We start from the raw sequence: 57,671 nt of genomic DNA on the forward strand, positions 1-57,671 counted from the left end.
ACGAGCGTGGCAGCTGACGCCACCGTTTTTGCGACACCCTCGGCGGGAGAGGGGCTTTTGCGACACCTTCCACAGGTGGGGGGAATGAGTTTTTCCTATAGGAAAATCCACTCAAACCCGATCCCTTCCCCGTGCCCACAGGGGAAGCTGACTTGCCTTGCGGATGAGACACCTGTCCGCCGACCAAGCGGTTCCGCGCTCCCATCGCGCCTCCGCCTACAGCGCCCAACCCGCGTAGGGCAGGAAAGCGCAGCGCATCCCGCCTTCGGGATCCCAGCTCACCTGAACTGACCTGGTTACTGATCGACGCTGGAGCGTGGGAGCCAGATAAAGCGCTGGGAACGCCGGCATCCTGCCGGCCAGGATTTGTCGGCAAAAGGCTGTTCCGACCCGCCTTCTCCGCGGCGCGGAGCTTCCACGTCCCCACGCGGCGCGTGGGGACGAGAAGAGGCGCTTAATCGACGCTGGAGCGTGGGAGCCGGATGCAAGCGCGCCCGGCAAAGGGTCAAAGGGCAGAGAACAAAGGGTCAGAGCGTCCTGGCGAGACGAATACCGACGAAGTCGCCGGCTTCATCCGCGGTGCCCCCGTTGCGGCTGGCGGAGCGCAACCACCTCGGGAAGAAGTTCCAGCCGCCCCCGCGCAGCACACGCCGGGCGCAGTCCCCACCCCCGGCCTCTCGCCAGGCGCTGCCGTCGGTCGGTGCGCCCGTGTAGCCCTCGTGCCAACAATCCTCCACCCACTCCCAGACATTGCCCAAGATATCCGACAGGCCGAAGGGATTGCGCTGATAGCGGCCGGCAGGTGCGGTAAACTCCGCGCCATCGTCGCAATCCGCTATGGTCCAATCCGGAAAGCGGGCCTTGGCGGCCTGATCCGCACCATTGGAGTAGACGCAGGATGCATCCGGGTCGTCGCCCCAGAAGCGGCCGGCGTTCGTGCCGGCGCGGGCGGCATATTCCCACTCGGCCTCGGTGGGCAGGCGGTACGCGGCGCCTGTGCGCAGGCTCAACCAGCGCGCATAGACACGGGCATCGTTGAAAGAGACACAGACCACGGGGTGATCGTCAGACTGGGCAAAGCCGGGGTTGCGCCAGCTTGCGTCTTCCCGTTGCTGAAATCCTGAACCGTCCGCGTTCACTGTGTAACAGTCGCCATCACGCTCGGCATCGGTCCGGTAGCCGGTCTCCGCGACGAAGCGGCCGAACTCCCCGACGGTGGTCTCACAACGGGCCAGCGCAAAGGGCCTGACCACAGCGACCGGATGTCGCGGTCCTTCATCACTCGAGCGGCCTTCCTCCTCCGCGGGCGATCCCATCCTGAACCGGCCGGATTCGATCAGCACCATCTGCGGCCCTTCACCGGGGCGACTGACACAGGGCTCAGCCGGCAGGGTGCCGGGCGCAAAACCGCTTGCCTCCTCAGCGCCTTGGATCAGCAGTGCCAAGAGGAGTATCAGGACGACACTGAGCAATGGGTGCGCCCGGGACCTTCGGTGATACCTACCAGCCCCGGACGCCGGCATTCCCGGCCCGACTCGCTTCTGGCTCCCACGCTCCAGCGTCATACTTCTCTCTGGCTCCCACACTCCGGAGACTGCTTCTACTTCTGGCTCCCACGCTCCAGCGTGGGAGCCAGATAGTAAAGTTCGCGCTCTTCCCACGCTCCAGCGTGGGAACGCCGTCTTGTCCGCTCCCGCGGACTCAGCTCCTCGGTGCTGATCGGCATTGGCTGTTAGCCTACCGAGACGCTTAATCGACGCTGGAGCGTCGGGGCTTGCTTCCACGCTGAAGCGTGGGAACCAGATAGCAGTCCATTGCGGGAATGCCGTTTTGGGCGCTCCGGTAGCCCGGTGCTAGCTGGGCTTTCGAGCATACCCGATGCTTCTCGACGCTGGAGCGTCAAGATCCCTCCTCCGTCGGGACAAGGCCTGCTCCCACGCTGGAGCGTGGGAGCCAGATGAAAGGGACAAAGTAAAAAGGATACAGGGTCAGAATGTCCTGGCGAGACGAATACCGACGTTGAGGTTGGCTTCATCCGCGGTGTCCCAGTTGCGGATGGCGGAGCGCAACCTCCACGGGATGTTGACCCAGCCGCCCCCGCGCAGCACACGCCGGGCGCAATCCCCACCCCCGGCTTGCAGCCAAGCGCTGCCGTCAGCCGGTGCGCCCGCGTAGCTGTCATGCCAACAGTCCTCCACCCACTCGTAGACATTGCCCGCCATCTCGTGCAGACCGAAACCGTTGGCCGGCAGGCTGCCGGCGGGGACCGTCCGGCGGCGATAGACGTCGGTCTTGGCGCCGCAGCCCTTGTAGTCGCCGTTGCCGTTGTAGTTGGCCTGGTCGGTGTGGATGCAGTCGCCGGTCCAGAAGGGGGTCGAGGTACCAGCGCGGGCGGCATATTCCCATTCGGCCTCGCTGGGCAGGCGGTAGCTGTGGCCGGTCTGCTCACTGAGCCATTTTGCATAGGCCCGGGCATCATTCCAGCTCACGTTGATTACAGGTCGATCGCCCCGGCCCCAGCCTTCATCGTCCGGCTTCTTGCGTCCGGTGGCCTCGGCAAAGCGATCATAGTCCGCAAAGCGGGCCTCGGTGCGGCCGATGGCGAAGGGCCGGACGGTCACCCGGCGCTGCGGACCTTCATCGCCGTCGCGCTCCGGCTCGCCCTTCGGCGAGCCCATAAGAAAGCTACCACCGGGGAGCGAAACCATCTCGGGACCGGTACCGCCGATCTGTAGGGGATCGCGGAATGTCCGATCAAGCAATTCCGGTGCTTGTTGCGTCTCCCTGGTATCCGGTGTCTGCGTTTGCGGCGCTTCCGGCGGCAGCTCGGGCGGAGTCGTCAACTCGGCGATCTGTTCCGGGGTCAGGGGCTCCGCCAGCGGGTCCGTGAACCCGCTACCGGTGGTGCCGGGGGTCCACAGCAATACCCGCAGGGCTTTGGGCTCCGGTGGTTGGGCAAGCCCGGCAAGGGCCACGGACCCAAGCTGGTCGGTCACTTCGGGGACCTGACCCCAGGTAAGGTAGGTCAGGCGCCGGGCGATAGAGTCGGCTATCGATTCGTCGGCGGGATCACCCCATTGGATCCGGTTGACCGGTGGCAGGGATTGGGCGTCTTTCCCAGGTAGCTCCAATGCCGCCTCGATGATTGCCGTATCGAAGCCATTGGCCGCCAGGGTCTCGAAAAGTGCTTGCGCCAACTCGGCGGTCTCTTTTCGGTGCCGAATGGTGACCCGGTACTCGGCATGGACAGCATTCTGCCTGGCGAGCAGACGTGATTCCGCCGCTTCCCGGAGCCACTGGTGCCAAGCGCTCCCGGCGAGCCAGGCGCCGCCGGCGGCCAGTATCACGGCGAGTGCCGTGCGCGCAAGCAGGGCCCGACGCAGGGTCCCGCCCAGATAGGGGCGCAGCAGGCGCCTGGGCAGGACGAAATCGAGTAGCCGCAGGCGCCAACCGAACAGGACATCAGCGAAGATAGCATCGTTGAGGGCGCCATGTTCGGCGGACAGGGTGCGCGATGCGGACAGCCAACGGTCGAGCCGCCAGCCCCTCTGGCGCAGCCACTCCCGGAGCCTCGTCCAGGGCCCAACGGCACGCGGCAAATTGACCGGCAACGTAAGGCGCCCGGTGCCGGTCCCCGGCTCGGGGCGCAACAACCGGCGGTAGAGCCGGCGGAGCCTGTGTTCATCGCCGCGGTCGAGACGTTCCAGCAGATCGGCACGCAGCCAATCCGGCAGCCAACCGGCACGGCTCCAGGGCAGGCGTGCGACCTTGAGCAGCCGGCGCTCGCGGGCTACGGGGTCGGGATCGGGGAACAGGCTCAGATCCAGGAGCCGGGTCAGGCCCCAGTGGAGCTGGGGGTAAACAGCCATCGCCGTGAGCAGCCGGCTGCCGTCCGGCCCCAGGTAGTCGATCAGCACGGACAGCAGCCCGGCCTGCTCCGCGGCTGCCGGCGCTACCGGCTGGGTCCAGCGCCGGGCATCCTGGAGCAGCCGCGGCAGGGGCAGGGTGAGACCCGGCAGTGCCGGATCCGCGCCGGCGGGCCGGTTGCTCAGCCGTTCGCCCAGACGATCGCTCAGACATAGGGCGAGGGTCCGGATGCCGGCGCTGTCAAGCTCGGCGACCAGGAAGCCCGCCGCCACCAGGGCCGCTTGCCAGCGCTCGGGCGGGCGTCGGGTGACCAGCAGTCCCCGCTCGGGCCAGCTGGCGAAGGCATCGAGCCAGGGCAAGGCGGCGTCGGAGAAGGGGTCGATCAGGGCCGCGGGCTCGCCGATCAGGAGCAGCCGGGCACCCGTATGCCGGCCGGCGACCGCGGCCAAGGGGCGCCACCGGCCATCATGGCCGATCAATCGCCGGGGGCTGTCGCGGTAATCGTAACGGTACAGGTCGAGCCCGGCCGCGTGCAGACGGTCCACCAGCTCGCCCGCCAGGCCGGCCATCTGGTCGCCGACGTGGTGTTGCTCGACCAGGACCACCAACTCCGGCACCCGGCGGCAGGCGCGGCGCACCGGTTGTAAGAGCCCGGCATGACGCGCGGTACGGTCGACGGTGGCCTCGAGATCCAGGTGCCGGGTCGGCACCGCCACCGGGGTGTGCAGGCGCTTGAGGGTCTGCTGCAAACCCGGGGCAGCGAGCGGATCGTCCTGGTGGGCAGCCAGGCCGATGTGGGTGAGCGGATCGTTCGGATCGCCCCGGCGGCGCTCCAGCACCGTCTTCCAGGTCAGCCAGCGGATGAGCAGCCATACCAGGGCCAGGCAGCCCGGCAGGATCAGGAGCAGATCACCCAGGGCCTCCAGCCGGGCGCGGTGGACGGGGTCCAGGGTCGGCTGCTCAGGGGGCGTGCGCGGTGGGACGGGCTCTAGCGTCAGTCCCTTTGTCTCCGGTGGTGGCATTGTCGGCGGGACCGGCTTGTCCACAGGCGGGGACGGCGATGAGATCGACTCACTGTCGGGCAGGGGCAGGACCTGCCCGTCCGGGGGCGGTGGTAGGACCTGCTCGTCCGGGGACGGTGGTAGGACCTGCCCGGCCGGGGACGGCGGCGAGGGCGGCGGTTGAGATGGGAGGTGATACCAATAGAGGGTCCCGGCCAGCACCAGGAACAGGAGTGCGAGGCCCGACAGCCACCAGCCCAGACGCGGCAGGGGTGGCGACTGCGGCGGTGCATCGGTGTCGGCGGTTGTCGCCGCGGTCCCTGGTTCCGGCCCGCGCAGATCCGGCTCCAGGTCTCGGACCCAGTGCGTGAACAGCTCGCCGAACTGTTGCAGCTCCTGCGCCGAGCGGCACAGCAGGGGCGCAATCAGATACTCGAGGTCGGCGGCCCGTTGCGGCAGGCGGCCCTGGGCATTGAGTGCCAGCAGCAGGTCGTAGATATTCTGCCAGCGATCGGGGCCCACCGGCAGACCGGCCCCGCGCAGCAGCACCGCCAGCCTCGGCAGATCGCGGTGATAACGCGCCAACCGGCCGGTGGGGGGCGGAGTCGGTGGGACTTGGGGCATGGTCACTAGGATTTCTTGACGGATCCGCATCTTTACAGATGAGTCAAATTCCGCGGGCGCGGGAAACAAGAACCACGAAAGACGCGAAAGGGTACGAATTCACACGCGGGTTTGCTCGTTCCCATGCTCCAGCGTGGGAACGCCACCTCGGCCGCTCCGGCGGCCAGGCTTGGTGACGCTGGAGCGTCAAGATCCCTCCTCCGTCGGGACAAGGCTTGCTCCCACGCCGGAGCGTGGGAGCCAATGCCATTAAGTTAGCTGTTGGCCGCTTGTCGTGGTGGGTCGGAATCCGCAAGAGAAAACGACGAAGCGCGCGAATCGGCGCGAACAAGATCCCTCCCTTCGGTTCGGGATGACAATTTCGTGAGGATTCGCGTGATGCGTCGTTTTTTCCGCTTACTTTGCCGACCGGTAACGCTCAACTTAACGGCATTGGCGTGGGAGCCAGATGAACAAATGAGTCAAGTTTTGTGTGCACGATCGACAAACCACGAATTGACACGAATAAACACAAATCACAATTCGTGTCGATTCGTGTGCATTCGTGGTTTTCCGGTTTCCGTACGAAAATTCACGCCTCGTCGGTCTGAGGCGAAGCCTCACTGGAAACTAACACGTTAGGTGCCCGTCAGCGCCCGCCGCGCCAGTCGGTCAGCAGCGTGTCGGTTCGGGCCTGGTCAGCGGGGGATTTCAGCAGCAGGGACTCGATGCCGGCCCGCAGCCTGGCCTCGCCCACCCCTTCCCTCTGGGTCAGAGCGGCCAGGGCATGCCACTCCAAGATCGGCGTGCGCTGAGGCATGAGATAGTCGAGCCAGTCCAGAAGCTCCGCCAGGGTCGGGCGGCGCTCCAGGCCCGCCTGCTCCCGCAGGAAGCGGAAGAAGCCCACCGCATCCTGGATGCGGCGGGAGGTCTGGTCCTGGCCCTGATAGCGGGCACCGAGGCGGGCGGAGACAATGGATTCCACGGTGACCTGATCTTCGGACAGCTTCCCCTCCAACTCCGCCTCGAACGGTGGGAACTGCTGGTGCAGATAGACACAGCGGCGCAGGAAGGGGTCCGGCAATGCCTTCTCGGAGTTGCTGGTAAAGACCACAATGGGCCGATAGCGGTTCTCCTCCGGCTCCAGGCCCACGTGCACGGTGGGCCGCCCGGCGCCGCTGAGTTCCGGGATGTCGAACTGCATGTGCTCGATCTCCACCAGGATGTCGTTGGGGACATCCCGCGGGGCCTTGTCGATCTCGTCGATGAGGACCACGGAGCGGCGCTGCCTGCCAGGGTGAGCGACGGCATAGTCCGGCACCCCCAGCTCCCGCACCACGCGCTCCGGCTTGGCCAGCAGGATGGCGCGACCCAGGGGCTCGAAGGTGATGAAGCGGCCGGGGTCGGTACCTGGATCGCCCTCCTTGAGGGTGTTGGCGGCGTGGAAGCGCCCTACCGTATCGAAACGGTAGAAGAGGTCGCGGGACTCGGTATCGGATTTGACGGCGAAGCGCAGCACCTCACCCAGGCCCAGCTCCCAGGCGATGCTGGCGGCCAAGCCGGATTTGCCCGAGCCCGGTTCGCCGGTCACCAGCAGCGGCATGCCGAGGGTCAGGGCGACCTCGACGGCCGCCGCCGTGCGGTCGGTAGCACGGTAGCCCTGGGGGGCACGCAGGGCGGCCGGGTCCACCGTGGGCAGTCTGTCCGCGGCCTTGGGCTCGGCGTGGCCGCGGCCGGTGTAGAAGCGCAGTTCGCTCATGATTCGATCTCCTTTCCAGATATCGGGGTCGGCTCGGCGATCATTGCACCCTTATGTGCTTGTCTAAAAAAGGGCCGTAGGCGGTAGCGCTCGTTCCTACGCTCCAGCGTGGGAACGCCGGCTTGTCTGCTCCCGCGGACTCAGCTCCTCGGTGCTGATCGGCATTGGCTGTTAGGTCGTGTTGACATTTAGAAGGTCCGCACAGCGGACCCTACGCTAACCAGCTGATCGACTGTAGGGTCCGCTGTGCGGACCGCCGGAATGTTGCAGTCTTTCAACATGTGAAAACAGTCGGTTAGCGTTAAATGTCAACAGGACCTAGTTTGCCGAGACGCTTAGTCGACGCTGGAGCATCGGGATCTGCTCCCACGCTGGAGCGTGGGGAGCCAGTCGACGGCGTGGTGATCCTTGCACTGTTAGACCCCGGTCATGGATTGCGGCGTGCCAACTGCAATGCGCCCTCATCGATCAGACAGCGGCGCACTCGCTCGTAGCGGATGCCGGCGTGACCAGGCTCGAACAGAGCGAGCAGCCTGGCTTTAAGCGGATCGAGGTCGTAGCAGGCACGCCGCGAGTGCGGGAAACCGGCGTACCAGTCCTCGATGTCGGTCGTGTCCAGGAGACGCATGGCAGCCAGGCGACGGCAGCACTCTAACCCTGCCAGCTTGAAGCGGACGTACCAAGGCCACCAGAATGGCACCTTGCCTGCTTTGTTGCGCAGGCAGGCGATGATGACCAGGACGCGGGTACCGGGCGCGAAGTCGCCGAGGCCGTCGAGGCTCGCCTGGATGCCACGGATAATCTTCGGGAGGTGGCGGCCGTGACGCTCCAATCCCACTGAAAAATAGAGCACCCGCAGGTCGGCGCTGTTAATCCAGCCGCGGACTATGGCTTGCCTGGCCGTCTCGTGCGGAACCTCGGGAACACCCGGCACCACTTCGAGCAGGGCTTCCCAGAAGGCCTGCTCGTCGAAACGCTTCAGGCGTAGCGTTATCGCCTCGGGCGGATGACCGTACCCACCCGGCCAAGGGTCCAGGTGAACATGGTCGGCGAGGTAGGAGGGCCAATCCTTTGAGCAGGCCTCGACCAGTGCGATCGCTCGGTCGTTGGTGCCGTCTTTGAGGAGATCGCGGATAGGCACAAGCTGATCGGTATGATCCAGGATCTTGACTAGGGGGTCGTCAGTCGCGGCGTACTCGCCGTCCGACTCGGCCTGGACATCGGCGGCGTTATCCGCCTCGGGCCTAATAGTCTCCGAAGCGACGAGCCAATCCTCCGCCGGAGAGTAGACACGCGGAAGGTTGGCAATGTCGATTGCAAAACCCTTGTCCGTCCCCGCGCCGTGGGTGATGACTGCAACCACCCTGTGTCCCTTCGGATCGAAGACCGGAGCGCCGCTGTAGCCCTTCTCGATCTTCTCGAGCGCGCGTGAACCCTCGTCCAGATAATAGTCCCATGCGAGGAGGTCGTCTTGGGGGGGATAGGGACGGCCGGTCTTGGCGCCGAGGGTCCCTGACAGCGGGCGGCCAATCGGCCCATAACCGTAGGTCTCAAAGGCCATGCCGGACGTGCCGCAGGATGCGAGCGTCAGCGGGTTTCCACATGACGGACCTGGGACGCGCAGCACGGCCAGATCCAGCTCGTCGCCGCCGGGTTCGGAGACGACCCTGCAGGATCGATGATAGTTGATGTGCAGATTGGTGCGCTCGATCTCGCGTACTACATGCCAGCAGGTGACTACAAATACTGCATCACCTGTGCAGGCACAGGCGAAGCCGGTACCCTGGCCCCGATGTTCGGCATTCGGGCCGGTGATGCGGAAGACGACATCGGTCCACCAATCCATAGATAAGGGTCCGTTCAGTCTTGCCGTTTGGGGTGCACGGTCAGCTTGAAACTGACATTCGACTTGCCGGTACCCTGGGCGATGAAGAGCTTGCCCGTGGCCTCGAAGCCGAGCCCGAGCTCGATTTCCACCTGATCGATGGTGAGGGCTTGGTTCATCTCGGCCCATACCGAGGCGACCGGCTCGACCGATTTGAGCAACAGGCCACGCGCCGCGTCCAAGGCCCCGTCGACACGACTGGCGGCACTCGCCACGATCTGCCTGGGCTGGTCCTCGGGGTTTGCCTGTACTTCTACGAACAGGCCATCTCTCAGTTCGATGAGCTCGGTTGCCATCCGGGGGTCCTCCACGTGGGTTTGAAATCCCTCACATTTTCACCGAAATAGAGGTATTTGTCGCCGGTCGCCGGCTCCCACGCCGGAGAAACCGGGAGCCTGGGAGCGAGCCGGGCAGTCAGTTATCGGTAGACGGCGCTCGGTTGCGTACCCATAATATGGCGCCTAGTGCCTGCGGAATCGGGATGTCGTTTTCGCTTCCGCATCCTGATCTGTCACGACAAGCGGTCAGCAGCTAACTCAATGGCATTGGGCTTTTACTAGGTTATCCTTAATGTATATCGTTCATATCTCGTCCGAACTCGCACCCGTCGCCAAAGTGGGCGGGTTGGCTGATGTGGTCTTCGGTTTGAGCCGCGAGCTCGAGATTCGCGGCAACGATGTGGAGATCATACTCCCGAAATACGACTGTCTCTGGTATGGTGAAATCTGGGGGCTGGACGCCACCTACCATGATCTCTGGGTGCCCTGGGGTGGGGGCGGCGTCCATTGCACGGTCTATTTCGGCATGGTCCACGGGCGCCGGTGCTACTTCATCGAGCCCCACTCGCACGAAAATTACTTCAATCGCGGTTCTTTCTACGGATCGCCCGACGATGCCTTGCGGTTTGCCTTCTTCTGCAAGGCGGCCATTGAGTTTCTGCTCAAGTCGGGCAAGCGTCCGACCATTATTCACTGCCACGATTGGCAAACCGGCCTGGTGCCGGTCCTGCTGTGGGAGATCTATCACCGTATGGGTATGCACGATCAGCGCGTCGTGTACACCATCCACAATTTTCAGCACCAGGGGGTCCACGGGGAGCCGGTGTTATCCGGGACCGGCCTGCATCGACCGGACTATTATTTTGATCGTGACCGCCTGGGCGACGATCACAATCCGAAAGCCATCAACATGATGAAGGGCGGTATCGTCTATTCGAGCTTTGTGACCACCGTCTCTCCGAAGCATGCCTGGGAGGCCCGCTATACCGACCAGGGTAAAGGGCTGGGTCACACGCTCTCCGTCCACGGGGGCAAATTCGGTGGCGTACTCAATGGCGTCGATTATGAGGTGTGGAACCCCGAGATCGATCGTTTCCTGCCCCACCACTATGATGTCTGGCATCTGGACGGGAAATACGCGAATAAGGAGGCGCTGCGCGAGCGCCTGATGTTGCGCAAGGACTACAAACCCCTGATCGCCTATGTCGGTCGGCTGGATCACCAAAAGGGTCTGCATCTGGTCCGTCACGCGATGTTCTATGCCCTCCACCGGGGCTCCCAATTCGTGCTCCTGGGCTCGAGTCCGGACCCGGGCGTCAACAATGAGTTCTGGGGTCTCAAGCACCATCTCAATGACAACCCGGATATCCATATCGAGCTCGGATTCAACGAGCAGCTCGCCCATCTCATCTACGCCGGCGCGGATATGTTGGTCGTGCCCAGCGTTTTCGAGCCCTGTGGTCTCGCCCAGCTGATTGCCCTACGTTACGGCACCGTCCCCATCGTCAGATCGGTCGGTGGTCTCGCCGATACCGTATTCGATCGGGATTATGCGCCGATGCCTTTCGAATATCGCAACGGTTATGTCTTCGACAACACGGATTTCTCTGCCGTCGAATCGGCTATGGACCGTGCTATCGGGCTCTGGTATGAATTTCCGAAAGAGTTTCGGCGCCTGCTTTCCAACGGCATGGTCTATGACTACTCTTGGAATCATCCGGCCCACCATTACCTCGCGATCTACAATCATGTTAAGGCATGGTAACGCACCGAGTGCCGCTTCCGCTCGCTAGGGACATTGAGCAATGATGGGAAAATAGTCATATCCATCAGAAGACGAGTCCGTATTCTCGCGGGACTTGACACCTAATGAATAATACCGAGGGAAAACTATATGTTTATAACTTGTGTAACTGCCGTTATGAAGGCGAAACCAAGAAACTGGAGGGGAAGAAAGAACTCAAGCTGCCGTATTACATGAAGGCGACCACCCTGAAACCACCCAAAGCTACAGGTAATGAAACCGTTTTCTTCAGTTTCGCTAAGAACCGTTGGTTTTTAGCAGACACCAGCTGTGATCCTGCGGATTACGAGCGTCTGGGATCGGATGGCGTGGGTATGGTAAATCCCGGTGCGAGAGCTATGAATAAGGAAGGGATTATTATAATTGATGATTTCTATCTCAATCCCGAGGCCGTTAGGGAAGAGGCATTGCAAGACGACTATAGATTAAAAACATCTTTTACTACATTCAGGAGCCCGAAAAGAACGAACGCCAAGGTAATAGAACGGATCAGCGAGTTGACCGGCATGAATTTATCGGCGGCTCCTGAGAGCCTTACGGGCACCTACAAGATCGACCCTTTTGGGGATGCTGCCGAGGAACGGACCCGAATTCATGCCGATAGGCGAGGGAATTGGGCGGGCCTGGTCTATTTGAACACGCCGGAACAGTGTAAAGGTGGAACCAACCTTTATCGGCATAAGCGGACCGGCTATAAAGATAATCTGCAAGTGCCGGGGATAATACTAAAGATAGAGTTATTCTACGATGGGCACTTTGAAGACAGATGGCAAATTACGGACCACATACCGATGAAATTCAACCGGCTCGCTATATATAACGCCCATCGGTTTCATCGGGAGACGTGTTTCTTCGGACGGTCCATTGAGGACGCGAGATTAGTACAAACCTTCTTCTTGCGTGATGAGAATTATAGAAAGGTCTGAATGAAGGCGTTTGGAAACCAGGCTTTTCGAGCAGCGTTTAGGAAAATCCCATGGAAGGCGTTCTTCAAGGCAGCCTTGAATGATTGGCTCCGAGTCCTACGCGGGCTGTGTAGCGCCAGGCTTGCGGGCCTGCGGCGTCGATAAGCTGTTTCTGGAGATCCACGACGCCAGCTTCCCGGCTCGATACGAGGAAGATACGGGGCGCGGCACACCTTATGCCGAGGGTGCCGCGGATTTTTTGACTCAGTTGGCAAAGCTCGGTTTCAACGGTGTCCAGCTGGGCCCCCAGGGTCTCACGGCCGCGGACAATCCCTCTCCCTACGACGGCACGCTCTTCTCGCGCAACCCGTTGAGCTTGGCCCTCTCTCCCCTGCTACGGGGAGGCTTGCTGGAACAAGACGACCTGGAGTCCCTGCTCGCGGCCCGCCCCCCGGTCCGAGGCCGCGTCCATTATGCCTTTGCCTACGCAGCTCAAGGAGGTGCCATCGCTATTGCCTATGGGCGATTTCGCAAGGATCGCTCGGCTTATTCGGAGCTGGAACAGCAGCTGAATGGCTTCCGGCGCGCCCATGCCCGATGGCTGGAGCCCGATGCGCTCTACTCGGTGCTGTTCGAGGTGCATGGGCGACACAGCTGGCACCATTGGAAGACCCCCACCGGCGAACCCCACCCCGACCGCGACCTGTTCAATCCGACCGCCGGAGCGAAAGCGGCCCGCACTGATAGAAAGGCCAGGCTGCTGGAAGACCACCGAGCGGCGGTCGAGCGTTACACATTCGGCCAGCTGCTCCTGCATCAGCAGCACCAGCGACTGCGGGATCACTGCAAATCGCTCGGGATGCAGCTGTACGCCGACCTGCAAATCGGGTTGTCGGATCAGGACGCATGGGCCCACCAGGGGTTGCTGCTGCCTAATTACCGGATGGGGGCCCCCCCGAGCCGGACCAATCCCATGGGCCAACCTTGGGGCTTCGCCGTGTTGGATCCCGGTCAATACCGGGCTGAGGACGGCTCCCCCGGACCCGTGCTCGCGTTCGTGCGCTACCGGCTGGAAAAGCTCTATTCCGAGTACGACGGGGTACGGGTCGATCATCCCCATGGGTGGGTCTGCCCCTGGGTGTACCGCAGTGACAGGAAAGACCCCTTTCTGGCCGTCCAGCAGGGGGCGCGGCTGTTCTCCTCACCGAATCTGCCGGATCACCCGGATTTGCGGGTCTTCTCCTACGTGGAGGAACACCAGCTCAATGCCGAAGGTGCACTGCATGCGGACCATTGGGTGGAATATCTCACCGCGGAGCAGGTGGACGCCTATGCCCAGGTCTTTTCCCGGCTGGTCAGCCCCGACGGTACCACAAGCCACCGCTACGACCTGGTGTGCGAGGTACTCAGCACCCTACCCTTGCCCCTCAAGCAGGTGCTGGACCGATTCGGCCTCGGTCGGTTTCGGGTCCTGCAGAAGGTGGACCCGCACAATCCCACCGATGTCTATCGCAGCGAGCGTGCCGAACCCATCGATTGGATCATGCTCGGAAATCACGACACGCCGCCGATCTGGCGGCTGGCCGCCCAGTGGATCAGGGACGGCAGCGCCCGGGACCGGGCCGAAGACCTGGGAAACCGATTGGTCCCGGCGCACACGGACCGGGAACGCTGGGTGACCGATCATGCCGGACACCCCGGTGCGCTGGTGCATGCGCTGTTTGCCGATCTGTTGATCAGTCGGGCCCGCAACATCATGGTCTTCTTCGCCGACTTGCTCGGTCTGGAGGAGCAGTACAATATCCCCGGCACGGTGAAGGACGCGAACTGGTCGCTGCGCGTTCCTCCCGACTACGAGCGGGCCTATCTGTTGCGGCTGGGCGATGACCGCGCCCTCAATCTGCCCTATGCCTTGAGTATCGCGCTCCGCGCCCCGGGCTTCGAGCCGGTGACGCCGCAGGTACTCGCCATGCTCGATCGGGAGGCCCAATACCTGCGCGATCAGGGGCGCAGTCTGGTGCGTCTGCCGATGCTTGATTCAAGGGCGCCTTGAGAAATTGGTAGTGCTTAACATGTAGTGGTCGCGTAGTCCTTTTAAGCGGGGAAGAAAAAGGTTCAGCAGGAAGTTCATCACTACCTCTATAATCACTACATCCCTCACAAAGGCTTGCACCACCAAACGCCCCTCCAAACGCTCCAAAAATGGTATGCACGGCAGCCCCAATTCTCTAAAAAAATTCCACGTAATCATCTAGGACCTGACAGTTACACCATTTTCCATGACTATTCTCAATTCTTAACGTCGGCGCCTAGCGGCCTAGCGGGTCGATACGACTCGCCAGGTCCGCTTGAGCGCTTTGTTATGCCCCTATGATTTCGTTGAGGCCGTCAATAATATGCACAAGGTCCTCGTCGGATGCCTTGGCTATTCTGGTACCAATTCTCTCAACGGATAAGGTGCGGATCTGGCTGATCTTGGCCCAAGAGCGTTTGGGGAGCCCCCTGGTCGGCAGCTCAAGGGTGAGGGGGAAGCCTGCCTTCTGAGGTTGACTGGTTATTGCTATGGCGATGACCGTGCCGGATCGCTGATTGAAGACGTCTTGGCTGAGTATGAGAACGGGCCTGTTGCCGCCTTGTTCGTGTCCACGTGTTGGATCAAGATTTGCCCAACGGATGTCGCCTCTCAGTATTCGGGCCATTCAGAAAGGTCTCCGGCGATACCCTCGTCGGCCATGGCCTGCTCGAACTTAGGATCGAGTTTGCCGCATTCACGCGCGAGTCTGCCACCGTCAAAGCGTTGCAGCTTCTCTTCGACAGCTTCCTGAATGGCACGGCTTCTGCTAGGGTAGACACGTTGGCGGACGAGGCGATCGAGGCGACCAAGGGTCTTCTCGTCTAGGCTAATCGCGATTTTTGCCTTGTGCATGGTCACCTCCTGGTACGACTATTGGTCATACCACCTCTAATGTCAAGTAAACCGAATGGTGTGATCTTCCCAGGGGCATAACGGCTTGGCTCAGGCGCCCAATGCCGCGTGGCACTGGGCTTGAAAATTGCTGAGGAGCCGGAACCGCGGCATTGGGTCGCTTGCAGCCAAATGTTAGGCGAATGATCTGTGAGAAACGACCCATCAATTGAGCCTGGCTCCTTTTCCCATTTGGGTTCTATAGCTTTTGAATTTCTTCTATTGAAAGGCGAGTATATTTGTTATGACTGCTGGCATAATCTTAGCGTTCGTTTGTGGCCTCTTTTTAGTCAAGAAGTTCAGCGAAAAGGGGCTTCGAATTTTTCAAGGCTCCCTGAGAAGCCCTGACCACACAACATAGCGATCGCTGATGCGAAGTTTTGGCTGGAGCTTTCCGCACATGAAGATATACAACCTGTTCCCCCTCCTCGCCGGACCCTTCGGGGACTGGAAGCCGCACCTGGAGCGCGCCGCCGCTATGGGCTTCGATTGGGTATTCGTCAACCCGATCCAGCGGCCGGGTCATTCCGGCAGCCTCTATTCCATCGCCGACTACTTCAAGATCAACCCAAACCTTTTGGATCCCGAATCCGGCAAGTCCCCGGAGACCCAGGTCAGGCAGATGGTCGCCCAGGCCCATGATCTGGGCCTGAACATGATGATCGACCTGGTCATCAATCATTGTGCGGTGGACTCCTCGCTCGTCAAGGCGCATCCGGAGTGGTGTGTGCGCGAGGGTGACCGCCTGGTCAACCCTTACTGCCTGGAGGAGGACGGGACCAAGACCGTGTGGGGGGACCTGGCCCAGCTCGATCACCGACATTCTTCGGACGTGGAAGGGCTAAGGCGCTATCTGGACGATGTCATCCTCTATCTGGTGGAGCTCGGCTTCACCGGCTTTCGCTGCGATGCCGCCTACCAGATCCCCAGGGACTTCTGGCGCCAGATCATCGAAGACGCCCGGAGCCGGCACCCGGATCTGGTGTTCGCGGCCGAAACCCTCGGCTGCTCACCACATGAGACCAGGGAGACCGCCTCCGCCGGCTTCGACTATGTCTTCAACAGTGCCAAGTGGTGGGACTTCTCGAGCCCCTGGCTCCTGGAGCAATACGAGCTGACCCGCCAGATTGCCCCCTCCATCGGCTTCCCGGAGAGTCACGATACCGAGCGCCTGTTCAGCGAATCGGGCAACAATGTCGAGGCCCTCAAGCAGCGCTACCTGTTCGTCGCGCTGTTCTCGACCGGCGTCATGATGCCGATCGGTTACGAGTACGGATTCCGCAATCGCCTGCACGTGGTCGCTACCCGACCGGAGCACTGGGAGGAGCCGGCGGTGGACCTGACCGACTTTATCACCCGCGTCAACCGGATCAAAAGCGACTACCCTGTCTTCCAGGAGGAAGGCCCGATCCAGAAGCTCGATCACCCGAATCCCACCCTACTCCTGTTTTGGAAGGCATCCACCAGCGGCAACGGCGAGGCACTGGTGGCGCTCAACAAAGACCCTTGGAACCGCCAGCACTTCCATTGCTACGACCTCTACCGCCACGTGCAGGCGGCGACTCCACTGCAGGACGTCTCCCCGGAGTGGCCGGTGGAACACCTGCCCACACCTTTTGATTTCGAGCTTGGCCCGGGGATGGGGCGGGTGATGGTCTCCGGCATGGCCTGAACCCCCGCTGACCACGGGCCAGTTCGAACCGCAAAGGCGAAAGAGTAGAGGCTGGGCAAAGGCCGTAGGGTGCGGTGAGCGGTTGAAGGCGGGATGCGCTGTGCTTTCCCGTCCTACGGGGCTGAAATCAATGCGTTAGTTTTTAGACGGCCTCTTAGCGAAGCGAACCGCATCAGCCAGATAGTCAGGTCGATTGAGATGCATCATGCCCGAAATCGGGATCGGGATCGAAGTTGGGATTCCGATTGCGATCCCGATTTCGATTTCGACCCAGCGCAAAGGTACAGCTGCCATGCCCTCCAACTTTGATCTTCAACGCATCCGAATCGGGGTCGTGGGTCTCGGCTATGTGGGACTGCCGCTGGCCGTCGAGCTGGGCAAGCGCTATCCGACGGTGGGTTTCGACCTGGATGCGACCCGCATCGCGGAGCTGCGGGCGGGCAAGGATCGCTCCCTCGAAGTGGACCCGCAAGCGCTACGGGCCGTCGCGGAACTGACCTACACCGACCATGCCGCGGACCTAGCCGACTGCAACCTATTCATCGTAACGGTCCCCACGCCCGTAAACCTCTACAAACAACCGGATCTGCGCCCCCTGGAAGCGGCCAGTCGCACGCTCGGCGCACGGTTGAAGGCAGGTGACATCGTCGTCTACGAATCGACGGTCTATCCAGGCGCTACGGAGGAGGTCTGCGTCCCGATCCTGGAGCAGCTGTCCGGCCTCGCGCTCAACCGGGATTTCTTCGTCGGCTACAGCCCGGAGCGCATCAACCCTGGCGACAAGACGCACCGGTTGACCACGATCAAGAAGGTAACCTCGGGCTCTACCCCCGAGGTTGCCGACTTCATCGACGCCCTGTACCGCAGCATCATCCCCGCCGGCACCCACAAGGCCAGTAGTATCCGGGTCGCCGAGGCGGCCAAGGTCATCGAGAACACCCAGCGCGATGTCAACATCGCGCTCGTCAACGAGCTTGCCCTCATCTTCAATCGCTTAGGGATCGATACCCAGGAAGTGCTCGCAGCGGCGGGCAGCAAGTGGAACTTCCTGCCCTTCCGACCGGGCCTGGTGGGCGGACACTGCATTGGCGTCGATCCCTACTATCTCACCTACAAGGCGCAGGCCATCGGCTACCATCCGGAGATCATCCTCGCCGGCCGCCGTCTCAACGACCGTATGGGCGCCCTTATCGCCGGCCGGGTCGTCAAGCTCATGACCCGGCACAACCTGGTGACGAAGGACAGCCGGGTGCTGGTGCTCGGCCTAGCGTTCAAGGAAAATTGTCCGGATCTGCGTAACACCCGCGTGGTCGATATCCTTAAGGAGTTGGCCGAGTACGGCATCTCCACGGACGTCCACGACCCCTGGGTGAATCCCCGTGAGGCCGAAGATGATTATGGCATAACGCCGATCCAGGACCCGCAACCGGGGAGCTATGATGCCATCATCCTGGCCGTGGCCCACCGCCAGTTCGAGGAAATGGGGATCGAACGGCTGCGGACCTGGGGTCGGCCCGGTGCCCTGTTCTTCGATGTCAAGCATGTGTTCCCGGCTGACGTCGTGGATGGTAGGTTGTAGGGTGTGGCCGCCGCCGATCGCGCGCATAAAGGTAGGTCGATGATCTGTTTGGTTCTCTTTCTTCACCGTTACGATCCGGAAGTAAAAGAGGAAAACATATGTTGAATTGGGACGACCCACTGGCCTTCGTGTCGAGCCGGCGCGAGGGCTCCAAAATACCGCCACCGGTTGCGCTGCCGAGATCAGCACCCTTTGACTTATCCCCCAAGGGTGACGGATACGCCGAGCGCCAGGCCCATGACACTGCCGGCCATGTGGGTCCGCTGAGCCAGGACGCGGTCGCTGGCGACACCTTGGTGGTCGCCGCGAGTGCCGAACCGGTGGTGGATCCGAATCCGCTGCCGGTGCAGCCGGATCTGGCAACCTGGGGGCCCGACGTCCCCGTCACCGGCGCTGATGGCCTGCCGGATCGGCACGCCGATCCAGCCACCGCAGGCGGTGCCACCGGCCTGGAGAGCCTGGAGATGGGCGCCGGCCGGGTGCGGGTGGACGACAAGCGGATCATCAACTGCCGTGCCGATCTCAACCAGCTCGTCCCCTTCAAGTACGACTGGGCCTGGCAGAAGTATCTGGATGCCTGCGCCAACCACTGGATGCCGCAGGAGATCAATATGAACGCGGACATCGCCCTGTGGAAGGACCCCAAGGGCCTGACCGAGGACGAGCGCACCATTATCAAGCGCAACCTCGGTTTCTTCTCGACCGCCGACTCCCTGGTGGCGAATAATCTGGTGCTTGCCGTCTACCGGCATATCTCCAACCCGGAGTGCCGCCAATATCTGCTGCGTCAGGCCTTTGAGGAGGCCCTGCATACCCACGCCTACCAGTACGCGGTAGAGAGCTTGGGACTGGACGAGGGCGAGATCTTCAACATGTACCGGGAAGTGCCGGCCGTAGCGCGCAAGGCGGAGTGGGCGCTGCCCTACACCCAGTGCCTCGCCGATCCCCATTTCAACACGGGTACCCCGGAGAACGACCGCAAGCTGCTGCGCGAGCTGGTCGCCTTCTACGTCATCTTCGAGGGCATCTTCTTCTATGTGGGCTTCGTCCAGGTCCTGAGCATGGGCCGCCGCAACAAGATGACCGGCACCGCCGAGCAGTTCCAATACATCCTGCGCGACGAGTCCATGCACATGAATTTCGGGATCGATGTGATCAACCAGATCAAGCTCGAGAACCCGCAGCTGTGGACCGAGGGGTTCAAGCAGGAGCTGGTGCGAATGATCCATGATGCCGTGGGGCTGGAGAGCCAATATGCCCACGACACCATGCCCCGCGGTGTGCTGGGCCTGAACGCCCCCTTGTTCGATGAGTATCTGAAGTTCATCACCAACCGCCGCTGCGCCCAGATCGGCCTGCCGGAACAGTATCCGGGGGCCACCAACCCCTTCCCCTGGATGTCTGAAGTGCTGGATCTGAAGAAGGAGAAGAACTTCTTCGAGACCCGAGTCACCGAATACCGTACCGGCGGTAGCCTGTCTTGGGACTGAGAAGATGAAAATAACCGCTGGTAGGTTGGAACGCGCGATCGAAAAGTTGCTTTTCTCCAGTCGCTGGATCCTGGCCCCGGTCTATGTCGGCATGTCCCTGGCCCTGGTCGCCCTGGGCGTGAAGTTTTTCCAGGAAGTCTTTCATGTTCTGAGCCATATCTGGACCATGCAGGAATCGGAAATGGTGCTCACGATCCTCGCCCTGATCGACATGGTGCTGGTAGCGAGCCTGGTGGTGATGGTGATGTTCTCCGGCTACGAGAACTTCGTCTCACGCATCGATATCGACGATGATGCCGAAAAGCTCGGTTGGTTGGGCAAGCTGGATGCCGGTACCCTGAAGCTCAAGGTCGCGGCCTCCATCGTAGCTATCTCCTCCATCCACCTGCTGCGGGCCTTCATGAATGCATCCGAGATCCCGAACGACAAGCTCATGTGGTATGTGATCATCCATCTGACCTTCGTGGTCTCGGCGGTGATGATGGGGTTGCTGGACAAGCTATCCTTTGCCGGGCATCGGGAACGGGAACACTGACGGTGCACGACCACCACGCAGGCGACGCCGATTCATCGGTGCATCGGCCGCGGCGACGGGAAGGACCTATGCAATCCGGCACTCACAAGCTGCTTGAGGATATCAGGGCGGAGCTCCGATATACGCGCTCGATGATCGGACGCGACACCTTCGACGAGCGCGTAATGATGGCCATGGAAGAGGTCCCGCGCCACCATTTCGTCCCGGACCATGAGCAAGGCTATGCCTACGCCAATGGCCCGCTGCCCATCGGCCACGGCCAGACCATCTCCCAGCCCTTTATCGTCGCCCTGATGACGGACCTCCTCGCTTGCGGACCGGATGACTGCGTGCTGGAGGTCGGCACCGGCTCCGGGTACCAGGCGGCCATCCTTTCCCGCGTGGTCGGCCAAGTCCGTTCGGTGGAGATCATTCCCGAGCTGGCCCGGCAGTCCGCCGCTCGACTCGCCCGCCTGGGCTATACGAACATAGAGACCCGGCATAGCGACGGCTACACCGGTTGGCCCGAGTCCGTCCCCTACGACGGCATTCTGGTCACCGCCGCCGCGCCCGCGGTGCCCCCACCCCTGATCGAGCAACTCAAGGAAGGTCACCGGCTGGTAATCCCCGTCGGTCCCCAGTACGGCCATCAGGAGCTCGTTGTGATCGAGAAGCGCCAGGACGGATCGCTCAGCAAGACAGCCGTGCTCGGGGTCGTCTTCGTTCCCCTGACCAGGATGCCCTCGGACTCCCAAGGCGAGCGCACATAGCTTCCAGCAGCGGCTGAAGACGGGATGCGCTGCGCTTTCCCGCCCTACGGGGCTAAACTTTTGTGGATTAGAACCCAAAGACGAAAACCCCTGGGTGGCAGGCGGATCAGACCTGAGTGCCTTCTCCCAGGTCCGGATAGGCTACTCGGCAACCGCCGTGACCACAGTAGCCGCTCGGATTCTTGGCCAGGTACTGCTGATGATAATCCTCTGCATAGTAGAATTTCGGCGCCGGTAGGATCTCGGTTGCAATCGCCCCATAGCCGGCTTTTGTAAGCGCTGCCTGATAGCGCTGGGCACTTACCTGCGCGGCCCTTTCCTGGTCGCCGGCGAAATAGATGCCGGAACGGTACTGGGTTCCCACGTCGTTTCCCTGACGCATGCCCTGGGTTGGGTCATGGGCCTCCCAAAACCGACGCAACAGTGCCTCGAAGTCGATGTCCTGCGGCCGGAACACCACCAGGACGACCTCGTTGTGTCCCGTGAGCCCCGAGCAGACCTCCTGGTACCTGGGGTTGGGCGTGTAGCCGGCGGCGTAGCCCACGGCCGTGGAGTAGACACCAGGCAGCTCCCAGAAACACCGTTCGGCACCCCAGAAGCAGCCGAGTCCGAAGAGGGCGGTGCGGGTGTCGGCCGGGAACGGCGGTTGGATGGGCGTGCCCTTGACGTAATGCAGGTTGGTTACGGGCATGGCCTGATTGCGTCCGGGCAGGGCCTGTTCCGGGCTGGGCAGCCGGGTTTTGTCCCGGAACATACGCATGGTCGAAGACCTCCTATGATTGCGTAGTCCGTTCTATGATGGGGTCTCGGCCAAAGAAAAAGCCGACCACGATCATGGTGGTCGGCTTCCTGACATGCCCACGGCGAGAGATTCTCCCGCCGCCGGTTTCTAGGTCAAAGCTTGGTTTTGTGGAACTCCACGCGGCGCTGCGCAACGGAGTAGGGATCGTATCCCGGACGCATATCGTATTCGCCTCTGGACTCGGCAGGTGCGAGGTACTCTTCAGGATAACCCCGCCGAATGAAATAATCGCGAACCGCCTCGGCACGCCTCTGACCTAACTTCATGTTGTAATCATCGGAGCCGTCGGCGCTGGTGTGCCCCACAATGGTGACGCGCTCGCGGTCCGGAGTTGCTTTCAACTGGTCGATATACTTATCGATCTCATCGACCTGCCTTATATCGGCGACGCCATTCGGAACGACGTACTGGTTGAGATTGAAATTCAGCTCCGCCACAACCTTCTTGGCTGGTTCCAGCTTTTTCACCGCGCAGGGAGCAAGATCACCGGGGCCAGTCTTGCTCTTCCAGCACTCGTCGTATCTGGTGGTCCAGGCGGTGTCCTCTTTCTTTGCCGACCAGAGGTTCTCGTCTGTGGGGGGATGACCCATGGCGGGTGCCGCCAGGGCAAAGGTCAGCGCCACAGGGGCCGCGTAGCCCATGACGCGAAGGGTTTTGTTTGCTTTGCGCATCTTTGGTTACCTTATCTCTCGGGTTGTAGACAGTTGGTCAAAATTCGGTGCTTCGGCACAGGTCCGGACAACATGTAGGCGAAAAACAACAAGCCCGCGAATATCGTCATGTCAGCTTGGATACGGAAGTTCCCCAAGCCTTGTCTCCTGGAACCACAAGTTGGAGCTATCGTATGACGATCCGACCATCATTATTAATTCTAGCGCAAAATTCAGACAAAAGTGCAACTTTTTTTGTTTTTATACAATTCTGCAACGCTAAGGCATCCACGAAACTTCAAGATGTTGAAAACCATGGGGCAAGAAAGAGGGGTGATCACGGTGACACCCATCATACTGTTTTGTTTCAGCAACAATCGGGCATCTGCACAGTCTAGTTTTCGAGCGCCGGCATGTCCGTGCGCTTTTGAAAACAGCCACAGGTACGCGATCCACCAGTACCATATTTCACCCTATTCTAGGTTCTCGGACCCGTAGGGTGGGCTGTGCCCACCAACCAAGCACGGCAGACGACTCCAACTCGAGCAATTTTCACATCATCAGAGTGAACGGGCTCAGGGGTTGCGGCCAGGTCTCGGATTGCCGCGAGGCCCGCTGCGGACTCGGGATTACTCATTTTATATTTCTCACACGGAGCCACAAAGACACGAAGACACAGGGGGAATTATTTTTAAATGTCCGTTGTGACTTACTTTGCGGCTTGGTGCCTCTGTGTGAGGCATTATTTGATTGTTGATTGATAGGCACAGCCCACCTTACGGGCTACATGCAAAATATGCAGAAATGGCGTACCAGCCGAGGAGCTGCTACGCGAATCGGTCATCCCCATCATCGGACCGGCAGTCGGAACAGAGCCTGCGGTAAAGGGCGGCGTCTTCTCGTGAAAAGCAGCAGGCGATAATCTCTTCGAAGTCCTCACGCTCGGCCTGCATAACCTCCAAGGCGATGCGGGCTGCGGCCTCCTTCGGGTAGCCATACACACCGGTGCTGATGCCCGGGAAGGCGATGGTACGCGCCTCCTTTTCCTGCGCCAGAATCAATGAACGCCGATAACAGCTACGCAGCAACTCCGGCTCACCCTGTCCCCCACCCCGCCACACGGGGCCGACCGTATGGATGACCCACTTAGTGGGTAATCCGAACCCGGGAGTAATTCGTGCCTCTCCGGTTGGACAACCACCGAGGCCCCGGCAAGCCTCCAGTAGCTCAGGCCCCGCGGCTCGGTGGATGGCGCCGTCGACGCCGCCACCGCCGAGGAGTGACTGGTTGGCGGCGTTTACGATGGCATCCACCGCAAGCCGCGTGATGTCGGCGGTGACGATGACAATAGCTCCCATCATTGACTCCTTCTCTTGCACAATGTCTTATTTTACGCAGCGAAAAATATGGTGAAACGGGATACTCAGGCGTGTTGACATTTAGTAAGGAGTGAACCCCAACCTCCGGGCCTGTCTCCTAATGGTACAGGATTCACAGGATTTCCAGGATTAACAGGATATTATAATTTTTATTTAAGAAAAATAATCCTGTTAATCCTGGGCATCCTGTTAATCTTGTCCTATTAGTGGTTGGCTCGACGATTATGTCAACAGCCCCTGAAACCTACATGAACAGTCTGCTCGCTGTCCTCGTCCTTTTGCTCCTAGGCTGGTTCTGGCTCGACAGCCTGCGTGCGCGCGAAGTGGCGACCGAAATCTGCCATGCTGCCTGTAAGCAACGTGATTTGCAGTTCCTGGACCAGACTGTCTCCCTACGCCGGCTGCGGATACGGCGGACAGGCACCGGGTTGCGGATAGTGCGCGTGTATGGATTCGATTTCAGCACAGAAGGCATCGGCAGGCACAGTGGCTACCTCATACTCGTCGGCTTGAATCCGGAGACGATCGGCTCGGATCCAATGCCATTAAGTTAGCTGCTGACCGCTTGTCGTGGTCGGTCAGGATGCGGAAGAGAAAACGACGAAGTGCACGAATCAGCGCGAACAAGATCCCTCCCTTCGGTTCGGGATGACAATTTCGCGCGGATTCGCGTGATTCGTCGTTTTTCCTCTTTTTCGCTGACCGGTAACGCTTAACTTAATGGCATTGGGCTTGGATCCGCCCAAACGCCCGGCGGACGGTTGATCGCAAGCAACCAGCGAAGATCGTCCCCGGTGCTCCTACCTACTTGACGACCTTGAGTGTCGGTCGTTTTTTCGGCGGTTTGGGCGGCGGTTCGGGAGCAGTCGATTCGTCCTCCGTTTCCTCCGCGTCGTCTATCCGCGGTCCCTCGTCCGGGAACAAGATTCCATGCCCGTTCTCGCGCGCATAGATACCGAGCACCGCCCCCACCGGCACCCGGACCTCCATGGCGACACCACCGAAACGCGCACCGAATTCAATGTCCCCGTTTCCAAGTACGAGGGCGCGGACAGCAGTAGGGCTTATATTGAGTACGATCTTTCCGTCCTCAACAAACTGTGCCGGAACCACCGCCTGGGGATGGGTCGCATCCACGAGCAGATGGGGGGTCATTCGGTTATCCGTAATCCACTCGTACAGCGCCCGAATCATGTAGGGACGGTTCGAAGTCATGGCGGCAGGTCGGCAATCAACTATTTTCCGTCGCCATCTCCCGCTCTGCCTCCGTTAGGCTTTTGCCGAAAGAGGGCCAGGTGAAGATGCGCTTTGCGTAGCTGGACAATGCTTGGGCCCGCGCCGGCAAGTCGATGCCCAACAGCGGGAGGCGCCATAACAGGGGGGCCACGCAGCAATCCACCAGGGAGAACTCATTGTTCATAAAGAAGGGGTTGGCTGCAAACACCGGAGAGGTAGCGGTTAGGCTTTCGCGCAGCTCCTTGCGTGCCGTGGCCGCCTCGTCCTCGGTGCCCTCGAGTATCCGATCCATCAGGGTGTACCAGTCGCGCTCCACGCGGTACATATAGAGGCGGGACGTAGCGCGTGAAACCGGGTCGACGGGTAGTAGCGGCGGATGCGGAAAGCGCTCGTCCAGATACTCCATGATGATGCGTGACTCATAGAGTCGCAGGTCCCGGTCCACCAATGTGGGTACGGTTCCGTAGGGATTGAAATCCATGACCTCGTCAGACAGATCTTGGGTACACACATCGACGATGTCGACGGAGATACTCTTTTCCGCCAGTACGATACGTACCCGGTGGCAGTACGGGTTCGTGGGATCGGAAAACAGGGTCATAACGGATCGTCTATTGGTGGCCACTACCGACTGTCCTTTACTTCAGTACTCAGATTACCGCACCCAGGCACGGAAGACCCGAGGCGATATGCCAGTATAAACGAAAAAGCCCCGTAAGATACGGGGCCTAACTTGCGTCAACTGTGGGTTGTGGAGAGGCCTGATAAAAAGACCGCGCCCTACCCCGATCAATGGACGTCTTTCCAATACTCCTTTTTGAGTAGGTAGGCGAGGCCGAAGAGTATGACCAGGAAGCCCAGCACATAAAAGCCCAGCCGCCGGCGTTCGAGCTTTATGGGCTCGCCCGCGTAGGTCAGGAAATTCGTCAGATCGCGGACCATCTGATCGTATTCTTTGACCCTCTGATTGTGCTCCTCCTCCGACATATTATCTGGCCGCATCAGCTCGAGACCTTTCAACGAACCAGGGTGCTCGCCCTCGGTCTCCGTATAGACGGCCTTCTGCAGTCCCTGGTGACCGGCCAGGACATGCGGCATGCCCACATCAGGAAAGACCGCGTTATTCACACCGTAAGGCCGGCTCTCGTCCGCATAGAAACCCTTGAGGTAGGTGAAAACCCAGTCCGGGTCGCGCCAACGGGTGACCAGCGTCAGATCCGGCACCTGGGTACCGAACCACTTCTCACCGTCCCGCGGGCGCATGGCGCTGACCATCAAATCACCGGGCTTGGTTTCCTTGTCGAAAATAAAGTCTCGACGTATCTGAACCTCGTCGAGCCCGAGGTCCTCAGCCATACGGTTGTAGCGCATGTATTTGAGGGAGTGGCAGCCCATGCAGTAGCCGACAAAATACTTGGCACCTCGCTGCAGGGACTCCTGGTCCGCAAGATCGATGTCGGCTTTCTCCAGGTGCAGACCAGCGCCGCCGGAGGCCGAGACAAACGCGGGCGCCAGCAAGAGAACGGATGCGATAAGCAATCTTTTCATTGTGTCCCCCTCTCCGGAACCGGCTTGGTCTTGATCCTGCTCATCCAGCTTGTTTTTGTCACCCGCTCCGGGACCGGCTTGGTCTTGTCCAGCTTGCTGTAGATCGGCATCAGCAGGAAGAACAGGAAATAGAGCACGGTGAAGATTTGCGCGAGCAGGGTCTTGGCAGGCGTAACCGACTCCAGGCCCAGCCAGGCCAAAACGATGAAGGTAATCGCAAACACGCCGATGGCGATCTTGGAGAGGATACCCTTATAGCGGATGGACTTGACCTCGCTGCGGTCCAGCCAGGGCAGGAAGAACAGGATCAGGATGGCCGCGAACATCACCACTACGCCCGGGAACTGGGAGCCGAACATGGGTGGGACCGCCCGCAATATGGCGTAATAGGGCGTGAAGTACCACACAGGGGCAATGTGCTCCGGCGTCTTCAAGGGATCGGCGGGCTGAAAGTTCGGCGCTTCCAGGAACAATCCGCCGAGGTCCGGCCAAAAGAAGACCACGGCCGCAAAGAGGATCAGGAAGCCCACGGCCCCGGCAATGTCCTTGACCGTGTAATAGGGATGGAATGGGATCCCATCCGCCGGTGCCTTATCATCCCAGCGATTGCCCTTGGGACCCTGCTTGATCTCGATCCCGTCCGGGTTGTTGGAGCCCACCTTGTGCAGGGCGACGATATGGATAAACACCAGACCTGCGATCAGGAAGGGCACTAAAAAGTGGAAGGCGAAGAATCGGTTCAGGGTGACATCGGAGATGACATAATCGCCTCGGACCCATACGGACAGGTCCTCACCGATGCCGGGGACCGCCGCGAACAGGTTGACGATGACCTGGGCGCCCCAATAGGACATCTGCCCCCAAGGCAGGAGATAGCCGAAGAAGGCGGTCGCCATCATGGCCAGATAAATGGTCACGCCGATAATCCACAAGAGCTCACGCGGCTTGCGGTAGGAGCCGTAGAGCAGGGCGCGGAACATGTGCAGATAGATGAGAATGAAGAAGGCCGAGGCGCCGGTGGAGTGCATGTAACGCAGGAGCCAGCCCCAATTCACATCGCGCATGATGTACGCGACCGATGCGAAGGCATCGTCCGCCGAGGGCTTGTAGCTCATGGTCAGCCACAGGCCGGTGACGATCTGCAGCACCAACACCAGAATCGCCAGGGAGCCCATGTAGTACCAGAAATTGAAGTTCTTGGGCGCATAGTACTCGGACAAATGCTCCTTCCAGACCTTCGTGAGCGGGAAACGTTCGTCGATCCAACCGAGGAATCCGGTACGCTCTGTACTCATCAGGCTGCCTCCCCGCCTTTACCGACCAGGATGACGGTGTCGGAAATATAGGTGTGCTTGGGTATTTCCAGATTGATCGGTGCCGGAGCACCGGCGTAGACGCGCCCGGCCAGGTCGAAGCGGGAGCCGTGGCAGGGGCAAAAGAAACCACCCTTCCATTCCGATCCCAGATCGGCGGGGGCAACCTCGGGCCGGTAGGTCGGGGAGCAACCCAAATGGGTGCAGATACCCACGGCCACCAGATACTTGGGCTTGAGCGACCGCGTCGCATTTTGGCAACTTTCCGGTTGCACGGATGCCGCCGAGTCCGGGTCCGCCAGCAGCTGGTCCAACTCGGGAAGAGCGGCCAACATCTCTGCGGTGCGATTCACTACCCAGACCGGTTTGCCGCGCCACTTGACCCGCAACATGGCGCCCGGTTCCAGCTTGCCGATATCCGCTTCCACCGGCGCCCCGGCCGCCCGGGCCTTGGCGCTCGGGTTCATGGAAGCAATGAAGGGAACGGCCAGGTAACCGACACCGACGGCCCCGACTACACTGGTGGCGGCGACAAGGATACGCCGCCGCTTGTTATCCACACCTGGTGCGCTCATTTCTCTGACGACCCCCGGTAGGCTCTGCTAGGTTGCGCTTCCAGGACGGAAGCCTTACCGCTCAGGAAGGTGAGAATCAGAATATGCGAATCAACTGAAAGCTAACGTCCCATTTTCACTGATATGGCATTAATGGGTCAAGGAGTCCCCCCGGGCAGGCGCGGGTTGCCGGTTCCCAGTCACCAGCTTTCAGTATCCGCAGATTTCCACAGATTGTCTCGTTAGCGCCTGTCCCGGCACATGAGGTCGCCCTATTTCCTCTGCCAAAGGAGGGTGTCGCAAAAGCCCCGCTCCCGGTCTCTGGTTCCCAGGCAGCGCGTGGGAACAAGAAAGACCGCGTCGGGCGTCACCTTTTACGATACCCTCATCAAGGAGAGGGTCATGGGCGAAACACGAAAAAACGGGGCCGAAGCCCCGTTGTTCCACGGAAAACCCAAGCCGGACTCAGAAGTCGTGGATCATACCGAGCGAGAAGCCCTTCCAGTCACCCTCGTCGGAGCCTTTTGTGTCTTTATCAACCTTGGTATAGAGGACATAGGCCTTGGTGCGCTTGCTGAAGTTGTGGTCGAAACCGACCGCCCAGCTCTTGGTCTCATCACCAATATCCGGCTTGTTCTTACCATACATGCCCTTGATCATGTTATTGCCGAAGGCATAGCCAAGCTGGCCCTGCCACAGATCGGCGTCGTTGTCTTTACCGTTGATCTTTTCCACGAAGTCGATGGCCTTCTGCTTCTCGTAGATAGCACTCAGGTAGAAGCCACTCAGATCCCGGATGCCCAAACCGACACGCCATTTCTTAAAATCCGCGGTGTTGACGGCGTTGGCGGCGTTGAGGAGGGTGGTTGCTAATGCCCTGTCCCCGGAGGTACTGTTAGGATCGGCGAGGACGTCCTGGGCGATGGTGGCGACGGCCTTCTCAGTGCTGAGTTGGTCGGTCAGCACCTCATAGGCGGCACTGGCGTACCAGGGACCATTCCCGTAAGTGGCGGCGAGTGAATAAGCCTCGGCCAGGCTATCCGACTTACGGTTTCGGAGTCCATCTCGCGTGCTTGCGGAGCCAGGTATGGTGGCCGCAGTGAACTGGAAGCCGCCGAAGCTGGGGGTGATGTAGGTAATGATGTTATCGGCATGGATATCGTCGAAGCCGACGGTGCCTGCATAGTCGGCCATGGTGTCATCGAACATCTCCAGCGGGACGGTGGAGACATGGAGCGGGGTATCGTGACGGCCGACGAAGAAGGTACCGAAGTCACCTTTCAGACCGACGTAGCTGTCACGCATTTCGAGCCCGGTCTCCCCGCTGCTGGTATTGAACTCGCCGTCAGCGATATGGTAGTTCCTTTCGTTGGCCAACGGTATACCGAACTCGACCTGATAGATGGCCTTCAGGCCACCGCCGAGGTCCTCGGAGCCCTTGACGCCGAGACGACTGGCACGGGTAGCACCTTTGCCGATCCTACCCCGGTTCAGGCCCCAGCCTTTGTAGTCGATCTCCTTGATATCGAACCAGTCGATACTCACGTGGGCTTTGCCGTAGAGGGTGGCGTCGGCCAGGGCCGCCGCCGGGGCAGTGACGGCGGCCGCAACCGCCAGGGAAATGAGCTTTCTGTTCATCGGGTTCTCCCCTGTTGTCGATTTGCCGAAAATCCGCAGTAGTAACCAAACGCAGGATGGCTATGCGTGGAACGCAAAAAACGGGGCTGAAGCCCCGTTGTTCCACGGACAATCCAAGCTGGACTCAGAAGTCGTGGATCATACCGAGCGAGAAGCCCTTCCAGTCACCCTCGTCGGAGCCTTTTGTGTCTTTATCAACCTTGGTATAGAGGATATAGGCCTTGGTGCGCTTGCTGAAGCTGTGGTCGAAACCGACCGCCCAGCTCTTGGTCTCATCACCAATATCCGGCTTGTTCTTACCATACATGCCCTTGATCATGTTGTTGCCGAAGGCATAGCCGAGCTGGCCCTGCCACAGATCGGCGTCGTTGTCTTTACCGTTGATCTTTTCCACGAAGTCGACGGCCTTCTGCTTCTCGTAGATAGCACTCAGGTAGAAGCCACTCAGATCCCGGATGCCCAAACCGACACGCCATTTCTTAAAATCCGCGGTGTCCGCGGTAGCAGCGTTGGCGGTAGCGAGAGCAGCGTTAGCGTCGGCGAGAGCGGTGTTGGCAACGGTGATATCGGCGGTGGTGGTAGCAGCAGCGAGGGCGGCGTTGGCGGCGTCAACGTCGGCTTTGGCGGCGTCAACGTTGGCCTTGGCGGTGCTGAGTTGATCGGTCAATACCTCATAAGCAGCACCGAAGTACCAGGGGCCATTTCCGTAAGTGGCGGCGAGGGAGTAACCCTCGGACAGGCTATCCGACTTGCGGTTTCGGAGTCCATCCCTCGTGCTTGCCGAACCAGGTATGGTGGCCGCGGCGAACTGGAAGCCGCTGAAGCTGGGGGTGACATAGAGGATGGTGTTGTCGGCGCGGATGTCGTCGAAGCCGACAGTACCTTCGTAGTCGGCCATGGTGTCGTTGAACAGCTCCAGCTTGCTGGTGGAGATCTTGAGCGGGGTGTCGTGACGGCCCACCAGGAAGGTACCGAAGTCACCCTTCAGACCGACATAGCTGTTACGCATCTTGAGCCCGGTCTCTCCGCTCTTAGTTTTGAACTCGCCGTCAGCGATATGGTAGTTCCTTTCGTTGGCCAGCGGTATACCGAACTCGACTTGATAGATGGCCTTCAGGCCGGCGCCCAGGTCCTCGGAGCCCTTGACGCCGAAACGATTGGCACGGCTGTTACCTTTACCGATCTTACCCTTGTTCAGGCCCCAGCCTTTGTAGTCGATCGCCTTGATGTCGAACCAGTCGATACTCACGTGGGCCTTGCCGTAGAGGGTGGCGTCGGCCAGGGCCGCCGCCGGAGCAGTGACGGCGGCCGCAACCGCCAGGGAAATGAGCTTTCTGTTCATCGGGTTCTCCCCTGTTGTTGATTTGCCGAAAATCCACACAAACCAAACGCGTGGTGTGCCTTCACAGTCAATAATAGGTCAGTGAGCAACTTTATGCAACAATTATTTTGGAAAAAGATACAAAAATGACAAACTGTTGTTTTTCTGGCACATGCGACCCCCAGGATAGCCCCCAGGCAGACATCCCCCAATTCCTCCCCCTCGGACAGGTACGGACTACACCCGAAGCGCCCGCGGTGCTTAGAAGCTGCCTGGTTAAAACGGATCCGAGCGTCGGGTTGCGTTACGCCGCGTTCGGCACGGTGCCTGTTCGAGTGCAGTCCTGGGTTATTTGGCGTTGACTGCGGGATGCGGCGTGTTGGGTTACGGCGCGTTCAGCCCTGTCACTGGGCTTCGGGATCAACAGCGCGCCTAACCCAACCTACACACTTAACGCGAGGCCGCGCGGGCCGGCAGCGCGGGGGTAATCCGGGTGTAGGTTGCGTTGAGACGCGGGTGCCGGCCTGGCCGTCGATCAATGAGCCGTTGGGCGTCGAAACGCAACCTATACACCCACATGATCCCCCACGCGGTCTACACGCGCGGACCTCGGGCGACTACTGGGATATCCGCAAGGAGTGCTCCTACAGGGGCGGCTCAAAGGGATGCCCGATCTCCATATTCACCCGATCTCCATATTCGAAGGCCAAGTCCCCATCCTTGACATAGACCCGTACCGCCCCCCCGTTGGTCAGTGACCCGAACAGGATCTCGTTGGCCAACGGCTTTTTGATGTGGTTCTGGATAACCCGCGCCATGGGTCGGGCGCCCATATGCAGGTCGTAGCCCTTGTCGGCCAGCCAGTCCCGGGCGGCGGCATCCAGGCTCAAAGCCACCTTTTTCTCGGCGAGCTGCTGCTCCAGCTCGAAAATAAACTTGTCGACGATGCCGGTCACGGTGGCCACCTCCAGGGCGGCGAATTGGACCACGGCGTCGAGCCGATTGCGGAACTCTGGCGTAAAAAAGCGCTTCAGGGCCTCCAACCCATCGCTGGAATGGTCCTGCTCGGTAAAGCCGATGGAGCGCCGGCTGGTCTCCTCGGCACCGGCGTTGGTGGTCATCACCAGGACGAGGTTGCGAAAGTCGGCCTTGCGGCCGTTGTTGTCCGTCAAGGTGCCGTGGTCCATAACCTGTAACAACAGATTGAATACGTCCGGGTGGGCCTTCTCGATCTCGTCGAGCAGCAAGACCGCGTGGGGGTGCTTGTTGATCTCCTCCGTCAATAGGCCACCCTGGTCGAAGCCCACGTAGCCCGGGGGCGCACCGATGAGGCGCGAGACCGTGTGGCGCTCCATGTACTCCGACATATCGAACCGTATCAGGGCCATACCGAGGATGCGCGCGAGCTGGCGCGTCACCTCGGTCTTACCCACCCCCGTCGGCCCGGTGAACAGGAAGGACCCGATGGGTCTTCCTTCGGGTCCGAGACCGGAACGGCTCATGCGGATGGCGGATGTCAGCACCTCGATGGCCTGATCCTGACCGAAGACCACCAGCTTGAGGTCTCGATCCAGGTTTTTGAGGGCGTCCGTGTCAGACAGGGAGACCTGCTTGGGGGGTATGCGCGCAATCTTGGAGACGATAGCCTCCACGTCGACGACTTGGATCCGCTGCTTGCGTTTGGCCTTGGGCCGCAGCTGCATATTGGCACCGGCCTCGTCGATCACGTCGATGGCCTTGTCCGGCAGATGGCGGTCGTTGATGTACTTTGCCGAGAGCTCGACGGCAGCCCGCAACGCCGGCCGGGTGTAGCTGACCTGGTGGTGTTCCTCGAAACGGGTCTTGAGTCCTTTGAGGATCGCGACCGTTTCGTCCACACTCGGCTCGTTGATATCGATCTTCTGAAAGCGCCGCGCCAGGGCCCGGTCCTTCTCGAAGATGCCGCGGAACTCCTCATAGGTCGTGGAGCCGATGCAGCGCAGCTCACCGGAAGTAAGCACCGGCTTGATGAGATTGGAGGCATCCAGCACGCCGCCCGAGGCCATTCCCGCGCCGATGACGGTGTGGATCTCATCGATGAAGAGCACGGCGTGCGGTAGCTGCCGCAGCTGGGCCAGGACCAGCTTCAGCCGTTTCTCGAAATCCCCCCGATACTTGGTTCCGGCTACCAGGGCGCCCAAGTCCAACCGATAGATGGTGGCCTCCGCCAGCACTTGCGGCACGTCGTCGTCCACGATCTTCTTAGCCAACCCCTCGGCGATCGCCGTCTTGCCGACGCCGGCCTCCCCGACCAGCAATGGGTTGTTCTTGTGCCTGCGGCACAGGATTTGGATCGTCCGCTCGACCTCGGACCGACGGCCGATCAGAGGATCGATCCGCCCTTGGCGCGCCAACTCGTTAAGGTTGCAGGAAAAGCTCTCCAGGGGGCTGGCGCTCTCTCGCTCCTCCCTACGGACCGGGTCCGACTCGCCCTGGCCTTCTTCATCCCAACCCTCTCCCAGCACCTTCGAGATCCCGTGCGAGATGAAGTTGATCACATCCAGACGCGTGATGTCCTGCCGATTGAGCAGGTACACGGCCTGAGAGTCCTGCTCGCTGAATAGGGCTACCAGCACATTGGCACCCGTCACCTCCTGCTTGCCCGCCGCCTGGACGTGATAGAGGGCCCGCTGCAAGACCCGCTGGAAGCCCAGGGTAGGCCGGGTCTCGCGCCCGTCCTCACCGGAGATCAGCGGCGTGGTCTCCTCGATGAACGCGGAGATCTCCCGGCGCAATCGGTCGGGCTCGGCGCCGCAGGCCCTCAGCACGATGGCCGCGGAGGGATTGTCCAGCAGGGACAATAACAGGTGCTCGACGGTCATGTACTCATGGTGTTGCTTGCGGGCCTGCTCGAAGGCCTGATGCAACGAAAACCTGAGCTCTTTACTAATCATGATTGCATCGATTTTTCAGGGCCCTTGGAGGAAACCGGAACCGAGCGGGGCAATCTAGCCCGCATAGCTCACCAGGGCGGCAATTTCCTAAAGATGTGCAGATCGGTGAGATAGGTGGGCTAGGCTTCTTCCATCGTGCACATCAGCGGATGTTGATGGCTACGGGAATAATCATTGACCTGCGACACCTTAGTCTCCGCGATATCCCGGGTGTAAACACCACATAGGCCAACCCCTTGCGTGTGTACATGCAGCATGATCCGCGTGGCCTGTTCCCGGTCCATGCGGAAAAAGGTCTCGAGCACCATGACGACGAACTCCATCGGCGTGTAGTCGTCATTGAGAAGCAGCACCTTATACAAGGGCGGCCGTTTCAGCTCAGGCTCGGCTTCCTGTACTGAGAGATCGGATTCATATTCTTCATTGGGATCTTGCCCACTCATGATGCTTCGATTCCAGTGAAAATTTGACCAATGAAATCAGATTACTATACTTTGAAAATAAGGTGCGGCCTAGGCTATCCCAGGTAACCGCGCCAGATAACAATTCAACGCTTAGTTGCCGGGGAAAGTCTCGGCAAAACCCCGGGGGAAGGCAACCGATGATGACCGGTAGTGTGAAATGGTTCAATAATGCAAAAGGATACGGATTCGTCAAGCCCGACGGACAAGACGAAGATGTCTTCGTCCACTTCTCGGCCATCGACATGGACGGTTACAAGACCCTCAAGGAAGGGCAAAAGGTGGAGTTTGAGATCAGTCAGGGACCTAAGGGCTTACATGCGGCCCACGTAAACCGGCTGACCTGACCCTGCCTCTGCGATAAAAAGCGAAACCACGATAAGGAATATAGATCTCCGCGGCTCAACCGGACATCTTGGCGATGACCGCGTCTCCGAATCCGGATGAACTCACCTTGGTCGCCCCTGCCATGAGTCGTTCCAGATCATAGGTTACCGTCTTGGCCATAATGGCCCCCTCGACCCCCTTGATGATGAGATCCGCTGCCTCGGTCCATCCCAGATGGCGCAGCATCATCTCGGCGGACAGGATGATCGAGCTCGGATTCACTTGGTCCTTGCCGGCATACCTCGGTGCGGTTCCATGGGTAGCCTCAAACATGGCCACGGTATCGGACAGGTTGGCACCCGGCGCCAAGCCGATGCCCCCCACCTGAGCGGCCAGCGCATCGGAGATGTAGTCGCCGTTCAGATTCAGGGTAGCGATCACATCGTATTCCTTGGGGCGCAACAGAATCTGCTGTAGGAAGGCATCGGCGATCACGTCCTTGACGACGATCTCGCCGCCGGTCTTGGGATTGGTCAGGCGGCACCAGGGACCGGCACCGATCTCCGCGGCACCGAACTCTGCTTTGGCCAGTTCGTAGCCCCAGGATTTGAAGGCCCCCTCCGTGAATTTCATGATATTGCCCTTGTGCACCAGGGTCACGGAGTCACGGCCATTGTCGATCGCGTACCGGATCGCCTTGCGCACCAGCCGCGATGTCCCCTCCGAGGAGACCGGCTTGACACCGATACCGGAGGTCCGGGGAAAGCGGATCTTGGTTACGCCCATCTCGCGCTGCAGAAAGTCGATGACCTTCCGCGCCGACTCGCTGCCGGCCTGCCACTCCACACCCGCATAGATATCTTCGGAGTTCTCGCGGAAGATGACCATGTCCGTATGCTCCGGCTCCCGGAGCGGACTGGGCGTACCCCGAAAATAGCGCACCGGACGCAGGCACACATAGAGATCCAGCTCCTGGCGCAAGGTAACGTTTAAGGAGCGGATGCCCCCGCCTACCGGCGTCGTCAGCGGCCCCTTGATGGACACCACGAACTCGCGTACGGCGTTCAGGGTATCTTGCGGCAGCCAGACATCCTCGCCATAGATGCGGGTAGCCTTCTCGCCGGCATAGATCTCCATCCATTGGATCCGCTTTCGGCCCTCATAGGCCCTCTCCACCGCGGCATCCACTACCTTCTTCATGACCGGTGTGATGTCGATTCCGATACCGTCACCCTCGAGGTACGGGATGATGGGATTGTCCGGTACCTGCAGTGAATTGTCCGCGCCGACGGTAATCTGCTCGCCTGTGGAGGGGGTCCGTAATTTTTCGTATGTCATTTTGGATTCTTTGCTGTTGCCGCAAGGCCCATGAGTCTAACATCCTACCCCCGGCTTGCGTATGCTGGGGGCATTAGGGGCTGTTGACATTCAACCTGATATCCTACGCTCGACCAACTGTTGGAGAGCCAGGTGGGTCAAAATCGGAATCGGAATCGAGATCGCAATCCCGATTTCGATCCCGATTTCGGGCATGACGTATCCCTATCCACCTGGCTGCCTGACGGATGTGGTTCGCTTGTAGAGCTTTCGCAACCAGGCTATGAGAATCTCTGCTTGGGGAAGGTTCGGATCGAGGAACTTGGCGGTGATGGCGGTTCCGAGCGGTTTACCGGGTTCCTTCTGCCACGCCAACCAAGTGTGGATTTCAGCTTTCGGCTTAGCGAGCGATTTGAAACGTTGTTCCCCCTCGGGGATCGAATCTACGCTGGCTTGGACATGGGCATAGAGCCGACTGTCCGGCGGCACCAGAAACAACAAAAAGTTTTCCAGAATCCCGGTTGTCCGGTTGTCGGGCATGATCCAGATGCCGACGCGCGGCAAGAGCTTGTCTGCCGGTGGATTCAAGACGGTTCCCTGCGGGTCCGGATTTTCTCTGACACCGGGATATCCGAGGTCGATGAGGCGATCTCGCAGCGATTGCCAACGGGCGGCCAAATCGGTATCGGCATCGATGACTACGCCGACGATGTCGTCTTCCTCGCTCGCCTTCAGGCGCAAGGGGAAACTTTCGAGCAGCCCTTCGACACCCCCATGGGATTTGATCTCATCGATCCAGCCAAGCTTTCGACTATCACACAGGTGCTTGAGCACATGCTTGTCGTCCTCGCCTTCGACCAGCAGGATCTTCTTGCCCGCCATCTCAACGCACCTCGATGCCGTCGCGCGTTGCTATCCTCAACTCATCTTCACGGAAGACCGTGGGCATGATGTCCTCGCCCTTGCGGGCGAGTCGTACCAGCACGCCTTCTTCTGCTGTCTCCGCTGCCGCCTTTTGAAAGGCCTCAATCGCATCCCAGCTGTGGGAGGTGGCGAAGACCTGTACGCCGAGTGCCGCCGCAAGCCTGAAGATCATGCGCCAGGTATCGAGCTGCACACTGTAGTGCATGCCGTTCTCGAATTCGTCGATCAGCAGCAGGCCATTTTTAGCGTTGACGAGGGAGAGGGCGATGCCGAAGAGCCGATTCAGCCCGTCACCGAATGACCACAGCGGCACGGGGCGCTGGATCTTACCGGAACGCACGATTGCGGTACGTGAACGCCTCGGTCTATCGCCTCCTACCATCGACACGGCGGATATCGATGGATCGATGATATGCAGTGCCTCCACGACTTGGCCTTCCAAATCGGATAGCGCGATCCTGTCCCAGAGCACGCCGAGTTGCTCCGTGCTCTCGCCGCCGTATGGACTGACATAGATGCAAGGAGTCGATCTGAGGCGCCCGTATTCCGGTCTCGGAGGGCGTGGGCTATAAAAGCCCCTGCGTAGGTTTCCCAATGGAAGGACGCGCTCAGCATCGCCGGTGTCGAATACCAGTGCTGGAATATTATCTTCCTCATCAAAAAGTCCCACCTGGCGCGGTACATATTTCCTGGTTCCGTTTTCGGTGCGTTCCTCAGAGAACCAGCTCAGCGTCAAGGTCAATTTCATCGGCTGCTGACTGCCGCTGGCCGCCATCACGATGGGTTTCCAAGTCTCGGATAATTCCGGAAAGCCATGGAACAAGGTCAAAATCCGTAAAGCAACTTCGGGATAGCCCTGCTTGCTCGGTTCATCCGTATCGAAGACATTCTCCTCGCGCTTAATCAAAATGTCCTGAATCGTCGCCGGAGGGAAATCCGACGCTAGGATACGCACTGCCTCTAATAGCGAGGATTTCCCTGTATTATTGCGGCCGGTGATCAGGTTGACTCGCCCCAAACCCTCGAGCTTCAGCTCACGGAAGCTCCGAAAGCCTCCGATGGTGAGATTGACTATTCTGGGAGCCATGATGCCCCAGATAAGCGTGGCGATACCCTCCGGATTGAGTCCCTCGCGCAGATCGACCCAGGTACAGTTGCCTAGGAATAGGGGCAGCTCGGGCGCGGCCGGGGCCCCCGGCAGCAAGACCGGGATGATCGGATGGCAGTCCTTGACGGCAAGGTGCAGCGCGGACTGCATCTCTTCGTCTTCCCAGGGACCTAGGCCATCGGCGGCGACACAGACCGCCACACTGCCGCTGTCCTTGATGCCCTGCGCTAGCAGATCCTGCCAGGGCGATCCGGGGCGCAGTTGCTCCTCGTCGAGCCAACACTTGAGCCCCCGTTCGGCCAGGGCCCGCTTGAGTGCCCGGATGGCGGATCTGTCCTTGTTGTTGTGGGACAGAAAGACATGGAAGCTGGGCATAAAGGTAGTCCTGGGTGATATTTTCCAACCCCGAATTATGCCTGCTGAGATGGGAGATCGAAACCAGGATTCCCGCAGCGGTAGCTCGTAGGGTAGGCTGTGCCCACCAATGCCGCGCTACCCGGTGGGCTACGCCTACGATCCTTCTTCGCTGCACTTCGTCAGCACGATATATTCCTTGCAATCGCCCGCGCTTAAGATTAGGCGACGGGTATAATTTTATCTTTTGTCGGAGCGGAACATTGGCTTCCCTCGCTGAATCTATCGCCAAGGTCGGTGGTAATACCTTTCTGTCCCGCATTATGGGGTTCGTGCGCGACCTGGTGGTGGCCCGGGTGTTCGGTGCCGACGCCGGAACCGACGCCTTCTTCGTCGCCTTCAAGATCCCTAACTTCATGCGCCGGCTGTTCGCCGAAGGGGCCTTCTCCATGGCCTTCGTACCCGTGCTCAATGCCTACAAGACCAAGCACGGCACCCTGGAGCTCAAAGGTTTTGTGGACGATATGGCCGGCAGCTTCGGGGCGGTGCTGCTGGGCGTGACCTTTTTGGGCGTGCTCGGGGCCCCGGTGCTGATCCTGATTTTCGCCCCCGGTTTCTCAGGCGAGGTCAGCAAACAGGCGATGGCCACGGAGATGTTGCGCCTGACCTTCCCCTATTTGATGTTCATCTCCCTGACGGCGTTTGCCGGCGGTATTCTCAACACCTACGAGCGGTTCGGCGTACCCGCTTTCACGCCGGTCCTGCTCAATATCGCCCTGATCCTGTGCGCCCTCCTGCTGGCCCCGGAAATGGAGCGGCCCATCTTCGCGCTGGCTTGGGGGGTCTTTATCGCAGGCGTCGCACAGCTTGCCTTCCAGCTCCCGTTTTTGTGGCGGATCGGGATGCTGCCGCGACCCCGGGTCAACTTTCAGGACGCCGGGGTGCGGCGCGTCATCAAGCTCATGGTCCCGGCCCTGTTCGGGGTCTCGGTGACCCAGATCGGCTTGCTGTTGAACACCCTGCTGGCCTCCTTCCTGGTTACCGGGAGTATCACCTGGCTCTACTACGGCGATCGGCTCATGGAGTTTCCCTTAGGCATCCTGGGCGTGGCCTTGGGGACCGTCATCCTGCCCAAGCTGTCCCAGAAACACGCCGAGCAGTCACCCGAGGCCTTCTCCCGCACCCTGGATTGGGCCCTGCGCTGGGTGCTGCTGCTGGGGGTGCCCGCCGCGATGGGGCTGCTGGTGTTGGCCGGTCCCATGATGGCGGCCTTGTTCCACTCCGGTGAGTTCACCGGCGAGGACGTGAACATGGCCGCGCAGGCGCTCATGGCCTATGCGTTGGGATTGGTCGCCTTTATGGGCATCAAGGTCCTGGCGCCGGGTTTTTATGCGCGCCAGGATATGAAGACCCCGGTCCGGATCGCCGTGATCGCGATGGTCGTCAACGTCGCCTTCAGCCTGCTGCTGATGTTCCCCCTGGGCCACACGGGCCTGGCGCTTGCGACCACGCTCTCCGCCGTTGCCAATGCCGGCCTTCTGCTACGTGGCCTGCTGCGCGAGGGTATTTATCGACCCGGAGGTGGCTGGCATGCACTCCTGGTACGTGGCCTGGGTGCCGGCATGGTCATGGGTCTCGTGGTCTGGTGGGGTAGTGGGGAAATGGCCCCGTGGCTCGCCATGGGGACCTGGGAGCGGGTCCTGAAACTCCTGATCTGGATCCTGGCCGGTGGCGTGGCCTATGCGCTGTCACTGCTGGCCTTCGGCGTCCGCATCAGGCATTTCTCGGCGCCTTAGCGGCCGCACCAGCCAAGTATACTGCCACACGGCACAATCCGAGCTTTTGAATTTCCCCCTCACCCCCGCCCTCTCCCGGAGGGAGGATGTTGCAAAAGTCATTTCGAACCACGAATGAACACGAATCCACACGAATTTTCGTGTCGATTCTTGGTTCTTACGTGGTTCTTAATGTTGTTTCCGGATTTTGTACGCAGTTGTACCAGCCAGGTAGGATGGGCAAAGCGAGCGCCCAGCAGGATGGTCCGGGGCTTCGGTCATTTTGCGGCGGTTTCCAGACCACGGTCCCTTGCAGGATGCTCGAAGCGAAGCCTGCCCATCAATCCGGCTATCCGAGTTTGAGCCGAATTTTCCTCTAGGAAAAAATCGGTTTCTCCCGTGAGAGGGTGTCGCAAAAATCGTTTCGAACCACAGAGGACACAGAGAATTGGCCTGTACCTTTCTCTGCGTTCTCTGTGTTCTCTGTGGTTTAAACTTCACGGACTAGTATCACACTTCATGTAATTTTTCTGGTTGTCATTTCGAGCGAAGCGAGAAATCTTGTAACTTTAGGGGTTGTCTTATCGCTAAAGATCCCTCGCTACGCTCGGGATGACAGCGGTTGGTTCTCTGGTTCCCACGCGCCGCGTGGGAACCTGATCGCTCCGCGCCGCGGAGGCTTCTGGCGGGATGCGCTGCGCTTTTCCGCCCTACGCGAGCTCCCAATGACCCTTGAAGCTCGAACACCCATGACCGAGAAACAGCAATGCTTTGTCTGGTGGTCTACGCCGGAATCCCGTGAGGCAAGACAGCCCTCGGTCTTGGCGATTGCCGAGACGGTCTTTGCCCTTGCCCTCTACTGGGGTATTGCGATTGTTTTCGATACCCATCTCCATCTGGTTACCAGCCTGTTGGTGGCGCCACTCTTGTTACTCCGCTCAAAGAGATCCATCGCTGCCGGTGTCGATTGGTTCCAGCGGGATTGGTTCGGTTTTGAAGACGATGAAAACTGGTCCCGTGCCAGGAAAGGCGTATTGATCGGCGTTGTGGCCGTGCTCGGCTTCGCCGTCAGTTGGTGGGTCTCCAGCCAGCTGGCGCATGCCTGGCCTGCAGACCAAACCGGCCTGGAGCTGTTTCTATCCGCCGCATCCTTAGGAATGATCGGCACCTCGCTGGGCTTTGTGGCTGGGGCTGGGGCTGGGGCTGGGGCTGTGGCTGCGGTTGGGGCTATGGCTATGGCTCAGGCTGTGGCTGTGGCTGTGGCTGGGGTGGTTGAGGCTAGGGTTGGGGCTGGAGTTGGGTTCGCGGTAAGGACCGTCATGATCCGACTGGCGGCAACCCTGCGCTTTCTCTTGTTCGATGGCATCCGATCCCTACCCGAAAATTGGCTGGAAAACAACTTCATCATCGATACCGCAACTCCCGCGGAGCTGGTGCCGGGTATCGGGAAACACCATGAAAAATTTACTCTGAACGGTGTGATTAATGAATTCAAGAGAAGAGATAAAGTAAGGAAGCTCTTGTTTTTCCTTGTCATACCGATCTGGTTCATACCGGTCTTTCTTTACCGCCTGAACATCAAATCCACCTGTTGGTTTTATTGGCCCTTGGCATTTTTACTGCGTCCCTTGCCGACCGATGACCGTAGCGAGCGGAGACAACGTGATCTATGCTGGCCCTGGACCAACCCGGCACAACTGGTGCTGATTGGTCTGGGTATCCTCTGGTTCGGCGTATCCCTCGTCTGCTTGCTCGGTGCCAAGCCTTTATCGAGCCTTCCTGATTGGCCCGCCGTATCATTCTGGTTGGAGTATCTGTTTATCCTGGACTGGTCAAGGCTCGAACCCTAGCATTGGGCAAGTCTGATGATTGCCATAACCGGCCTCATTATGCTCTTGCTGGCGGGCAACGCGGTTGCCTCCTATAAGGCCAGGTTAGATTACAGTGAAGAAAGGCCCTGGTCTTTGCCGACCATGCATACACTGTGGCGCCTGCGCAGGCTTGCGGTTATCGCCGCCTTGCTGTTGGCCCTAGGTTCAATCCTGGTGCACCATCGGCCCGGCTGGTTAGAGTACCTGCCGGCGCGGCAGGCCCAGACACTGAGGGATTTTTACGGATAACCGCGCCGCGGTTACAACCCGCGGGTGACATGGCTATCGGCACGATCCGAGTTTGAGCCAAATTTTCCTCTAGGAAAAAATCGGTTTCTCCCCGTGGGAGGGTGTCACAAAAGTCGTTTCGAACCACAGAGGACACCGAGAACACAGAGAAAGGCACGGGCCAATTCTCTGCGTTCTCGGTGTCCTCTGTGGTTTAAACTTCACAGACTGGCAGCTGACGCCACCGTTTTTGCGACACCCTCGGTGGGAGAGGGGGCGAAGCCCACGTAGGGCGGGAAAGCGCAGCGCATCCCGCCGATTGGGCTTGATTTTCATGATGAGTTAGCTCAATTGTGAATGCCCCCTGGTTTCCTGGCCTGGTTAGGAAAGACAACCGACGGCTGCTTATAATTGAATCTCCTGCGGCCGAGCCCTCATCCATATCCCGTTCCAGCGACCCCGGCGGGGAATGGCGGAGAAGGGATGCCTCCGGCGCGTATTTTTTTACGGTGCGCTCTCTCCCATGAAGGTCATTCGCGGATTGCACAACCTGGTACCTCGGCCGCGCGGTACGGTCGTCACCATCGGCAACTTCGACGGGGTGCATCTAGGGCACAAGGCGGTGTTCGGGCGCCTGCTGGCACAGGGGCGGGCGCTGCGACTGCCGGCCATGGTGATTACCTTCGAGCCCCAGGCCATGGAATACTTCGCGCCGGACGCGGCGCCGGCGCGTCTTACCCGGTTGCGTGAGAAGCTCACCGCCCTGGCGGACTGTGGTGTCGAGCAGGCGATGTTGCTCAGATTCGGTCCCAAGCTGGCCCGGATGGAGGCGCGGGAGTTCGTGCAGGAATTGCTGGTGGACGGACTAGGTGCCCGGTATCTGCTGGTCGGCGACGATTTCCGCTTTGGTCATGGCCGGGCGGGGGACTTCCGGCTACTCCGGGAGATGGGCCGGGAGCACGGCTTTAGCGTCGAGGACCTGCACACCATAACCCACGGCGACGAGCGGGTGAGCAGCACCCGCATCCGCGAGGCCTTGGCGCGGGGGGACTTCGAGTTTGCCCGGCGCCTGCTGGGCCGGACCTACCGCATCTGCGGGCGTGTAGTACAGGGCGACAAGCGCGGGCGGGATATTGGTTTTCCGACCGCGAACCTGAACCTGCACCGACGGGTAAGTCCCCTCCGCGGCGTCTATGCGGTGATGGTTGGAGGCATTGCGGACCGACCCTGGCCGGGGGTAGCGAATCTGGGGACCCGACCGACGGTGGACGGGAGCGCCCGGTATCTGCTCGAGGTCCATCTGTTCGACTTTACGGGCAACCTCTACGGCCGGCATCTCGAAGTCGAGTTTCGACGCAAGCTGCGGGATGAAAAGAAGTTCGGGTCCTGCGAGGAGCTCCAGGCACAGATCGGTCGGGATACCGTGACAGCACGGGCGTTGCTCGGCGCGCCGACAACCGCTTTTGCATATAGCCCGTAGGGTGGGCTGTGCCTATCAACACCGTGCCTGCGGAAGATCCGACTGCGATATGGAGTCCACAAATGAACGCAAATGGACGCTAATCGATGATGCGTCTATTTCGTGTTCATGCGCGGACCGAAAATTCAAGAGAGAGACCTGATGGCCGGCATTGCCATCGCAATCGACCCCTGCCGGCTGAGAGACTGTCTAAAAAGGCAGTCTCTTAGTGTCCCTTTGTGGCTTTGCGTGATGTTCGTCTTTCTCACACCAAGCCACAAAGACACGAAGAATAGCGCATCAATCCAACACCGCAACCGGGTAGTGATAAAACCCTAACGGGTAGCGCAATGCCATAAGCCATCTACGGCAAGGGAGTTCCTAGACAGTCTCTGAAGCTGATCGACCGCGTCCCGGACCGCTTACGCCGGGTAGGTAACGACTTGCTCCGCGTCTTGAATATACCGAGAATGAAGAAAATGAGATAATAGGAGCATTGAAGAAGTGCTTGCTGCATAAAAGTAAAATTGTAAAGGTATCTGCAATGGAATCATTAGCCATTTTCGCAGATAGAAATTGCTCCCTATTGAATGAAGTGATCGAAATCATAAAAAACCAAATGAGAAACGGTAGCCCCGCTGTCCAGTCACGTGGGCGGAAACTATTACAACGATTGAGCAGGAAACCAATAGATGCATCTACATCCTACGGGGACCTTTCCAAGGTCACAAAGGCCAGGTCGTAGCGGTTGCGCTCATCGCGCCGCCGCTCCTTGCGGGTAATCTCGCGCCAGCAGGCCCGGTCCCAATCCGGGAAGAAGGCATCCCCTTCTAATGTCGCGGCCACCAGGGTCAGATACATGCGCCGGGCCAGGGGGAGCATATCCCGGTAGATACCGGCCCCGCCAACCACCATCAGCTCCGGGGCAGGCCCCGTGGCGGCGATGGCCTCCGTCGGCGAGCCTGCCAGGATGCAACCCTGGGCCCGGTAGGAAGGGTCGCGGGTGACCACGATGTGGGTGCGTTGCGGAAGCGGTCCGGGTAGGGATTCCCAGGTCCGTCGCCCCATGACGATGGGTTTGTTCAGGGTCAGACCCTTGAAGTGGGCGAGATCGGCGGGGAGGTGCCAGGGCAGGCGGTTACGGCAGCCGATGACCCGATTCTCGGACATTGCGGCGACGATGGAGACCAGCGGTCGGTGAGCAACCATGACGGCCATGTTAACGCCTGATCGAAAACTCCGCGCCCTCTGCGTCTGTCCGCCGCCAGGCAAGTGGGCTTTGCCTACATCAGAAACCTAGGTCTGAGTTCCCGACAAAACCCTTTTTTATCCACAGATTACGCAGATTATTTCGTTTCCATCTGTGAAAATCTGCGTAATCTGCGGATTAAAGTTCTCTCGTTCCCACGCAGCGCGTGGGAACGAGAAATACGCCGCGTTCGACGCCGTGCCCGTCCGGGCGCAATCCTGGGTTATTTGGCGTTGGTTGTGGGATCTGACGTGTTGGGTTACGGCGCGTTCGACCCTGTCGCTGTGCTTCGGGATCGGACAGCGCGCCTAACCCAACCTACACCCAACGCGAGGTCCGCGCGGGCAGGCCGCGCGGGGAGTAATATGGGTGTAGGTTGCGTTAAGACGCCGGCACTGACACCACAGGAGATCAGTGAGCCTTTGTGCGTCGAACGCAACACGTCAAACCCTGTCCCGACGCAGGAGGGATCTTTTCCCTCCAGACAATGCCAAATCATTCAGGATCGTTTCGCTCCGTATGTGAACATATATCATTGGGCACCACGGATCTCTATGATGCCCCGGATTCTGCGATAACAGCGGAAAAATGGGTTTTACGGGCCGGCGTTTGGCCTATGGGATCGACCGGCTATGAGCGAAAATCGGGAACTGCCACCGCTTAGGATCAGGCCCCGGCCTTCCCGTGTTCTGGCGGTATTCCTGCTGGTAACCCACGGTGCGGCCTTGTCCGTCGTCGTCGCGCTTCCCTTGGATTGGTATTGGCGCAGCGGGCTCGCTATCCTGGTGTTCACGAGCCTGGTCAATACGATAGGGACGCAGGTCCTGTTCTTGGTTCCCTGGGCAGGGCGGGAGGCGATTTGGGAGCCGGACGGAACCTGGACCCTGACCCTGGTATCCGGTAAGCAGGTCGAGGCTCGGCTGTTGCCGTCCACCTTTGTGACGCCCGGACTCTTGGTGCTGAATCTGCGCTGCGGACGTTGGCGCTCCTGCGCGATGGTGCTCTTGCCCGACACCTTGGACTCCGATTTGCTGCGGCGTTTGCGGGTGCGTCTCCGGCTGTGGGGAACTCTGGATAAATCAGGCACCGATGCCTCAGCATAATTGGGTTGGCTCTTTATGGATTCCAGACTGTTCTATCCTCCATCCTCGGCACGACCGTCGAGTGTGATGAGCATCTGTCTGCGTGCAGGGACGCACAGGCAGGCAGCGAACCGGAGCGGTCCAGCGGAAACTTTGGAGTGCGGCCTGTCTGCCCTGCCTGCTGCAGGCAGGCGCCAGGCAGGCGGCGACTTTATCCCGGCATTGGTAGAAACCCGCGGTACCTGGTGTAACCGGGGATACCAGCATGTACACTGCAAACCCGCCGCCGCTTTGGATTTGGCGACGCATCTATCCCCAGCAAGGCGTTGCGGCCAGGGGAAAGCGCCGTCGCCGCGGCGCGTGTGGAGCCCGATGCCCAGGTTCTTGGCAAGCACCGTTGGTATCCCCCGTCGTTGAGGTTCGATTCGGTCGCGCCGCTTTGCCGGCGCACTCCAAAGCAGCCCGGAATCCATAAAGAGCCATTGAGTTTTTCCGTGGTAGGAGGACACATGCATATCTTGGTGACCGGCGGGGCGGGTTACATCGGGAGCCATACCTGTGTGGAGCTGTTGGCGGCCGGTTACCAGGTAACGGTCATCGACAACCTCAGCAACAGCAAGCAAGCAGCCTTGCGTCGGGTATCCGAGATCACGGGCCGCGAGCCCGACTTCGTGCGTGCCGACCTGCGTGACCGCATGACCCTCGATGCCCTGTTCCGGGATCGGGGGTTCGATGCCGTCGTCCACTTTGCCGGACGCAAGGCGGTCGGTGAATCCGTGCAGATCCCATTGGAATACTATGAGAACAATGTTGGCGGTACCTTGGCCCTGTGTAAGGCCATGGCCAAGGTCGGGATCAGAAAGCTCGTGTTCAGCTCGTCGGCTACCGTCTACGGCGATCCCGCCTCGGTGCCGATTCGGGAGGATTTCCCTACTTGCCCGACCAACCCCTACGGTCGTTCCAAGCTTTTTATCGAAGAGATCCTGCACGACCTGTATCGGTCGGACGATACCTGGAACATCGCATTGCTGCGCTATTTCAACCCGGTGGGCGCCCACCGCAGCGGGCGCATCGGTGAGGACCCCAACGGCGTTCCCAACAACCTGATGCCGTTCATCGCCCAGGTAGCGGTCGGTAAGCGATCCCGATTGCGGGTGTTCGGGGACGATTACGACACCTCGGACGGCACCGGCGTTCGGGACTATATCCATGTAACGGATCTGGCCAAAGGCCATCTCAAGGCCCTGGAGAGGCTATCTGCGAACCCAGGCATTGTCCCCTACAATCTGGGGACCGGCCGCGGCTACAGTGTGTTGGAGATGGTGCGTGCCTTCGAGCGAGCCAGCGGCCGCTCGGTACCTTTCGATATCGTCGGGCGTCGCCCCGGGGATATCGCCATCTGCTATGCCGATCCCGGGTTGGCGAGCGCGGAGCTGGACTGGACCGCGGACTTGGGAATCGAGGAGATGGTACGGGATACCTGGCGCTGGCAGTCCCAAAACCCCGACGGCTACGAATAATTCACGGGCGATGTGTCTGGTTCTCCAGGGATTACACCTGATGAAGCCAATTGCGGGCATACTCCTGCTTTTGATTCTGGCCGGGTGCGCCACGCCTAGGGACACCGCGTCCAAGGGACCGCCGGCACAGGTTACCGTCTACCGGGAACCGTCACCGCGTGACAGCCTGTTCCCGATGCTGTTCATCATCGACGGGCATCCGGTCTTCCAGCTGCAACCCGAAGAAGCGCGTCGCTTCGAGCTGCCCCCAGGGGATCACAGGTTCGGGTATGAGCTCGGCGTCTACAACTGCTCGGCGCGGGTGCGGCTCGAACCCGGCAAGACCGCTATCTACCGGTTGGCGCAAGGGTGTGTGATTGCGCTGGAGGATGGGTCCTGAGCAATTCTGAATTGTTTGGCGTTGTTTGGGAGACGGACGTGTTGCGTTCGACGCACCAAGGCTCGCTGATCTCCTGTAACGCCGGTGCCAGCGTCTTAACGCAACCTTACACCCACATTACCCCCGCGCAGCCTGTACACGCAGACCTCGCGTTGCGCGTAGGTTGCGTTAGCCGCGCGGGGAAACGCCTCGGAAGGCTTGGGTGTCAAACGCGGCGTAACGCAACACGACGCCTTCGCGGGCAACACCAAATAACGCTGAACAGATCCAGATCGGACAAGACTGATAGGCTCAGGCAAACAAGGTAGCGAGCGGGATGCGGGTTCCATACCAGGTTTCCAGGGCCTGCCCGGATCGCTTCGTTTCCATGCTTCGATAGCCGTCTGCTCGGGGTTGGGTATAGACCTCTACGGCACCCGCGTTAGCGATTACCAGCCAGTAGACGGATACGCCGGCTCCCGCGTAGAGGTCCGCCTTTGCCCGATCCACTTCGACATTGCTCACTGCGATCTCCACGGTCAGCTCGGCCCTTGTCGGATGGCGGTCGCGGTAGGTCTCCATATCCCCAAGCACGATTGCGAGGTCGGGCTCGGGCTCCGAGGTCGCGAGGGTCAGCGGGTCTTCTTTTCGCAATTGATAGCCCGGCGGCAGGTCAACCGCAAGGCGGTCGAGCAGGCGATGGGCAAGGAGGGTGTGCCGGGGAGATTTCGTCATCTTCTCGACGATTACCCCATTCAGCAGCTCCGTCCTGACGGGCACGACCCCTGAGTCCCGCAGCCTGTGATAGCGCTCGACCGAAAAGGGCAGGACCCGACGCCTTACGGCCGGACGTTCGAGCATCTCGATCATTTGTGCCCCTACGACGGCTCCGATTGCTGCCGGCCAGTGCAATGCTTGCCGGGAGGAAATCTTCCCCCGGTAGTGGTAAATTTTTAAATGGTTAGCCGAGAGCGGTTCATTAACCAGGCCCCGTTTTTTTATTTGATCCCCTCTCCCCGGCCCTCTCTCCCGGCGGGAGAGGGAGTGAAATGCGCAGATTGTGCCGTGTGGCAAGGTTATTGCTGGGTTTTGGCCGTCCCTGGCCGCAACCCAGCCTACGGCCTACGGTCCTTTTTTAGACAGCCTCTAACCTTCCTTTGCATTCAGCATGGCTGCCAGACGCTTGGCCGGAACATATCCCGGCACCAGGTCGCCGCTCTCGAGCAGGATGGCCGGCGTCCCGGAGACCCCGAGCTGCTTACCCAGCTCCAGGTGATCCTGGACCGGATTCTCGCAGCTTTTGGTTTCCACGGGCTTGCCCGCTTTGGCGTCGGTCATGGCCTGGCGGCGATCGTCCGCACACCAGACCGAGACCGATTTCTTGAAGGAATCGCTATCGACGCCCGCCCGCGGAAAGAAGAGGTAACGGACCCGGATGCCTTCGGCACCATAGTCCGCAATCTCGCGGTGGAGCTTGCGGCAATAGCCGCAATCGATGTCGGTGAACACGGTTATCGTATGCTCGTATTCATCGGGGGCGAAGATCACCATCCGGTCCTCGCCGACCTGATCGACGGCCTGCTTACGGATCATAGCTCGGCGCGGCTCGGTCAAGTCCTTCTGACTCGCCAAGTCGATCAAACGTCCGTCTACCATGTACTTGCCGTCGCCGCTCACATAGATCACATCCGCACCCACGACGACCTCGAAGAGTCCCTTGATCGGTGTCTCCTTGATACCGCCGATCTCATACCCGGGTGACAGCACCTTTCCGAGCCGCGCCTTGATCTTGGCATCGGCATCGGCGAGTAAGGGCGAGGCCGCCAGGGTCAAGATCACACCGGCGAAGAAAGCGATTCGATGATTCCACATAGTTCAAGTCCCCAGCTGAAAATTCGCTCGACCGGCCGCGGCCGAAAAAACCTGCCATTCGATGAAGTCCCGTACGGTAGCCTAAGCAGGCATTTAGTTCCACCGCTAAAATCGGCATCGTTCAGGCCCGCGGATGATGGCGGGCGTGGAGCTGCTTGAGCCTCTCGCGTGCCACGTGGGTGTAGATCTGGGTGGTGGAGAGGTCGCTGTGGCCCAACAGCATCTGTACTACCCGCAGGTCGGCCCCGTGATTGAGCAGATGGGTCGCAAAGGCGTGGCGGAGGGTGTGCGGCGACAGGGGCTTGCTGATACCCGCCGCCACGGCGTAGCGCTTGATGAGCTGCCAGAAGGCCTGGCGCGTCATGCAGTCGCTGCGGTGGGTGGGAAAGAGAAAATCGCACCGGCGTCCCCCCACCAGGTCCCGGCGCGGTCCCTGGAGGTAATCCTGCAGCCAGGATACCGCCTCCTCACCCAGGGGCACCAGGCGTTCCTTGCCCCCCTTCCCCGTCACCCGCACGACGCCCTGGACCAAACTTACCTGCTGGAGCGTCAACCCCACCAGCTCCGATACCCGCAACCCGGTGGCGTACAGGAGCTCCAACATGGTACGGTCGCGGTGCCCCCGGGGAGCGTCCGTATCCGGCGCCCCCAAAAGGGTCTCTACTTCGGCCTCGGTGAGGGATTTGGGCAGTGGTCGACCAAGCTTCGGGGCCTCCACCCGGGCGCTGGGATCCCCTTGAATCGTGCCTTGACGCAACAGGTGCTGGTAGAACTGGCGCAGACAGGAAAGCAGCCGGGCGGAGGAGCGAGGCTTACGGCCCTGGCGGGAGCGCAGGGTCAGATAGTCCAGCAGATCGCTGCGCTGCGCTTGCGCCAGGCCCCTGCCCCGCTCCTTGGAGAGCCAGCCGGCGAAGGCCCGCAGATCGGACTGGTAGGCAGCGAGGGTGTTCGCGCTTAAGCCCCGCTCCATCCACAAGGCATCGGCAAAACGCTCGATGAGATCCTGCTCGGCATCTTCGATCATGAGAGGGGTTGATACGAAGGAATCCACTCGGGGAGTTGCTAAGAGGCTGTCCGGTTAAAAGCAATCCTGAGTTATTCGGCGCTGTTTGAGGGACCGGACGTGTTGCGTTTCGACGCACCGAGGCGCGCTGATCGTCTGCTTGGGTCATGCCGGCGTCTTAACGCAACCTACACCCACATGATCCCCCGCGCAGCCTGCACGCGCGGATCTCGCTTTGGGTGTAGGTTGGGTTAGGCGCGCTGTTCGATCCCGAAGCATAGTGACAGGGCTGAACGCGCCCTAACCCAACCCGCCGGACTTGTCCCGACGCAGGAGGGGTCTTCTTTCTCGTTCCCACGCGCTGCGTGGGAACCTGGTTGCTCTGCGCCGCGGAGAGAATCGGGCCGGTGTCCACCATGCGTATACACGGGAACTAAACCTGCCGGCTGCCCGGCGTTATCGGGTGCGGCCCACAAGGCGTCTGCTCTGACCCTTGCCGACAGCTGGTCATTGGGTGCGTAAGCCGTCTGAAAGACGGCGCTCCCAGCGTCCCCGGAACCGCCGACACTTTGTCGGCCCCTGGGATCGCCGACATTTTGTCGGCTCCCGGGATCACCGATATTTCGTTTAGAACCTGAATGCCGAGTTGCCGGTCCAAATGGTCATCAGTCATGCCTATTTTTCTCGTTCCCATGCGCTGCCTGGGAACCAGAGACCGGGAGCGGGGCTTTCGCGACACCCTCCTGGGGAAGCGGGTTGGGGTGAGGAGGAACCAATGGCTTTAGCTTCGATACGCTTAAGTCAAGGCATCAGCCGCTTCGAGACCGGCGGTGTTCCGGGAGACAGTGCCCCCTCATGCCGCAGCAGCCACCGCTTGACTGCGAGCTTACGACCGCTGGAATCACCGGCAAAGCCACCGAGACCCTTGCCGGCAACGATGCGATGGCAGGGCACGACAATGGGACAGGGATTGGCGCGGCAGGCCCCCCCAATGGCGCGGGCGCCAGTCCCAAGCTTCCATGCCAGCGCGCCGTAAGTGACCGTACAGCCAGGGGGGATCTCCCGCAACGCCTCCCACACCCGGATCTGAAAGGTCGTTCCCTGCAGGTCTAAGGGAAGCTCGAAAGCGTGGCTTCCGTCCTCGAAATAGGCCATCAGCTGCTCCCGGACCATGGCCGGCAGCGCATCGCTCGCCCGGATTGTCCGGTCCGGCTCCAGATCCAATCCGCACAGGACGCCATCCTTCACCAGGATTCCGATGGCCCCCAACGGCGTCTCGACGAACGCATCTATTATGCCCATGTTTTAACCCTCATTCGTTCATCAGTCGCTGGCTGCCCGTCGCCGGCTACCGAACCCTTGCAACGACAGCGGCAAAGGCTGTATCAGCGTGTCTTCATCGCTTCGATACGTCCGTGGAAAAGGTCTAGCAGTCAATGTCGCCTGGTCATAGTCGCCGGCTACCAGCTTCCGGCAGCCTGTTCCTCCACATCTGCGGGGGACAAACCATTTTGGGCCGATACCGACACGACCCGCGTTGACATGACGGACAGAGTGATTGAAACTTGGCACAGAAAACCATAGATTCCACTGAGATAACGAGATGAATAAACTCGCGCGTACTCTCGTTCTACTGTCCCCCGCCGTGACCTTGCTGGGCTGCGGAGAGCAATCGGTCAGCTACAGTGCCGACGTAAGACCCTTCCTCGACACTTACTGTATGCGCTGCCACGGCGAGGGCGGCAAAGGGAGCAAGACCAGCGGTCTGCGCATGGACGACTACGAAAGCCTCATGAAGGGGACCACCTACGGCCCCGTCATCAAGCCGGGAGACAGCTTCACCAGTGCCCTGATCATGCTCGTGGAGGGACGGGCGGATCCGTCGTTGCGGATGCCCCATGACGACGACGAAACGCCGAGCCAGGCCGAGATCGATCGGGTAAAGGCCTGGATCGACCAGGGCGCAAAAAACAACTGATACCGCACCTCGCTTGTGTCAAGACCTTCACCAGGCGAATTTGCGGGTGGTGATATAGAGCGCCTCCTGCGGGGGTTCTTCACCCCTGCCGGGCGAGCGCGCCGGAAGGCCATCAGCCGCAAGGCCATCATAGGGGCACCCTGAAAAATTCAGAGCCTGTCTGGTTTACGCGTTCGTATCCGCAGTGGAACAGTCGTAAGCCGGACAGGCTCTCAGGCTGTGGTACGCCAAGACTCTGGTGAGAAAGCCCGCGCATAGTACCGGATCCTTCAACCAGGTCTCCTCCACTACCGGCAGCAGCGGTCTGGCCTCCATCAAGACGCGGGCGAAGATGCCGATGCCCCTGCGGTCGGCGGTTTTACCTTCGGGATCATGGACCTTTACCCCCTTCATGCCGCAGCTCGGCGAGTCCTGTTTCAGTATGTAACCGCTGATGTCTCCGCGGAAGGAGACACACTGCCGGGCGAAGGAAAGGAGTTGCTCCGTTACATCCAGCGTGGCATCGTCCACGCCGAGGGCGCGCGGTCGTTCCGGAGCCCCGACCAATCGAATCGGCGGACGTGGGACACCCATCCCGATGCCCATCTCGGGACACACAGGCACCAACTCCAGGAAATCGGCGAGTGACCCGGTAAGGAAGTCATCACGCTTGTGCCCACCGTCGAAGCGTACCCGTTGACCTAAGAGGCAGGCACTCACGCCGACCCTGACCTGCGGCAAAACACAAGGCACTGCCGGTCCGTCTCCAAAGGTGCAGACACGCATCGTAAGGTATTAATCTGGTCGAGACAGCGATCGAGCCGGCCAAACAGAGTATTATCGATCGCGCAAAGCATATAGTTGGTGAAGATCGCAAGCAAGGCCCTGGCAAAAAAGCTCATCGGGGCAGCGGTAGTGGCTCAGTTCGCGAAAAAACGCAATGACGCAAGGACGCCAAGACACCAAGAAAGAACAAAGAATCTTTGCGTCTTGGCGCCATTGCGTTCTGGCGTTAAATGGGCCGGAAAGTGAGCGGCCAAGCATAAATTTTTTAAACTAAGCCACTGCCGGGGCAGCGGCAGGTCCCACGGATTGGCTCCGGGCCACTGCGGATACCGCCGCGAATGTAGAAGAAATTCCGGATCTCAAGCGCTATCTTGAGGACACCCTCGACGAGGCAGATGAAATCGTGTCTGAGAACACCCGGATGAGCGGCGGTACTAGTACGTAGTTTCGCTCGATATTGCTAGTCCACGCACTGGAGCGTGTGAACCAAGCGTGTGAGCCAGCAGATACTATGAACTTGCAACATCGGTCGAAACTAGGTACTAGACAAATCCGGAACTCGGCCTCCAGCGGCGAGGTGGAGGCCTTTCTGCGCCAAGTGGCGAAGACGCCGGTACCTGCCGTGGGCGGACGCGGTCGTTTGATCTTTGCCATGGATGCCACCGCGAGCCGCAAGCCGACCTGGGATCGGGCGGCACGGATCCAGGCGGCCATGTTCAACGAAAGCGCGGAGCTGGGTGGCTTGGAGATCCAACTTTGTTATTACAGTGGCGTTTTAGGGTTTGAGTGCTCGCCCTGGTACCAAGAGGCCACTGCGCTTCATACCTGTATGACCAGTGTCTCTTGCACGGCGGGGCTCAGCCAGATTGGCCGGGTGCTCCGACATGCCGAGGAGGAGTCGCGGCGCGGTAGGGTGAACGCCCTGGTGTTCGTGGGCGACTGTGTCGAGGAGAACCCAGACGAGCTGGCCGGGCTTGCCGGACGGCTTGGTCTTTTGGGTCTCCCTGCCTTCGTCTTCCAGGAAGGGGCCGATCCCGGAGCGGAGCAAAGCTTCCGCCGGATTGCGCACCTGAGCGGAGGTGCCTATTGTCACTTCGACGCACATAGCCCGCAGACCCTGCGCGACCTGCTGAGTGCCGTCGCGGTCTATGCCGCCGGGGGACGCACGGCATTGGAGGACTTCGGGAACCAGCGCGGTGGCGAAGCCCTGCGCCTAGCCCGCCAGATCATCAAAGCCTGATCCTTCCTGAGTGATGCTTGGTCGCCTGATCCTACTGATCGCGTTGGCGGGCGCAGTACTCTGGTTCCTGCATTGGTTTAGACGCACGCCCCCGGAACGGGTTGCCAAGCTACTGCGTCGCTCCTTGCTCTGGGGTGCCGTGGGAGTCTTGGTGCTCCTGGCGGTCAGCGGGCGACTGCATCCCCTGTTCGCGGCCCTCCCCGCCGCCATTCCCGTGGTCATCCGAGTCCTCAATCTGCTGCGGCTGTTGCCGATGATCCGGCAGGCCATGCACGCCCTGGGTTTGTCCGGGAGATCGGGGACAAGGGCAGGCACCGGCGGACAGACATCTTCGATCCGCACCCGCTTCCTGGAGATGACCCTGGACCATGCCAGCGGCGAGATGGATGGGCTGGTGCTGGAAGGACCCTTCCAAGGTCACCGTTTATCCGCGCTGAACCCGGAGCAGCTGGTAGATCTGCTGCTCCTGTGTCGCAGCGCAGACGACCAGTCCGCTGCGGTACTCGAGGCCTATCTTGATCGGGTCCGGGGTGGCGATTGGCGGGAACGCACGGGCGGGGCAGGAGCCGCACCGCCGCCGGCCAAGGCCGCGCTGACCCCGGAAGAGGCGCTTGCGATTCTCGGTCTTGTGCAGGGAGCAAGTAAGCGCGAGATCCGCGCCGCTCACCGCCGCTTGATGCAGCGTTTCCATCCGGACCGAGGCGGCTCGGACTACCTGGCGGCCAAGGTCAATGCGGCGAAGCGGTTGCTCCTGGACGAATAGGCCTTGCCCGGAGGAGACATGGCGGAGCCGCCCCCAACGTCGATTCGGACCAATTGTGTTATTGGTTGGTTCGTCTTTCGATAGCTCGATTTTCCCATACTCAATCCAATCCGGGCTGTCCCGCAGCCGGTTGCTCCCGGAGGGTGTCGCAAAAATCATCTCGAACCACAGAGAACGCAGAGAACACAGAGAAAGGAAGCGGCTAATGCTCTGCGTTCTCTGTGGTTTAAATTTCACGGACTGGCAGCTGACACCACCGCTTTTGCGACACCCTCGTCGGGAGAGGGGTTGGGGTGAGGGGATCAAAGCGGCCAAACCTTCCGTAAAAACCCTGCCGCAGTGCCGAAGTACCGATAACAGGGGAATCTTTTTTTGCCGCGAATGAACGCAAATCATCGCAAAAGATCACATGATTTCTTCTATCCGTAGATAACGCAGATTCCCGCAGATTGAGCTTGGAATAAGCTGCGAAAAACGGCGTAATCTGCGGATAAAACAGATCCATCCGGCGACAATAGGGCCAGGGTTTCCGACTGCGGGACAGGCTGAAGGCGGGATGCGCTGCGCTTTCCCGCCCTACGGGCTACGGGCTGCGTGGGAAGGTGGAAGCTCCGCGCCGCGGAGAGCATCGGGCCGGTGTCCACCATTCGTATACCCGGGAACTAAACCTGCCGGCGGTCCGGCGTTATTTGGTGCGGCCCAGAAGGCGTCTGCGCTGAGCGTTGCCGACAGCTGGTCATGGGGTCCGTAAGCCGTCTGAAAGACGGCGGTCCCAGCCGGCCCGGGACCGCCGACATCCTGTCAGCCCCTGGGACCGCCGACATTCTGTCGGTCCCTGGGACCGCCGACATCCTGTCAGCCCCTGGGACCGCCGACATCCTGTCGGCCCCTGGGACCACCGATATCCTGTCGGCCCCTGGGAGGGAGGGATCTGACGCTCCAGCGTCCTGAAACCTTGGCCGCTGGAGCGGCCACACCTGCGTTCCCACGCTGGAGCGTGGGAACGAGCAGAGCTAACAAAGCCGCTACCCGGTATCCACCATTCGTATACCCGGGAACTAAACCTGCCGGCGATCCGGCATTATCGGGTGCGGCCCACAAGGCATCTGCTCTGACCGTTGCCGCCGACACTTTGTCGCCCCCCAGGACCGCCGACATCCTGTCGGCCCCCGGGACCGACGACACTTTATCGGCCCCTGGGACCGCCGACATCCTGTCGGCTCCTGGGACCGCTGACATTTTGTCGGCTCTTCTGGTTACCGGCTAGAACCTGAATGCCGAGTTGCCGCTCCAAATGGTCATCAGTCATGCTTATTTTTCTCGTTCCCATGCGCGGCCTGGGAACCAGAGACCGGGAGCGGGGCTGTTGCGACACCCTCCTTGGGGGAGAGGGCTGGGGAGAGGGGGGATCAAGGGCTTTATTTCGATCGGATTGGTCACTCCATATCAAGCAAAATCAATGGGCTGGTTTTTAGGCGGCCTCTTAGAGGCTGTCTAAAAACTAGCCTATCGATTTTAAATCGGTAGGCTGGGGTGAAGAACGAACCCCAG

Annotated in this window: 49 protein-coding genes; 21 read left to right on the forward strand and 28 right to left on the reverse strand. The window is 60.3% G+C overall.

Features of this window, described 5'->3' with window-relative positions; genetic code table 11:
• Nucleotides 1–527 precede the first annotated feature (527 nt).
• The 5 genes from E1958_RS02840 to E1958_RS02860 form a co-directional block, all read right to left on the reverse strand.
• Complete coding sequence (locus E1958_RS02840; RefSeq protein WP_133510525.1) at nucleotides 528–1,565, reverse strand: formylglycine-generating enzyme family protein; 1,038 nt, start codon at nucleotides 1,563–1,565, stop codon at nucleotides 528–530.
• Between the two features lie 423 nt (nucleotides 1,566–1,988).
• Nucleotides 1,989–5,492 (reverse strand): formylglycine-generating enzyme family protein, encoded by a 3,504-nt coding sequence (locus E1958_RS21140; RefSeq protein ID WP_243725231.1) that lies wholly within the window; start codon nucleotides 5,490–5,492, stop codon nucleotides 1,989–1,991.
• A 628-nt stretch (nucleotides 5,493–6,120) separates the two neighbouring features.
• Nucleotides 6,121–7,230 carry an AAA family ATPase gene (locus E1958_RS02850; RefSeq protein WP_133510526.1) on the reverse strand — a complete coding sequence of 370 codons (1,110 nt, stop codon included), beginning with the start codon at nucleotides 7,228–7,230 and terminating at the stop codon, nucleotides 6,121–6,123.
• Between the two features lie 427 nt (nucleotides 7,231–7,657).
• Entirely contained in the window at nucleotides 7,658–9,076 is a 1,419-nt protein-coding gene (locus E1958_RS02855) for a S1 family peptidase (RefSeq protein ID WP_133510527.1), read from the reverse strand.
• Between the two features lie 14 nt (nucleotides 9,077–9,090).
• The gene (locus E1958_RS02860) at nucleotides 9,091–9,411 is read right to left on the reverse strand and encodes a CU044_2847 family protein (RefSeq protein WP_133510528.1); all 321 of its coding nucleotides are present in this window, start codon (nucleotides 9,409–9,411) and stop codon (nucleotides 9,091–9,093) included.
• A gap of 274 nt (nucleotides 9,412–9,685) precedes the next feature.
• On the opposite strand from E1958_RS02860, the gene E1958_RS02865 reads away from it, so the two are divergent.
• The 3 genes from E1958_RS02865 to E1958_RS02875 all read left to right on the forward strand — a co-directional run bounded on the left by E1958_RS02865 (nucleotide 9,686) and on the right by E1958_RS02875 (nucleotide 14,155).
• On the forward strand, nucleotides 9,686–11,158 hold the full coding sequence (locus tag E1958_RS02865; RefSeq protein WP_133510529.1) for a glycogen synthase: 1,473 nt from the start codon (nucleotides 9,686–9,688) through the stop codon (nucleotides 11,156–11,158).
• Nucleotides 11,159–11,262: 104 nt separating this feature from the next.
• Complete coding sequence (locus tag E1958_RS02870) at nucleotides 11,263–12,123, forward strand: hypothetical protein (RefSeq protein WP_133510530.1); 861 nt, start codon at nucleotides 11,263–11,265, stop codon at nucleotides 12,121–12,123.
• A gap of 79 nt (nucleotides 12,124–12,202) precedes the next feature.
• Complete coding sequence (locus E1958_RS02875) at nucleotides 12,203–14,155, forward strand: 4-alpha-glucanotransferase (RefSeq protein WP_133510531.1); 1,953 nt, start codon at nucleotides 12,203–12,205, stop codon at nucleotides 14,153–14,155.
• Nucleotides 14,156–14,462: 307 nt separating this feature from the next.
• On the opposite strand, the gene E1958_RS02880 is transcribed toward E1958_RS02875, so the two are convergent.
• On the reverse strand, nucleotides 14,463–14,801 hold the full coding sequence (locus E1958_RS02880; protein ID WP_089727078.1) for a type II toxin-antitoxin system PemK/MazF family toxin: 339 nt from the start codon (nucleotides 14,799–14,801) through the stop codon (nucleotides 14,463–14,465).
• Nucleotides 14,786–15,028: a ribbon-helix-helix domain-containing protein gene (locus E1958_RS02885; protein ID WP_089727076.1), complete on the reverse strand. Its 243-nt coding sequence runs from the start codon at nucleotides 15,026–15,028 to the stop codon at nucleotides 14,786–14,788. The genes E1958_RS02880 and E1958_RS02885 overlap by 16 nt, the downstream gene beginning before the upstream one ends.
• A 439-nt stretch (nucleotides 15,029–15,467) precedes the next feature.
• Between E1958_RS02885 and E1958_RS02890 the strand changes: the two genes are divergently transcribed.
• The 5 genes from E1958_RS02890 (at nucleotide 15,468) to E1958_RS02910 (ending at nucleotide 21,092) form a co-directional block, all read left to right on the forward strand.
• Nucleotides 15,468–16,739, forward strand: a complete 1,272-nt coding sequence (locus E1958_RS02890) for an alpha-amylase family glycosyl hydrolase (protein WP_133510532.1) — start codon at nucleotides 15,468–15,470, stop codon at nucleotides 16,737–16,739.
• A gap of 292 nt (nucleotides 16,740–17,031) precedes the next feature.
• On the forward strand, nucleotides 17,032–18,318 hold the full coding sequence (tviB, locus tag E1958_RS02895) for a Vi polysaccharide biosynthesis UDP-N-acetylglucosamine C-6 dehydrogenase TviB (RefSeq protein WP_133510533.1): 1,287 nt from the start codon (nucleotides 17,032–17,034) through the stop codon (nucleotides 18,316–18,318).
• Between the two features lie 98 nt (nucleotides 18,319–18,416).
• Entirely contained in the window at nucleotides 18,417–19,808 is a 1,392-nt protein-coding gene (locus E1958_RS02900) for a ribonucleotide-diphosphate reductase subunit beta (RefSeq protein WP_207787584.1), read from the forward strand.
• A gap of 4 nt (nucleotides 19,809–19,812) precedes the next feature.
• Complete coding sequence (locus E1958_RS02905) at nucleotides 19,813–20,343, forward strand: TIGR00645 family protein (protein ID WP_243448306.1); 531 nt, start codon at nucleotides 19,813–19,815, stop codon at nucleotides 20,341–20,343.
• Between the two features lie 68 nt (nucleotides 20,344–20,411).
• Nucleotides 20,412–21,092: a protein-L-isoaspartate(D-aspartate) O-methyltransferase gene (locus E1958_RS02910; RefSeq protein WP_133510534.1), complete on the forward strand. Its 681-nt coding sequence runs from the start codon at nucleotides 20,412–20,414 to the stop codon at nucleotides 21,090–21,092.
• 106 nt (nucleotides 21,093–21,198) lie between these two features.
• On the opposite strand, the gene msrA is transcribed toward E1958_RS02910, so the two are convergent.
• The 3 genes from msrA to E1958_RS02925 all read right to left on the reverse strand — a co-directional run bounded on the left by msrA (nucleotide 21,199) and on the right by E1958_RS02925 (nucleotide 23,902).
• On the reverse strand, nucleotides 21,199–21,852 hold the full coding sequence (msrA, locus tag E1958_RS02915) for a peptide-methionine (S)-S-oxide reductase MsrA (protein WP_133510535.1): 654 nt from the start codon (nucleotides 21,850–21,852) through the stop codon (nucleotides 21,199–21,201).
• A 134-nt stretch (nucleotides 21,853–21,986) separates the two neighbouring features.
• Nucleotides 21,987–22,565 carry an OmpA family protein gene (locus E1958_RS02920; RefSeq protein ID WP_133510536.1) on the reverse strand — a complete coding sequence of 193 codons (579 nt, stop codon included), beginning with the start codon at nucleotides 22,563–22,565 and terminating at the stop codon, nucleotides 21,987–21,989.
• Nucleotides 22,566–23,371: 806 nt separating this feature from the next.
• Nucleotides 23,372–23,902, reverse strand: coding sequence for an O-acetyl-ADP-ribose deacetylase (locus tag E1958_RS02925; protein ID WP_133510537.1), 531 nt, complete (start codon nucleotides 23,900–23,902; stop codon nucleotides 23,372–23,374).
• A gap of 245 nt (nucleotides 23,903–24,147) precedes the next feature.
• Here E1958_RS02925 and E1958_RS02930 point away from each other — a divergent pair, with 245 nt between their 5' ends.
• Complete coding sequence (locus E1958_RS02930) at nucleotides 24,148–24,477, forward strand: DUF3301 domain-containing protein (protein ID WP_243725227.1); 330 nt, start codon at nucleotides 24,148–24,150, stop codon at nucleotides 24,475–24,477.
• A 250-nt stretch (nucleotides 24,478–24,727) separates the two neighbouring features.
• Here the strand turns inward: E1958_RS02930 and E1958_RS02935 are convergent, their stop codons facing one another.
• The 9 genes from E1958_RS02935 to clpS all read right to left on the reverse strand — a co-directional run bounded on the left by E1958_RS02935 (nucleotide 24,728) and on the right by clpS (nucleotide 34,909).
• A complete protein-coding gene (locus E1958_RS02935) occupies nucleotides 24,728–25,138 on the reverse strand; it encodes a ClpXP protease specificity-enhancing factor (protein WP_133510538.1) in 411 nt (136 codons plus the stop codon).
• A gap of 16 nt (nucleotides 25,139–25,154) precedes the next feature.
• Entirely contained in the window at nucleotides 25,155–25,760 is a 606-nt protein-coding gene (locus tag E1958_RS02940; protein ID WP_089723775.1) for a glutathione S-transferase N-terminal domain-containing protein, read from the reverse strand.
• A gap of 188 nt (nucleotides 25,761–25,948) precedes the next feature.
• Nucleotides 25,949–26,707, reverse strand: coding sequence for a cytochrome c1 (locus E1958_RS02945; RefSeq protein ID WP_133510539.1), 759 nt, complete (start codon nucleotides 26,705–26,707; stop codon nucleotides 25,949–25,951).
• Nucleotides 26,704–28,002: a cytochrome b gene (locus E1958_RS02950; RefSeq protein ID WP_133510540.1), complete on the reverse strand. Its 1,299-nt coding sequence runs from the start codon at nucleotides 28,000–28,002 to the stop codon at nucleotides 26,704–26,706. Before E1958_RS02950 ends, E1958_RS02945 begins: the two co-directional genes overlap by 4 nt.
• Complete coding sequence (gene petA, locus E1958_RS02955) at nucleotides 28,002–28,595, reverse strand: ubiquinol-cytochrome c reductase iron-sulfur subunit (RefSeq protein ID WP_089723778.1); 594 nt, start codon at nucleotides 28,593–28,595, stop codon at nucleotides 28,002–28,004. The genes E1958_RS02950 and petA overlap by 1 nt, the downstream gene beginning before the upstream one ends.
• A 444-nt stretch (nucleotides 28,596–29,039) precedes the next feature.
• Nucleotides 29,040–30,212: a porin gene (locus E1958_RS02960; protein ID WP_133510541.1), complete on the reverse strand. Its 1,173-nt coding sequence runs from the start codon at nucleotides 30,210–30,212 to the stop codon at nucleotides 29,040–29,042.
• A gap of 124 nt (nucleotides 30,213–30,336) precedes the next feature.
• Nucleotides 30,337–31,554 (reverse strand): porin, encoded by a 1,218-nt coding sequence (locus E1958_RS02965; protein WP_133510542.1) that lies wholly within the window; start codon nucleotides 31,552–31,554, stop codon nucleotides 30,337–30,339.
• A gap of 623 nt (nucleotides 31,555–32,177) precedes the next feature.
• A complete protein-coding gene (gene clpA, locus E1958_RS02970; protein ID WP_133510543.1) occupies nucleotides 32,178–34,466 on the reverse strand; it encodes an ATP-dependent Clp protease ATP-binding subunit ClpA in 2,289 nt (762 codons plus the stop codon).
• A 119-nt stretch (nucleotides 34,467–34,585) separates the two neighbouring features.
• Nucleotides 34,586–34,909, reverse strand: a complete 324-nt coding sequence (gene clpS, locus E1958_RS02975) for an ATP-dependent Clp protease adapter ClpS (protein WP_089727211.1) — start codon at nucleotides 34,907–34,909, stop codon at nucleotides 34,586–34,588.
• A gap of 158 nt (nucleotides 34,910–35,067) precedes the next feature.
• Between clpS and cspD the strand changes: the two genes are divergently transcribed.
• Complete coding sequence (gene cspD / locus E1958_RS02980) at nucleotides 35,068–35,274, forward strand: cold shock domain-containing protein CspD (RefSeq protein WP_089727210.1); 207 nt, start codon at nucleotides 35,068–35,070, stop codon at nucleotides 35,272–35,274.
• Nucleotides 35,275–35,329: 55 nt separating this feature from the next.
• Here cspD and icd read toward each other — a convergent pair whose 3' ends face one another.
• The 3 genes from icd to E1958_RS02995 all read right to left on the reverse strand — a co-directional run bounded on the left by icd (nucleotide 35,330) and on the right by E1958_RS02995 (nucleotide 38,978).
• Entirely contained in the window at nucleotides 35,330–36,592 is a 1,263-nt protein-coding gene (icd, locus tag E1958_RS02985) for an NADP-dependent isocitrate dehydrogenase (protein ID WP_133510544.1), read from the reverse strand.
• A 204-nt stretch (nucleotides 36,593–36,796) separates the two neighbouring features.
• On the reverse strand, nucleotides 36,797–37,453 hold the full coding sequence (locus E1958_RS02990; protein WP_133510545.1) for a DUF3226 domain-containing protein: 657 nt from the start codon (nucleotides 37,451–37,453) through the stop codon (nucleotides 36,797–36,799).
• A 1-nt stretch (nucleotide 37,454) separates the two neighbouring features.
• Nucleotides 37,455–38,978 (reverse strand): TIR domain-containing protein, encoded by a 1,524-nt coding sequence (locus tag E1958_RS02995; protein ID WP_133510546.1) that lies wholly within the window; start codon nucleotides 38,976–38,978, stop codon nucleotides 37,455–37,457.
• A 242-nt stretch (nucleotides 38,979–39,220) separates the two neighbouring features.
• Between E1958_RS02995 and murJ the strand changes: the two genes are divergently transcribed.
• The 4 genes from murJ to ribF all read left to right on the forward strand — a co-directional run bounded on the left by murJ (nucleotide 39,221) and on the right by ribF (nucleotide 44,311).
• A complete protein-coding gene (murJ, locus tag E1958_RS03000) occupies nucleotides 39,221–40,753 on the forward strand; it encodes a murein biosynthesis integral membrane protein MurJ (protein WP_133510547.1) in 1,533 nt (510 codons plus the stop codon).
• Between the two features lie 704 nt (nucleotides 40,754–41,457).
• On the forward strand, nucleotides 41,458–42,582 hold the full coding sequence (locus tag E1958_RS20075) for a hypothetical protein (protein WP_208108564.1): 1,125 nt from the start codon (nucleotides 41,458–41,460) through the stop codon (nucleotides 42,580–42,582).
• A 15-nt stretch (nucleotides 42,583–42,597) separates the two neighbouring features.
• A complete protein-coding gene (locus E1958_RS03015) occupies nucleotides 42,598–42,852 on the forward strand; it encodes a hypothetical protein (RefSeq protein ID WP_133510550.1) in 255 nt (84 codons plus the stop codon).
• Nucleotides 42,853–43,354: 502 nt separating this feature from the next.
• Complete coding sequence (ribF, locus tag E1958_RS03020) at nucleotides 43,355–44,311, forward strand: bifunctional riboflavin kinase/FAD synthetase (protein WP_133510551.1); 957 nt, start codon at nucleotides 43,355–43,357, stop codon at nucleotides 44,309–44,311.
• A 684-nt stretch (nucleotides 44,312–44,995) separates the two neighbouring features.
• Here ribF and E1958_RS03025 read toward each other — a convergent pair.
• Complete coding sequence (locus E1958_RS03025; protein WP_207787586.1) at nucleotides 44,996–45,508, reverse strand: dihydrofolate reductase; 513 nt, start codon at nucleotides 45,506–45,508, stop codon at nucleotides 44,996–44,998.
• Nucleotides 45,509–46,171: 663 nt separating this feature from the next.
• Here E1958_RS03025 and E1958_RS03030 point away from each other — a divergent pair.
• From E1958_RS03030 to E1958_RS03040, 3 genes are all read left to right on the forward strand, one after another.
• Entirely contained in the window at nucleotides 46,172–46,642 is a 471-nt protein-coding gene (locus tag E1958_RS03030) for a protein YgfX (protein WP_133510552.1), read from the forward strand.
• A gap of 488 nt (nucleotides 46,643–47,130) precedes the next feature.
• A complete protein-coding gene (gene galE / locus E1958_RS03035) occupies nucleotides 47,131–48,141 on the forward strand; it encodes a UDP-glucose 4-epimerase GalE (protein ID WP_133510553.1) in 1,011 nt (336 codons plus the stop codon).
• Nucleotides 48,142–48,181: 40 nt separating this feature from the next.
• The gene (locus E1958_RS03040) at nucleotides 48,182–48,520 is read left to right on the forward strand and encodes a hypothetical protein (RefSeq protein ID WP_133510554.1); all 339 of its coding nucleotides are present in this window, start codon (nucleotides 48,182–48,184) and stop codon (nucleotides 48,518–48,520) included.
• A 291-nt stretch (nucleotides 48,521–48,811) separates the two neighbouring features.
• Here E1958_RS03040 and E1958_RS03045 read toward each other — a convergent pair whose 3' ends face one another.
• The 4 genes from E1958_RS03045 to E1958_RS03060 all read right to left on the reverse strand — a co-directional run bounded on the left by E1958_RS03045 (nucleotide 48,812) and on the right by E1958_RS03060 (nucleotide 52,676).
• Nucleotides 48,812–49,369 (reverse strand): Uma2 family endonuclease, encoded by a 558-nt coding sequence (locus tag E1958_RS03045; RefSeq protein ID WP_133510555.1) that lies wholly within the window; start codon nucleotides 49,367–49,369, stop codon nucleotides 48,812–48,814.
• Between the two features lie 276 nt (nucleotides 49,370–49,645).
• Nucleotides 49,646–50,371 (reverse strand): DsbC family protein, encoded by a 726-nt coding sequence (locus E1958_RS03050; RefSeq protein ID WP_133510556.1) that lies wholly within the window; start codon nucleotides 50,369–50,371, stop codon nucleotides 49,646–49,648.
• A gap of 121 nt (nucleotides 50,372–50,492) precedes the next feature.
• On the reverse strand, nucleotides 50,493–51,395 hold the full coding sequence (gene xerD / locus E1958_RS03055; protein WP_133510557.1) for a site-specific tyrosine recombinase XerD: 903 nt from the start codon (nucleotides 51,393–51,395) through the stop codon (nucleotides 50,493–50,495).
• A 780-nt stretch (nucleotides 51,396–52,175) separates the two neighbouring features.
• Complete coding sequence (locus E1958_RS03060) at nucleotides 52,176–52,676, reverse strand: methylated-DNA--[protein]-cysteine S-methyltransferase (protein WP_133510558.1); 501 nt, start codon at nucleotides 52,674–52,676, stop codon at nucleotides 52,176–52,178.
• A gap of 301 nt (nucleotides 52,677–52,977) precedes the next feature.
• Between E1958_RS03060 and E1958_RS03065 the strand changes: the two genes are divergently transcribed.
• Nucleotides 52,978–53,352: a c-type cytochrome domain-containing protein gene (locus tag E1958_RS03065; protein WP_133510559.1), complete on the forward strand. Its 375-nt coding sequence runs from the start codon at nucleotides 52,978–52,980 to the stop codon at nucleotides 53,350–53,352.
• A 165-nt stretch (nucleotides 53,353–53,517) separates the two neighbouring features.
• Here the strand turns inward: E1958_RS03065 and E1958_RS03070 are convergent, their stop codons facing one another.
• A complete protein-coding gene (locus E1958_RS03070; protein WP_208108565.1) occupies nucleotides 53,518–54,084 on the reverse strand; it encodes a 2-thiouracil desulfurase family protein in 567 nt (188 codons plus the stop codon).
• 544 nt (nucleotides 54,085–54,628) lie between these two features.
• On the opposite strand from E1958_RS03070, the gene E1958_RS03075 reads away from it, so the two are divergent.
• From E1958_RS03075 to E1958_RS20750, 3 genes are all read left to right on the forward strand, one after another.
• Nucleotides 54,629–55,357 (forward strand): VWA domain-containing protein, encoded by a 729-nt coding sequence (locus E1958_RS03075; protein ID WP_133510561.1) that lies wholly within the window; start codon nucleotides 54,629–54,631, stop codon nucleotides 55,355–55,357.
• A 13-nt stretch (nucleotides 55,358–55,370) separates the two neighbouring features.
• Nucleotides 55,371–56,120, forward strand: coding sequence for a J domain-containing protein (locus E1958_RS03080; RefSeq protein WP_133510641.1), 750 nt, complete (start codon nucleotides 55,371–55,373; stop codon nucleotides 56,118–56,120).
• Between the two features lie 738 nt (nucleotides 56,121–56,858).
• Nucleotides 56,859–57,071 (forward strand): hypothetical protein, encoded by a 213-nt coding sequence (locus E1958_RS20750; RefSeq protein ID WP_133510562.1) that lies wholly within the window; start codon nucleotides 56,859–56,861, stop codon nucleotides 57,069–57,071.
• Nucleotides 57,072–57,671: the final 600 nt, after the last annotated feature.

Origin of the sequence: Candidatus Thiosymbion oneisti, from assembly GCF_004359955.1 — a bacterium.
GTDB lineage: Bacteria > Pseudomonadota > Gammaproteobacteria > Chromatiales > Chromatiaceae > Thiosymbion > Thiosymbion oneisti.

Coding starts and splice junctions, on each gene's coding strand:
- E1958_RS03075 (WP_133510561.1), top strand. CDS start 54,629: ATGAACTTGCAACATCGGTCGAAACTAGGTACTAGACAAATCCGGAAC.
- E1958_RS02925 (WP_133510537.1), bottom strand. CDS start 23,902: ATGGGAGCTATTGTCATCGTCACCGCCGACATCACGCGGCTTGCGGTG.
- E1958_RS03060 (WP_133510558.1), bottom strand. CDS start 52,676: ATGGGCATAATAGATGCGTTCGTCGAGACGCCGTTGGGGGCCATCGGA.
- E1958_RS02850 (WP_133510526.1), bottom strand. CDS start 7,230: ATGAGCGAACTGCGCTTCTACACCGGCCGCGGCCACGCCGAGCCCAAG.
- E1958_RS02950 (WP_133510540.1), bottom strand. CDS start 28,002: ATGAGTACAGAGCGTACCGGATTCCTCGGTTGGATCGACGAACGTTTC.
- E1958_RS02990 (WP_133510545.1), bottom strand. CDS start 37,453: ATGGCGGGCAAGAAGATCCTGCTGGTCGAAGGCGAGGACGACAAGCAT.
- E1958_RS02900 (WP_207787584.1), top strand. CDS start 18,417: ATGTTGAATTGGGACGACCCACTGGCCTTCGTGTCGAGCCGGCGCGAG.
- E1958_RS02935 (WP_133510538.1), bottom strand. CDS start 25,138: ATGACTTCGAACCGTCCCTACATGATTCGGGCGCTGTACGAGTGGATT.
- icd (WP_133510544.1), bottom strand. CDS start 36,592: ATGACATACGAAAAATTACGGACCCCCTCCACAGGCGAGCAGATTACC.
- E1958_RS20075 (WP_208108564.1), top strand. CDS start 41,458: ATGACCCTTGAAGCTCGAACACCCATGACCGAGAAACAGCAATGCTTT.
- E1958_RS02960 (WP_133510541.1), bottom strand. CDS start 30,212: ATGAACAGAAAGCTCATTTCCCTGGCGGTTGCGGCCGCCGTCACTGCC.
- clpA (WP_133510543.1), bottom strand. CDS start 34,466: ATGATTAGTAAAGAGCTCAGGTTTTCGTTGCATCAGGCCTTCGAGCAG.
- E1958_RS02860 (WP_133510528.1), bottom strand. CDS start 9,411: ATGGCAACCGAGCTCATCGAACTGAGAGATGGCCTGTTCGTAGAAGTA.
- petA (WP_089723778.1), bottom strand. CDS start 28,595: ATGAGCGCACCAGGTGTGGATAACAAGCGGCGGCGTATCCTTGTCGCC.
- E1958_RS02945 (WP_133510539.1), bottom strand. CDS start 26,707: ATGAAAAGATTGCTTATCGCATCCGTTCTCTTGCTGGCGCCCGCGTTT.
- E1958_RS02890 (WP_133510532.1), top strand. CDS start 15,468: ATGAAGATATACAACCTGTTCCCCCTCCTCGCCGGACCCTTCGGGGAC.
- tviB (WP_133510533.1), top strand. CDS start 17,032: ATGCCCTCCAACTTTGATCTTCAACGCATCCGAATCGGGGTCGTGGGT.
- msrA (WP_133510535.1), bottom strand. CDS start 21,852: ATGCGTATGTTCCGGGACAAAACCCGGCTGCCCAGCCCGGAACAGGCC.
- E1958_RS02885 (WP_089727076.1), bottom strand. CDS start 15,028: ATGCACAAGGCAAAAATCGCGATTAGCCTAGACGAGAAGACCCTTGGT.
- E1958_RS02930 (WP_243725227.1), top strand. CDS start 24,148: ATGTCAACAGCCCCTGAAACCTACATGAACAGTCTGCTCGCTGTCCTC.
- E1958_RS03040 (WP_133510554.1), top strand. CDS start 48,182: ATGAAGCCAATTGCGGGCATACTCCTGCTTTTGATTCTGGCCGGGTGC.
- E1958_RS02920 (WP_133510536.1), bottom strand. CDS start 22,565: ATGCGCAAAGCAAACAAAACCCTTCGCGTCATGGGCTACGCGGCCCCT.
- E1958_RS20750 (WP_133510562.1), top strand. CDS start 56,859: ATGGGGTCCGTAAGCCGTCTGAAAGACGGCGGTCCCAGCCGGCCCGGG.
- E1958_RS02865 (WP_133510529.1), top strand. CDS start 9,686: ATGTATATCGTTCATATCTCGTCCGAACTCGCACCCGTCGCCAAAGTG.
- E1958_RS02875 (WP_133510531.1), top strand. CDS start 12,203: ATGATTGGCTCCGAGTCCTACGCGGGCTGTGTAGCGCCAGGCTTGCGG.
- galE (WP_133510553.1), top strand. CDS start 47,131: ATGCATATCTTGGTGACCGGCGGGGCGGGTTACATCGGGAGCCATACC.
- E1958_RS03015 (WP_133510550.1), top strand. CDS start 42,598: ATGATTGCCATAACCGGCCTCATTATGCTCTTGCTGGCGGGCAACGCG.
- E1958_RS02965 (WP_133510542.1), bottom strand. CDS start 31,554: ATGAACAGAAAGCTCATTTCCCTGGCGGTTGCGGCCGCCGTCACTGCT.
- E1958_RS02995 (WP_133510546.1), bottom strand. CDS start 38,978: ATGCCCAGCTTCCATGTCTTTCTGTCCCACAACAACAAGGACAGATCC.
- E1958_RS03065 (WP_133510559.1), top strand. CDS start 52,978: ATGAATAAACTCGCGCGTACTCTCGTTCTACTGTCCCCCGCCGTGACC.
- E1958_RS02940 (WP_089723775.1), bottom strand. CDS start 25,760: ATGACCCTGTTTTCCGATCCCACGAACCCGTACTGCCACCGGGTACGT.
- E1958_RS03025 (WP_207787586.1), bottom strand. CDS start 45,508: ATGGCCGTCATGGTTGCTCACCGACCGCTGGTCTCCATCGTCGCCGCA.
- E1958_RS21140 (WP_243725231.1), bottom strand. CDS start 5,492: ATGCCCCAAGTCCCACCGACTCCGCCCCCCACCGGCCGGTTGGCGCGT.
- clpS (WP_089727211.1), bottom strand. CDS start 34,909: ATGAGTGGGCAAGATCCCAATGAAGAATATGAATCCGATCTCTCAGTA.
- xerD (WP_133510557.1), bottom strand. CDS start 51,395: ATGATCGAAGATGCCGAGCAGGATCTCATCGAGCGTTTTGCCGATGCC.
- E1958_RS03080 (WP_133510641.1), top strand. CDS start 55,371: ATGCTTGGTCGCCTGATCCTACTGATCGCGTTGGCGGGCGCAGTACTC.
- E1958_RS03050 (WP_133510556.1), bottom strand. CDS start 50,371: ATGTGGAATCATCGAATCGCTTTCTTCGCCGGTGTGATCTTGACCCTG.
- E1958_RS03045 (WP_133510555.1), bottom strand. CDS start 49,369: ATGATCGAGATGCTCGAACGTCCGGCCGTAAGGCGTCGGGTCCTGCCC.
- E1958_RS02870 (WP_133510530.1), top strand. CDS start 11,263: ATGAATAATACCGAGGGAAAACTATATGTTTATAACTTGTGTAACTGC.
- E1958_RS02855 (WP_133510527.1), bottom strand. CDS start 9,076: ATGGATTGGTGGACCGATGTCGTCTTCCGCATCACCGGCCCGAATGCC.
- cspD (WP_089727210.1), top strand. CDS start 35,068: ATGATGACCGGTAGTGTGAAATGGTTCAATAATGCAAAAGGATACGGA.
- E1958_RS02905 (WP_243448306.1), top strand. CDS start 19,813: ATGAAAATAACCGCTGGTAGGTTGGAACGCGCGATCGAAAAGTTGCTT.
- E1958_RS02910 (WP_133510534.1), top strand. CDS start 20,412: ATGCAATCCGGCACTCACAAGCTGCTTGAGGATATCAGGGCGGAGCTC.
- E1958_RS03030 (WP_133510552.1), top strand. CDS start 46,172: ATGAGCGAAAATCGGGAACTGCCACCGCTTAGGATCAGGCCCCGGCCT.
- ribF (WP_133510551.1), top strand. CDS start 43,355: ATGAAGGTCATTCGCGGATTGCACAACCTGGTACCTCGGCCGCGCGGT.
- E1958_RS02880 (WP_089727078.1), bottom strand. CDS start 14,801: ATGGCCCGAATACTGAGAGGCGACATCCGTTGGGCAAATCTTGATCCA.
- E1958_RS02840 (WP_133510525.1), bottom strand. CDS start 1,565: ATGACGCTGGAGCGTGGGAGCCAGAAGCGAGTCGGGCCGGGAATGCCG.